The organism is Salinivibrio sp. IB282, from assembly GCF_001995685.1.
Lineage (GTDB): Bacteria > Pseudomonadota > Gammaproteobacteria > Enterobacterales > Vibrionaceae > Salinivibrio > Salinivibrio kushneri.
The window spans coordinates 1-57,671 of record NZ_MUET01000011.1 but is presented as its reverse complement, the minus strand read 5'-3'; the positions used below and the strand labels follow the sequence as shown (position 1 = coordinate 57,671).

General features: G+C 51.0%; 50 protein-coding genes and 1 riboswitch (1 of these 51 running past the window's edge). Of the genes, 30 read left to right on the top strand and 20 right to left on the bottom strand.

The features are described from left to right. A protein-coding gene (gene mepM, locus BZG14_RS04125) for a murein DD-endopeptidase MepM (protein WP_077485583.1) crosses the window boundary here: on the top strand, positions 1-1,144 show its 3' portion. Its footprint begins 191 nt before the window's first position; 1,144 of the gene's 1,335 nt are visible here — the last part of the coding sequence; its start codon lies beyond the left edge, outside the window; its stop codon occupies positions 1,142-1,144. Positions 1,145-1,314: 170 nt separating this feature from the next. Further along, positions 1,315-3,975, top strand: coding sequence for an AraC family transcriptional regulator (locus tag BZG14_RS04120; protein WP_198532014.1), 2,661 nt, complete (start codon positions 1,315-1,317; stop codon positions 3,973-3,975). Positions 3,976-4,278: 303 nt separating this feature from the next. Here the strand turns inward: BZG14_RS04120 and BZG14_RS04115 are convergent, their stop codons facing one another. Further along, positions 4,279-4,707: an HIT domain-containing protein gene (locus BZG14_RS04115; protein WP_077608042.1), complete on the bottom strand. Its 429-nt coding sequence runs from the start codon at positions 4,705-4,707 to the stop codon at positions 4,279-4,281. Between the two features lie 165 nt (positions 4,708-4,872). Between BZG14_RS04115 and BZG14_RS04110 the strand changes: the two genes are divergently transcribed. Beyond that, entirely contained in the window at positions 4,873-5,478 is a 606-nt protein-coding gene (locus BZG14_RS04110; RefSeq protein WP_077608041.1) for a DUF924 family protein, read from the top strand. A gap of 73 nt (positions 5,479-5,551) precedes the next feature. Here the strand turns inward: BZG14_RS04110 and argS are convergent, their stop codons facing one another. Beyond that, a complete protein-coding gene (gene argS, locus BZG14_RS04105) occupies positions 5,552-7,282 on the bottom strand; it encodes an arginine--tRNA ligase (protein WP_077459555.1) in 1,731 nt (576 codons plus the stop codon). A 448-nt stretch (positions 7,283-7,730) separates the two neighbouring features. After that, complete coding sequence (gene purU, locus BZG14_RS04100; protein WP_069361423.1) at positions 7,731-8,564, bottom strand: formyltetrahydrofolate deformylase; 834 nt, start codon at positions 8,562-8,564, stop codon at positions 7,731-7,733. A 159-nt stretch (positions 8,565-8,723) separates the two neighbouring features. Here purU and BZG14_RS04095 point away from each other — a divergent pair, with 159 nt between their 5' ends. From BZG14_RS04095 to rnd, 7 genes are all read left to right on the top strand, one after another. After that, positions 8,724-10,688 carry an ATP-dependent DNA helicase gene (locus BZG14_RS04095; RefSeq protein ID WP_077485589.1) on the top strand — a complete coding sequence of 655 codons (1,965 nt, stop codon included), beginning with the start codon at positions 8,724-8,726 and terminating at the stop codon, positions 10,686-10,688. Further along, positions 10,689-11,384: a tRNA (adenosine(37)-N6)-threonylcarbamoyltransferase complex dimerization subunit type 1 TsaB gene (gene tsaB / locus BZG14_RS04090; RefSeq protein ID WP_077608040.1), complete on the top strand. Its 696-nt coding sequence runs from the start codon at positions 10,689-10,691 to the stop codon at positions 11,382-11,384. A 32-nt stretch (positions 11,385-11,416) separates the two neighbouring features. Continuing rightward, on the top strand, positions 11,417-11,719 hold the full coding sequence (locus tag BZG14_RS04085; protein WP_077608039.1) for a hypothetical protein: 303 nt from the start codon (positions 11,417-11,419) through the stop codon (positions 11,717-11,719). Between the two features lie 22 nt (positions 11,720-11,741). After that, a complete protein-coding gene (locus tag BZG14_RS04080) occupies positions 11,742-12,287 on the top strand; it encodes a Slp family lipoprotein (RefSeq protein ID WP_069361427.1) in 546 nt (181 codons plus the stop codon). Between the two features lie 18 nt (positions 12,288-12,305). Continuing rightward, the gene (locus BZG14_RS04075) at positions 12,306-13,280 is read left to right on the top strand and encodes an alpha/beta fold hydrolase (protein WP_241824614.1); all 975 of its coding nucleotides are present in this window, start codon (positions 12,306-12,308) and stop codon (positions 13,278-13,280) included. A 121-nt stretch (positions 13,281-13,401) separates the two neighbouring features. Next, entirely contained in the window at positions 13,402-15,093 is a 1,692-nt protein-coding gene (gene fadD / locus BZG14_RS04070; RefSeq protein ID WP_069361428.1) for a long-chain-fatty-acid--CoA ligase FadD, read from the top strand. 85 nt (positions 15,094-15,178) lie between these two features. After that, positions 15,179-16,330: a ribonuclease D gene (gene rnd, locus BZG14_RS04065; protein ID WP_077608048.1), complete on the top strand. Its 1,152-nt coding sequence runs from the start codon at positions 15,179-15,181 to the stop codon at positions 16,328-16,330. A gap of 56 nt (positions 16,331-16,386) precedes the next feature. Here rnd and minE read toward each other — a convergent pair whose 3' ends face one another. The 3 genes from minE to minC are packed head-to-tail and all read right to left on the bottom strand — an operon-like array spanning position 16,387 to position 18,150. Further along, positions 16,387-16,656 (bottom strand): cell division topological specificity factor MinE, encoded by a 270-nt coding sequence (gene minE / locus BZG14_RS04060; protein ID WP_046073536.1) that lies wholly within the window; start codon positions 16,654-16,656, stop codon positions 16,387-16,389. Between the two features lies 1 nt (position 16,657). After that, positions 16,658-17,470 carry a septum site-determining protein MinD gene (gene minD / locus BZG14_RS04055; protein ID WP_069361429.1) on the bottom strand — a complete coding sequence of 271 codons (813 nt, stop codon included), beginning with the start codon at positions 17,468-17,470 and terminating at the stop codon, positions 16,658-16,660. 17 nt (positions 17,471-17,487) lie between these two features. After that, positions 17,488-18,150 (bottom strand): septum site-determining protein MinC, encoded by a 663-nt coding sequence (minC, locus tag BZG14_RS04050; RefSeq protein ID WP_069361430.1) that lies wholly within the window; start codon positions 18,148-18,150, stop codon positions 17,488-17,490. A 269-nt stretch (positions 18,151-18,419) separates the two neighbouring features. Here minC and BZG14_RS04045 point away from each other — a divergent pair, with 269 nt between their 5' ends. Both BZG14_RS04045 and BZG14_RS04040 read left to right on the top strand, forming a co-directional pair. Beyond that, a complete protein-coding gene (locus BZG14_RS04045) occupies positions 18,420-18,695 on the top strand; it encodes a YcgL domain-containing protein (protein ID WP_069361431.1) in 276 nt (91 codons plus the stop codon). 11 nt (positions 18,696-18,706) lie between these two features. Continuing rightward, entirely contained in the window at positions 18,707-19,678 is a 972-nt protein-coding gene (locus tag BZG14_RS04040; RefSeq protein ID WP_077485596.1) for a lytic murein transglycosylase, read from the top strand. Between the two features lie 51 nt (positions 19,679-19,729). Here the strand turns inward: BZG14_RS04040 and BZG14_RS04035 are convergent, their stop codons facing one another. Continuing rightward, positions 19,730-20,155: an H-NS family histone-like protein gene (locus BZG14_RS04035; RefSeq protein ID WP_069361433.1), complete on the bottom strand. Its 426-nt coding sequence runs from the start codon at positions 20,153-20,155 to the stop codon at positions 19,730-19,732. 271 nt (positions 20,156-20,426) lie between these two features. Continuing rightward, positions 20,427-20,608, top strand: a riboswitch (Lysine riboswitch). An 88-nt stretch (positions 20,609-20,696) separates the two neighbouring features. Between BZG14_RS04035 and BZG14_RS04030 the strand changes: the two genes are divergently transcribed. Next, positions 20,697-22,280 (top strand): Na+/H+ antiporter NhaC family protein, encoded by a 1,584-nt coding sequence (locus BZG14_RS04030; RefSeq protein ID WP_077485598.1) that lies wholly within the window; start codon positions 20,697-20,699, stop codon positions 22,278-22,280. A 107-nt stretch (positions 22,281-22,387) separates the two neighbouring features. After that, the gene (locus BZG14_RS04025) at positions 22,388-22,969 is read left to right on the top strand and encodes a thymidine kinase (RefSeq protein WP_046073529.1); all 582 of its coding nucleotides are present in this window, start codon (positions 22,388-22,390) and stop codon (positions 22,967-22,969) included. Between the two features lie 77 nt (positions 22,970-23,046). Here BZG14_RS04025 and cspD read toward each other — a convergent pair whose 3' ends face one another. Continuing rightward, positions 23,047-23,268, bottom strand: a complete 222-nt coding sequence (gene cspD, locus BZG14_RS04020) for a cold shock domain-containing protein CspD (RefSeq protein WP_046073528.1) — start codon at positions 23,266-23,268, stop codon at positions 23,047-23,049. A gap of 808 nt (positions 23,269-24,076) precedes the next feature. Here cspD and clpS point away from each other — a divergent pair. Beyond that, positions 24,077-24,397 carry an ATP-dependent Clp protease adapter ClpS gene (clpS, locus tag BZG14_RS04015; protein WP_046073527.1) on the top strand — a complete coding sequence of 107 codons (321 nt, stop codon included), beginning with the start codon at positions 24,077-24,079 and terminating at the stop codon, positions 24,395-24,397. Between the two features lie 45 nt (positions 24,398-24,442). Then, positions 24,443-26,698, top strand: a complete 2,256-nt coding sequence (clpA, locus tag BZG14_RS04010) for an ATP-dependent Clp protease ATP-binding subunit ClpA (protein WP_077485600.1) — start codon at positions 24,443-24,445, stop codon at positions 26,696-26,698. A gap of 61 nt (positions 26,699-26,759) precedes the next feature. Here clpA and infA read toward each other — a convergent pair whose 3' ends face one another. From infA to ald, 7 genes are all read right to left on the bottom strand, one after another. After that, positions 26,760-26,978, bottom strand: a complete 219-nt coding sequence (gene infA / locus BZG14_RS04005; RefSeq protein ID WP_021022425.1) for a translation initiation factor IF-1 — start codon at positions 26,976-26,978, stop codon at positions 26,760-26,762. Positions 26,979-27,107: 129 nt separating this feature from the next. Further along, positions 27,108-27,833: an arginyltransferase gene (locus tag BZG14_RS04000; RefSeq protein WP_108743515.1), complete on the bottom strand. Its 726-nt coding sequence runs from the start codon at positions 27,831-27,833 to the stop codon at positions 27,108-27,110. Further along, positions 27,833-28,543: a leucyl/phenylalanyl-tRNA--protein transferase gene (gene aat, locus BZG14_RS03995; RefSeq protein ID WP_077485603.1), complete on the bottom strand. Its 711-nt coding sequence runs from the start codon at positions 28,541-28,543 to the stop codon at positions 27,833-27,835. The genes BZG14_RS04000 and aat overlap by 1 nt, the downstream gene beginning before the upstream one ends. A 14-nt stretch (positions 28,544-28,557) precedes the next feature. Next, a complete protein-coding gene (gene cydC / locus BZG14_RS03990; RefSeq protein WP_077485605.1) occupies positions 28,558-30,276 on the bottom strand; it encodes a heme ABC transporter ATP-binding protein/permease CydC in 1,719 nt (572 codons plus the stop codon). Further along, entirely contained in the window at positions 30,269-32,038 is a 1,770-nt protein-coding gene (gene cydD / locus BZG14_RS03985; protein WP_077608038.1) for a heme ABC transporter permease/ATP-binding protein CydD, read from the bottom strand. Before cydD ends, cydC begins: the two co-directional genes overlap by 8 nt. A 77-nt stretch (positions 32,039-32,115) precedes the next feature. Beyond that, positions 32,116-33,078, bottom strand: a complete 963-nt coding sequence (trxB, locus tag BZG14_RS03980; RefSeq protein WP_069361441.1) for a thioredoxin-disulfide reductase — start codon at positions 33,076-33,078, stop codon at positions 32,116-32,118. A gap of 119 nt (positions 33,079-33,197) precedes the next feature. Beyond that, on the bottom strand, positions 33,198-34,322 hold the full coding sequence (gene ald / locus BZG14_RS03975; RefSeq protein WP_077608037.1) for an alanine dehydrogenase: 1,125 nt from the start codon (positions 34,320-34,322) through the stop codon (positions 33,198-33,200). A gap of 166 nt (positions 34,323-34,488) precedes the next feature. Between ald and lrp the strand changes: the two genes are divergently transcribed. The 5 genes from lrp (at position 34,489) to serS (ending at position 41,326) form a co-directional block, all read left to right on the top strand. Further along, positions 34,489-34,983, top strand: a complete 495-nt coding sequence (gene lrp, locus BZG14_RS03970; protein ID WP_046073519.1) for a leucine-responsive transcriptional regulator Lrp — start codon at positions 34,489-34,491, stop codon at positions 34,981-34,983. A gap of 234 nt (positions 34,984-35,217) precedes the next feature. Continuing rightward, a complete protein-coding gene (locus BZG14_RS03965) occupies positions 35,218-37,986 on the top strand; it encodes a DNA translocase FtsK (RefSeq protein WP_077608047.1) in 2,769 nt (922 codons plus the stop codon). A gap of 16 nt (positions 37,987-38,002) precedes the next feature. Continuing rightward, on the top strand, positions 38,003-38,632 hold the full coding sequence (gene lolA / locus BZG14_RS03960; RefSeq protein WP_443508509.1) for an outer membrane lipoprotein chaperone LolA: 630 nt from the start codon (positions 38,003-38,005) through the stop codon (positions 38,630-38,632). 11 nt (positions 38,633-38,643) lie between these two features. Continuing rightward, entirely contained in the window at positions 38,644-39,966 is a 1,323-nt protein-coding gene (locus BZG14_RS03955; protein WP_443508508.1) for a replication-associated recombination protein A, read from the top strand. A gap of 73 nt (positions 39,967-40,039) precedes the next feature. Beyond that, a complete protein-coding gene (serS, locus tag BZG14_RS03950) occupies positions 40,040-41,326 on the top strand; it encodes a serine--tRNA ligase (RefSeq protein ID WP_077485609.1) in 1,287 nt (428 codons plus the stop codon). 60 nt (positions 41,327-41,386) lie between these two features. Here serS and BZG14_RS03945 read toward each other — a convergent pair whose 3' ends face one another. Then, positions 41,387-42,166, bottom strand: coding sequence for a hypothetical protein (locus BZG14_RS03945; RefSeq protein ID WP_077485611.1), 780 nt, complete (start codon positions 42,164-42,166; stop codon positions 41,387-41,389). Between the two features lie 243 nt (positions 42,167-42,409). Further along, entirely contained in the window at positions 42,410-44,446 is a 2,037-nt protein-coding gene (metG, locus tag BZG14_RS03940; protein ID WP_077485613.1) for a methionine--tRNA ligase, read from the bottom strand. Positions 44,447-44,603: 157 nt separating this feature from the next. On the opposite strand from metG, the gene apbC reads away from it, so the two are divergent. From apbC to BZG14_RS03915, 5 genes are all read left to right on the top strand, one after another. Then, the gene (gene apbC, locus BZG14_RS03935; RefSeq protein WP_077608036.1) at positions 44,604-45,734 is read left to right on the top strand and encodes an iron-sulfur cluster carrier protein ApbC; all 1,131 of its coding nucleotides are present in this window, start codon (positions 44,604-44,606) and stop codon (positions 45,732-45,734) included. 141 nt (positions 45,735-45,875) lie between these two features. Then, positions 45,876-46,520 (top strand): uridine kinase, encoded by a 645-nt coding sequence (udk, locus tag BZG14_RS03930; RefSeq protein WP_069361447.1) that lies wholly within the window; start codon positions 45,876-45,878, stop codon positions 46,518-46,520. Between the two features lie 117 nt (positions 46,521-46,637). Further along, the gene (dcd, locus tag BZG14_RS03925) at positions 46,638-47,225 is read left to right on the top strand and encodes a dCTP deaminase (protein ID WP_077608035.1); all 588 of its coding nucleotides are present in this window, start codon (positions 46,638-46,640) and stop codon (positions 47,223-47,225) included. A gap of 122 nt (positions 47,226-47,347) precedes the next feature. Then, entirely contained in the window at positions 47,348-49,483 is a 2,136-nt protein-coding gene (locus tag BZG14_RS03920; protein WP_158011725.1) for an AsmA family protein, read from the top strand. Between the two features lie 52 nt (positions 49,484-49,535). Continuing rightward, on the top strand, positions 49,536-50,615 hold the full coding sequence (locus BZG14_RS03915) for a metal-dependent hydrolase (RefSeq protein ID WP_077485622.1): 1,080 nt from the start codon (positions 49,536-49,538) through the stop codon (positions 50,613-50,615). Between the two features lie 47 nt (positions 50,616-50,662). Here the strand turns inward: BZG14_RS03915 and cobO are convergent, their stop codons facing one another. Next, positions 50,663-51,253, bottom strand: a complete 591-nt coding sequence (gene cobO, locus BZG14_RS03910) for a cob(I)yrinic acid a,c-diamide adenosyltransferase (protein ID WP_077485625.1) — start codon at positions 51,251-51,253, stop codon at positions 50,663-50,665. A 215-nt stretch (positions 51,254-51,468) separates the two neighbouring features. Between cobO and BZG14_RS03905 the strand changes: the two genes are divergently transcribed. Then, positions 51,469-51,984: a low molecular weight protein-tyrosine-phosphatase gene (locus tag BZG14_RS03905; RefSeq protein WP_077608033.1), complete on the top strand. Its 516-nt coding sequence runs from the start codon at positions 51,469-51,471 to the stop codon at positions 51,982-51,984. Positions 51,985-52,058: 74 nt separating this feature from the next. On the opposite strand, the gene BZG14_RS03900 is transcribed toward BZG14_RS03905, so the two are convergent. Beyond that, on the bottom strand, positions 52,059-52,817 hold the full coding sequence (locus BZG14_RS03900; RefSeq protein ID WP_077485630.1) for a DNA repair protein: 759 nt from the start codon (positions 52,815-52,817) through the stop codon (positions 52,059-52,061). A 367-nt stretch (positions 52,818-53,184) separates the two neighbouring features. Here BZG14_RS03900 and cysB point away from each other — a divergent pair, with 367 nt between their 5' ends. The 3 genes from cysB to BZG14_RS03885 all read left to right on the top strand — a co-directional run bounded on the left by cysB (position 53,185) and on the right by BZG14_RS03885 (position 56,292). Then, positions 53,185-54,162 carry an HTH-type transcriptional regulator CysB gene (cysB, locus tag BZG14_RS03895; RefSeq protein ID WP_077458037.1) on the top strand — a complete coding sequence of 326 codons (978 nt, stop codon included), beginning with the start codon at positions 53,185-53,187 and terminating at the stop codon, positions 54,160-54,162. Positions 54,163-54,235: 73 nt separating this feature from the next. Further along, the gene (locus BZG14_RS03890) at positions 54,236-55,462 is read left to right on the top strand and encodes a methyltransferase (RefSeq protein WP_077608032.1); all 1,227 of its coding nucleotides are present in this window, start codon (positions 54,236-54,238) and stop codon (positions 55,460-55,462) included. A 104-nt stretch (positions 55,463-55,566) separates the two neighbouring features. Then, positions 55,567-56,292, top strand: coding sequence for a sulfite exporter TauE/SafE family protein (locus tag BZG14_RS03885; protein ID WP_108743514.1), 726 nt, complete (start codon positions 55,567-55,569; stop codon positions 56,290-56,292). A 68-nt stretch (positions 56,293-56,360) separates the two neighbouring features. Here the strand turns inward: BZG14_RS03885 and tyrP are convergent, their stop codons facing one another. Then, positions 56,361-57,533 (bottom strand): tyrosine transporter TyrP, encoded by a 1,173-nt coding sequence (gene tyrP / locus BZG14_RS03880; RefSeq protein ID WP_069361457.1) that lies wholly within the window; start codon positions 57,531-57,533, stop codon positions 56,361-56,363. Positions 57,534-57,671 lie beyond the last annotated feature (138 nt).

The window sequence follows — 57,671 nt, the reverse complement described above, 5'->3', positions numbered from 1 at the left end:
ACCGATTGAACAAGGGTTGGATGCTGATGATCCTGCTTTGAGTGTGCCTGAAGATGCGCTCGAGCAAGACATCACATCTGAGGCGCCCCGTGTTCATCACCACACCGTCGCGGCAGGGGATACACTCGGCGAGATCTTCTCACAGTATGGTCTGTCGATCGGTCAGCTTTACCAAATGCTGGATGTGAACGATAAAGCTGGCGATATTCGCCGTGGCCAAAAAATGGAGTGGCAAGTTGACGAGGAAGGTCAACTGCTGACGTTCACCGTTTATCAATCGATTAAATATCGTGACGACTACCAGTTCGGACAAGATACCGTTGACTATCAGCGTTTGGAAACCAAAGGCGAGTTTGAAAGTGTGACCTTGATTGGACGGGTGAACAGTAGCTTTTATCAGCAGGCGCGCCAATCGGGACTCACGCCTAATCAGATTCAAAATCTGGTCTCGGCGCTACAGTGGCGGTTTGACTTCGGACGTCAATCGCGTCGCGGCGACCAGTTTGCGGTACAAGTAAACAGAGAGTTTATTGACAATAAACCCGTGTCATCGGGTAAGGTCACGGCCATGCTCTACAAGTCGGGCGGTCGAGACATTTTTGTCTATCGTCATCATGATGGACGCTTTTATGATCAGCAAGGGCAGAGTCTGGATCGCGCGCTCCGTCGTTATCCCACCGCAAAGCGCTATCGTATTAGCTCATCGTTCAACCCACATCGTAAACACCCGATCACCGGGCGTATTTCACCGCATAATGGCACTGACTTCGCGACGCCAGTCGGTACCTCAGTATTGGCCGCCGGTGATGGTGTTGTCGTTAAAGCACGCAAACATCGGTTAGCGGGTAATTACGTGGTGATCAAACACGGGCGTGAGTATTCTACCCGATACTTACATTTAAACCGGATTTTAGTGAAGCCGGGCGATCATGTGTCGATGGGGCAGAGAATTGGTTTGAGTGGTAATACCGGTCGCTCAACGGGGCCCCATCTTCATTTCGAATTGCTCAAATATGGCCATCCAGTCAATGCGATGAAGGTGCCGCTGCCTGAAGCGCATCCGGTTCCTAATGACGAGCGTAGGGCGTTTCAGCGTCAAGCTAAACGTGCCCATCAGGCGTTGGCGCAGCGATTAAATGGGTAATGAGTGTCAATTATGTGAGGCCTAGCTCACATTTAGGGTTGCAGGGTTTTATTTAGAGGCAGGTCGCACGACACTACGTCACTGAATCCTGCAACCTGTCTCTCTTCTCGTACATGAAACGCCAATGTCTCTGTTTGTTATGGCTGGCTCTCATCTTTCCTTGCCTACCTTTGCAGGCGCATGATGCGTTGCTCTCATCGTTTCAGTCATACGGCGGTCTTAATGGCCTCGGTGATGTCCGTGATGTGGCGGTGCAGTCATCTGGCGGTATGTGGCTGTTGGATAGCCAAGGACGCATTTATTTTTTTGATGGCCATCAGCGTCATCCACTCAACGATGCCCTTACCTTGCCTGATGAAAAGATACTGACCATTGCGTATGCTCACCAGGCGCTTTGGATGGCAGGGAGAGAACATGTTTATCGTTTCCAGCCAAGTACCAATACGCTTACCGCTTTCCCATTGCCCGATGCCGTTGCACAGACGCGCACTGATTCTGCGCCTCACCCGCGCCAATCGCCACGACTGGCGACGATCAATAATACGCTATGGCACATTCAAAGCGGCCAGATAAGCGTCTATCAACGGGAAGATAAGGCATTTCACGTGTGGCGAACGGGTCCGTGGCGTGCCAATAATGTGTGGTTCACGGCGGGCCATCGACTGTTTGCGGTCGGGACAAGCTTATATCAACTCAGCGACGGGGGAATACGCCAACTGACACGTTTTTCTACGCCGATTACAGCGATCACGGCGAAACAAGACAGAGCATGGGTCAGTACCGAAAAGCGTGTTTATCTGCTCGCAGTGTCGGGCAATCAAGTACAAGCCCAGCACGTGCTGAATACACGTGGGAACTACCATAGAATGACGGTCGGCTCGGGCGGGTTGTGGGCCGCTAATCACAATGGGTTATTTCGACTTTCCCTCGATGGCGTCGCGACGCCGGCTTGGCAGCCAGGCGATCAGCGGATTGCTGGCCAAAGCATTACTTTTTTATGGGCAGATTTTGAGGGTGGGATCTGGTTTTCAACCGATCAGGCGACACGTTACCGTGCACCAGGGCAACGTTGGATCACTCATCAACACCGCGTCTTTCCCAGCGTGTTTACTCATGGTTTTATGGCGCAAAGTAACCCTTGGGCGCTAGAGGGGGACAGTTGGCGCGATTTAAGTGGGTATCGCACTCTACCGTCGCCCTCGGTCGTACCAAGCGACAAATACCTCAGTGCTACCCGAGACGCTCAGCGCCTTTGGTGGTCAACACCGTCAGGTACGCAAGGGATTAATACGCTAACAGGGGCAAGCATCGTCATCCCCGATCGGTTGGCAACCCTGCCTGCTGAGCATTTGTATACTGATGCCGAGGGTACAATCTGGTTATCGGTTGACGATCAGGTGATGCGCTACTGGCCGGACACAATGACGCTAATCAGTTATGGCACACGATGGCAGCCTCATCACGCGGGTAAGGTGTTAGGCTTTTATGATGATGGCCGCGGCAATGTTTGGATCCGTGATCAGCATGGGTTAACACGGTATCGAGAGGGGCAGTTTAAGTCGGTCCCCTTGGCAAAAGACCGGCTACCTGTGCAGGATATGTATACCGACGAACGAGGTCGTTTGTGGCTCACCAGTGCCCATGGCTTATACCAATACGATCCTAGCGCGCCAGACGCCGCGTCATTGGTTTACTTGTCATTACCCGGTGAGCGATTCCACTGTGTCACGGGTAACCGCGATGGCATATGGGCGTACAGCAACCAAGCATTGGTACACATTGCTCCGCGAGGGTTTGTGCGCACATTTCGTCTCCCCTCTGAGGCAGAAAAAGTAGCCTGTTACGCGACCCAAGCCCATCAGCTCACGCTGCTAGCAGGAGATTATACCTACCAGATAGATACTGACCAATTGGCTTTTTCTTTGCGTAAACCGCCAAACGTCGTGATTGGCGCTGTTTGGCAGCAACGTAAGCGTTGGCGTATTGGCCCTCGACAGCAAACGGCGGTGACATTACTCGAGCAAAGCCCCGCCTATCTCGCGTGGGGGAGTTGGCCACCAGAACGACAAGTGACACGCGTACATTATCAGCTCGTGCCTTATCAGCACGCTGGGCAGCCAATGGCTGATAAATTGGCTGCTTGGCAGCAAACCGGTAGTGATACGATTTCCTTGGCCAATATGGTGGGCGGGCACTATCAATTACGTATTGCTATCCCGCGTGATGGCGCCTCCCATACTGTGTTAGACATCTCTGTCTCTCTGCCTCTATTGCCTCACATTATCAATGGCATGGTACTGGCCTGCTTTGTGAGCCTGGTGCTTGCGGCTGTCATCTTAGCCTTGAGACAACGTCACTTGTCGGCTGTGCACATAGACACATCGAGCGTGCCCACATCTGGGTCGCGGGATGACATCTCAGCTGCCACATATCCTCTTGGATGTGAGTTGCCCTCATCACTGGCACTGGATTCAGACCAAGCCAATCAGCGATGGACCGCCGAGTTTGAGAATGTTATTGCGGCTAGGTACCAAGACCCTGACTTTTCAATGGCTCAGATAGCTGGCGCGTTAGCGATGTCAGAGCGTAATTTGCAACGTAAGTGTCGACAGTATTTTGGTGTGACAGTGACCGCCTATGTGACGCAGAAACGGCTGAGTGATGCCGCTACGCGCTTGCAGCATGGCCATGCCGTGGCGGATGTGGCTGAAGCGTGTGGCTATCGCGATCCGGCCTACTTTAGCCAACGATTTAAAAGCTACTTTGGTGTCAGTCCCTCGCATTATCGACGCGCGACGACTGATGTGACCGTGGCAGATATCGATGACTAGCGCCGGTGTGAAACCTCAGGTAACGAAGTACGTGTAAAAGAAAACGTGGCATAACTGGGGAGCCATGCCACGGGTGTCAACGACACCTTCGCTTGCTGCCGAGGGCGGGGAACCGCCCTGGTAAAAAAAGGGGCTGGTCAGATGTGTACTCCCTTAACCAGTGGCGTCAATATACCCTAATGTGAGCGGGTATTGTTATGACGAAACCGCCAATCTTATTTTGACAGATCTTCGGTTAACCTATTGATAAATAATTACGTATGCCGTTTTTATTTTGGTTTTGACGAAAATAACGAAGTGCACTTACGCCTTGATGACTAATCCACTGGCGGCGAGGGTCTCTCTCAGCTGGTCGATGAGGGGCTGGGCTTGTTCACGAGGACGATGCCCCACTTGTAGGTGGCCCCAAATCGGATTTGGCCATACCGGATCCGTTTTAAACCGAGCAACATGGTGGAGATGGAGCTGGGGAACCAGGTTGCCAATCGCGGCGATATTGAGCTTGTCAGGTTGAAATAAACGCTCAAGACAGCGCGCGACTATTGCCGACTCTTGCCACAGCGATTGCTGCTCAGTATCGTCAAGGTGGTGAATTTCTTCGATGTCCGGCTTACGTGGGATCAGCAAAAGCCATGGACCAATATCGGCATGCGCAAGGCGTAACTGACAAAGTGGGAAATCACCGACATACGCGCTATCGGCGGCTAATCGTGAGTGGAGAACAAAGGACATATAAACTCCTGATTGCAATGCGAGTGCTTAGCTTACATCACAACTTGCTTTTGGGTCACAAACTCCTCACCGAATAGGCGGATTCGCCTCATAAGAAACAAAAAGCAAGTACGCTTAACACAATGTTGAAAGCTAAATGTGTCGACGAATGCGAGAGGAGGTGGCATGCACTATCAAGACGTCCTAGCTTTTTGGTTTGGCGACGAGCGTAGTGAGTCGGTTCCTTCGTCCGCCGCGCAGGCACGATGGTTTGGCGGTCGCCAAGACGTTGATGATGCGATTCGCGAGCGATTCCAATCTTGGGTCAGTGCCGCTGGCGCGGGCACATTAAATGACTGGGCCCAGATCCCAGAGGGGCGTTTGGCATTGATTATTCTGCTCGATCAATTCCCGCGAAACTTATATCGCGGGTTGGCAGCCGCCTATCGATATGATGCCTTGGCGTTGGCGCTATGTAAGGCAGGGCTGGCGAAAGGCGACGACCAAGCCTTAACGCCGCTTCAGCGGGTGTTCTTCTATCTCCCCTTAGAGCATGCTGAAGAAGAAACAGACCAAGAAGAAGCATTGTTTCGGTTTGATCAACTGCGTCAGCAAGTGAGTGGGGAGGCAACGGCTTGGTTCCAACAATGCTTTGATTATGCACGCCAACATTACGACATCATCGCCACCTTTGGTCGATTTCCTCATCGCAATGCGGTGATGGGACGGTTATCGACCCCCGAGGAACGGTTATGGCTTAGCGAAACGGATCAGCATTTTGGTCAGGGATAAAAAAGCGCCCACTTGCAACAAGTGGGCGCAGCGCTTCTGTGCTTATCCGAACAACACAGATAAGCGAACCTGGTTACATGCGCTCTAGCGTGTCGATCCCCAACAGATCTAAGCCTTGCTTGATGGTCTTGGCCGTCAATGCCGCCATTCTGAGGCGGCTTTGGCGAGTGTCCCCTTCAGAAAGCAAGATAGGGCACGCTTCGTAGAAGCTGGAGAATAAACCAGCCAGCTCAAACAGATAGCTACACATCAGGTGAGGTTGACCCTCGCGCGCCACCGATTTAACCGCTTCTTCAAACTGAAGCAGTTTGGCGACCAGCGCTTTTTCTTTCTCATGCTCAATCAGCATTTCACCGTCGAGCGCATCACGGTCAACCCCAGACTTGGCAAAGACTGACGCCACACGGGTATAGGCATACTGCATATAAGGGGCGGTGTTGCCCTCGAAGGCCAGCATGTGATCCCAGTCGAAGATATAGTCTGTGGTACGATGCTTTGACAGATCGGCATATTTGACGGCTGCCATCGCCACCGTGGTTGAGATATCGCGCTGCGTCTCAGCATCCATCTCAGGATTTTTCTCAGCGATCAGCGCTTTAGCACGTGTTTCTGCTTCATCGAGTAAGTCAGCAAGACGAACGGTGCCACCTGAGCGTGTCTTAAAGGGTTTACCGTCTTTGCCGAGCATCATGCCAAAAGCGTGGTGCTCAAGGCTGACCGAGTCCGGCACATAGCCAGCTTTGCGTACAATGGTCCACGCTTGCATCAGGTGCTGGTGCTGGCGTGAGTCAATAAAGTAGAGCACACGGTCGGCATTGAACTGCTCGTAGCGATATTTAGCGCAAGCAATATCCGTGGTGGTATACAAATAGCCACCATCACGTTTTTGGATGATCACACCCATTGGTTCGCCGTCTTTGTTTTTGTATTCGTCGAGAAAGACAACTTGCGCGCCATCGTCTTCTACGGCAATCCCTTTGGCTTTTAAGTCTTCAACAATACCGGGCAGCATATCGTTATACAGACTTTCACCCATCACGTCTTTATTGCTCAATGAGACATTCAGGCGATCATAGTTACGTTGGTTTTGCTCCAACGTCACTTTCACCAGTTTTTCCCACTTTTCTTTGCAATAGGCATCGCCGCGCTGCAGGCGAACCACGTAGTCGCGCGCTGTTGCAGCAAAGGCGTCATCTTCATCGTAACGGGCTTTGGATTCACGGTAGAAATTTTCGATATCGCCAAGTTCCATGGAAATATCGTCACCGCGTGACTCGTGTAATTCTAAGTTGGCAATGAGCATGCCGAACTGGGTTCCCCAGTCACCTAGGTGGTTGGCGCGGGTGACGTTGTGACCCAAAAACTCCAGTGTGCGTACGACAGCATCACCAATAATGGTGGAGCGAAGGTGGCCAACGTGCATTTCTTTTGCCACGTTGGGGGCTGAATAGTCCACCACAATGTTTTGTGTGTCTTGTTTGTCGACACCGAGGCGTGCGTCCGACAGGGCGGCATCCGCTTGCTTTGCCAGCCACTGATCATTCAAAAAGATATTGATAAAGCCAGGACCAGCGATTTCTGTTTTACTCGCCACATCACCTAAATCGAGGGCGTCCAACACTTTCTGGGCAAATTCACGGGGATTTGTACCGAGCTTTTTGGCTGCGCCCATCACACCATTGGCTTGATAGTCACCAAATTGTGGCTTCGCAGACTGACGCACTGCCGCTGGCGTGCCCTCAGGCGCACCCGCCGCAACCATCGCGGCAGACACTTTTTCGTTAAGAAGACTTTGAATATTCACTTGCTTACCTTTACTACTAGCCGGGCTGATTATGAATGACCCGTTTTGTGGGCTTCCAGCTTATTAATACAAGAATCCGCCAACACTGCACTGCCACGTAACCAAGCGTGCAAACACAGTGTTGGCGGGATGCTGTATTGTTGCGAACCATGACGTCAATCGACGCGGATTATCCCTAATGATACCCATAAAACAGCAGGCATTGGCAATAGTTATTCAACACCATCCTTGATATCTTTCGCGACTGGAAGACAACGAGCACCTTAAAACCTTGAGAGGTCACTGTGCATGATGCCAGCAATTGGACATCCCTGATGCGAGATCAAGCAGCTTTTACAGATAAAATCAATCAGTTGCTAGAAGTGCTGGCCTTTCCTCCTTATTCACTCGCGCCAATCATTGCCAGCGAAGCCAGTGCTTAAGCACTGGCTCAACCAATGTTGTCGTTTTACAAGATCACGGTTTTATTGCCATGGACAAACACACGGTCCTCGGTGACAGACTCGATAGCCTGACTTAGTACGCTCTTTTCTACATCTCGACCTGCTTTGGCCATATCTTGTGCGCTAAAGCTGTGATCAACATGAATCACGTCTTGGCCAATAATCGGGCCCTCGTCCAAGTCATTGGTGACAAAATGCGCCGTCGCGCCAATGATTTTGACCCCACGCTCGAACGCTTGGTGGTAGGGACGGGCCCCGATAAAGGCAGGTAAAAAGCTGTGATGAATATTGATGATGCGATGCGGATATTGAGCGACAAAGTCAGGCGTCAGAACTCGCATGTATTTCGCGAGAATAATGTAGTCAGGCTGATGGGATTGAATCGCTTTGAGCATCGCTTGCTCGTGCTCTTCACGGCTCAGACCTTCATGGCTGACATAGTGAAAAGGAATATCAAAACGCTCAGTCAGATGTTGTAGTTTGTCGTAATTACCCACCACTGCGGCAATATCAATCTCGAGCGAGCCATCATAAGCTTTCATTAAAATGTCGCCGAGGCAGTGGGATTCTTTGGTGACCATGATGACGACGCGTTTGCGGCGCGAGCTAATCAGCTGGCGCTGGCTGCCAGGCGGTAGCGCATGGTCAAGGTCGAGAAGCAGGGTGTGATCGTTAAAAATCCCCTCTAGCTCAGTGCGCATATAAAACTGCCCAGTGACATTATCAACATACTCTCGGTTGTGAATAATGTTGAGCTGATGTTTATAGCAAATGTTGGTGATGGTCGCGATGAGCCCTTGAGCGTCAGGACAGTCCGTGAGAAGTGTTTTTCGTTCCATGTTGGTCGTGTACTGCTGATGACTAAACCCTCGGTTGTACCCTGTCTCAGCCGCAAGGTCAAAGTGATTTTACGATGCGTCACGGGTTTCTCAGGGGAGTGGTTTCATCCCGTAGAGGGGTTTGGCATAATGGCGGCTTTCCCCCTGTGTATTTATACAATGATCCGTAAGGTTTTCTCAGACACCGGTGCGCTGGCTAAAGCGATTGATGGTTTTGTGCCTCGCCAGCCGCAAACAGATATGGCGATTGCTGTTGATACGGCCATTCGTGACCAAGGCCAGCTCGTGGTGGAAGCGGGCACAGGAACCGGGAAAACCTATGCCTATCTCGCCCCTGTTTTATTAAGTGGTAAAAAGGCCATCATCAGCACTGGCTCGAAAAATCTGCAAGAGCAGCTTTACCACCGTGATTTACCGCTGATGAAGTCAGCCTTGGGCTACACAGGGACGACCGCCTTATTGAAAGGTCGCGTTAATTACCTGTGTCCAGAGCGACTCGAGCGACAAATTAGTGAGTGCCATCGTCCCGACAGCGAGCCTGGGCAATTGAGTCAGCTGGTTAAAATTCGTGAGTGGTCGTCGTATACCGAGTCGGGGGATCTGAGCGAGTGTGACGCACTGGCTGAAGATAGCCCCCTGATCCCTGTAGTGACGTCTACCAATGACAATTGCCTTGGTAAAGACTGTCCAAGCTATGAAGACTGTTATGTGGTTAAAGCGCGGCGTCGTGCGATGGATGCCGACGTGGTGGTGGTTAACCATCACCTCTTTTTGGCTGATGTGGCCATCAAAGAAACGGGGTTTGGCGAGTTGATCCCAGAAGCAGACGTGATGGTGTTTGATGAAGCGCACCAGCTGCCCGATATCGCCAGTCAGTATTTTGGTCAATCGCTATCTAGTCGACAATTGCAAGATGTTGCCAAAGACATTCATATCGCCTATCGCACTGAGCTACGGGATACGCGTCAACTGGAAAAAGTCGCTGATCGCCTTTCGCAAGCGGCGATGGATATGCGCTTGGTGATGGGCGAGCCCGGATATCGAGGTAATTGGCGTGAACTTCAGGCTTCGCCCAGCGTAGAGAAAGAGTTGGTACGATTGGCTGACGCGCTCGATCTTGCCCATGACGTGGTAAAACTATCACTCGGCCGAAGTCAATTGCTTGACGCTGCGTTTGATCGGATTACCTTATTTAAAGCGCGGCTTGCACGCTTAAAAGACACCTCAATCACCGGGTACTCCTACTGGTACGAATGTACGCGGCATCACTTTAGCCTCAATATTACCCCCTTATCGGTGGCGGATCGTTTTCGTGAGCAAATGGCCGAACAGGGGGGCGCTTGGATTTTTACCTCCGCGACCTTGGCCGTTGAAGGCGACTTCGCGCACTTTAACCACCGCCTAGGGATTGACGCTAAGCAGCAAATGACGCTGGAAAGCCCCTTTGATTATCCCAATCAGGCGAGGCTTTGCGTGCCCCGACACGTGCCGGAAACCAATAGTTTTCGTCGAGCCAACAAACTGGCCGCATTATTGGGACCGGTGATTGAACGTAACCAAGGGCGTTGCTTTTTCCTATGCACGTCGCATCAAATGGTACGAGAGCTATCAGCCCTGTTTCGTGAGCATCTGTCATTGCCCGTCCTCATGCAAGGAGAGATGCCCAAGCAGCGCCTATTGGCAGAATATTTGTCGTTGGGCAATGCCTTGCTGGTGGCGACGGGCGCCTTTTGGGAGGGCATTGATGTGCGTGGGCAAGCGCTTAGTTGTGTGATCATCGATAAACTCCCATTTGCCTCCCCCGATGATCCTTTATTAAAAGCACGAATAGAAGATTGTAAATTGCAAGGGGGCGATCCCTTTGCTCAGGTACAGATCCCCGAAGCGGTGATCACCCTAAAACAAGGGGTGGGGCGTCTTATTCGGGATCAACAAGATTTTGGTGCACTGGTTATTTGTGACAACCGATTGGTGACCCGCGCATACGGCGCAACCTTTTTGCGCAGTTTGCCGGCGATCCCTCGCACGCGGGACTTACACCACATCGACGATTTTTTGTCGGGCAGTGACACCAACAGCAACATAATGAACTCGTATTCATTCGATCAACCGATAGAGGGTTAAATGACGCTACGAATATTGGCCGTAGATACGGCGACCGAAAACTGCTCTGTCGCACTGTGCTGTGATGACCAGATTATCACGCGCAGCGAAATTGCACCGCGTGAGCATACCAACAAGATCCTCCCCATGGTTGATGAAGTATTGGCAGAAGCGGGGGTTGAACTGGCGCAGTTAGATGCGCTGGCGTTTGGCCGCGGGCCAGGAAGCTTCACCGGTGTGCGTATTGGCATTGGTATTGCACAAGGTTTAGCGTTTGGGGCGGATGTACCCATGATTGGTGTCTCAACATTGGCAGCGATGGCAGCACAAAGCTATCGGCTACACAACGCGACCCAAGTACTGACGGCGATTGATGCGCGTATGAGTGAACTCTATGTCGGCCAATATCGGCGGACTGACACTGGCGCATGGCAGTGTGTCGGTGAAGAGAGGGTCGTCGCCCCGGAAGCACTCACCCCTGACTGTACTGAGGGAGTGTGGACATTGGCAGGAACCGGGTGGGCAGCCTATCCTGACCTAGCCGCTCGCTTGGCATTGCAGACGGCGTCGGCAGAGGTGTTATACCCCCAAGCACAAGATATGCTGGAGATTGCTAAGCATGCGTATCATGCGGGAGACATGGTCGCAGCGGAACTTGCTAGCCCCACATATCTGCGGGACAAAGTCACTTGGAAAAAGTTACCCGGGCGCGAATAACCCCCATGAGGCCGGCAGCATAGGACGTGAATATGGTATCGATTAACGGTGTATCCTCCCCACAGACAAACCGGCCTAACCACCCCCAGCGCACAGGCAAAAAGCCGCAAACCACGCGCAAGCAAACGCCCAAGACGACACAGGTGGCTAAGGCGGTGCGCCAACGTGTCGATCCCGCCGCGATTGCGCAAGCCGAACAGGCGAAGCAAGAGTACGTCCAATATGATTTGCCGGACGGTCGCGGCCGTCAAGCGATGGCTTCCTACTTCGCGGTGTTAAATCAAGCCAAGCGAGAGGAACTGATCAACTTAGTGGGCGTCGATATCTATGTATGATGTGGCGTGAAAGGAGCCTAATATGAAATCTTACCTGTTTGCCTTATGCGGCGTGTTATTACTGAGTGGCTGTACCAGTTTGCCTGAGTCATTAAAAGGCCGGATGGACCAGCCCGTGACCGAATACCCGGTGGTCGCGAAAATGACCCAAGCAAATCAAGGAGAAGAGGTACGCCTTGGGGGCTTGATTGTCGGGGTGAATAATCGTGAGCAGGACTCCGTGGTTGAAATCGTGGCCTTGCCCACGTCGACAGCGGGTCGGCCTGATATCGATGCCTCTTCACTGGGGCGCTTCAAAGCGATTTTTACTGGCTTTATTGAACCGGCTGATTATGCCAAAGGCCGGCCAATAACGGTGTTGGGCGACTTTCAGGGCCGTCAGGCGGGAAAAGTGGGGGATTACTCCTATGATTACCCCGTGCTTAGGGTAAAAGGACATCAGCTCTGGGATATTGAACAGCATGTGGTTGATGATGACAGACCTTATTGCTACGGCTTGTACTGCTCCCGAGTGCGCATTGGCGTTGGCACGGGACGGGTGCAAAGCGTGATTAGTTTACCTTATTAGCCCTCAAATGGGATCGTGATGATGACACCGCCATTGACGGAGACATTCGAGGCATTATTGGCGTCTGATCCGGCAGCACTCGGGTTATCGTCTGGCTTAACGCCGACCTCGATGCGACTTAATGATGTGACAGTGGCAGCGGCAATACGCCCGGCGACCGGCTTAGCGCCAACATTGGTTTTTTTACATGGTTGGCAAGACAACCTGGCGAGTTTTCATTCGCTGATCCCCATGCTGCCCCAAGACTACGGGTTACTGATGTTTGATTGGCCTGGGCATGGTTTGTCTGAGCATAAAGCCGGAGATTATCATTATCCGTTTTTCGATTATCTCGACAGTTTGCATCAAATCCTTCACCAGACACCTTGTTCGCAATCGGAGAATTCGCAATCGGAGAAAACAGGGCCCGTCATATTGGTGGGGCATTCATTGGGAGGCCTAGTGGCCAGCTGTTATGCAGTTAGCTTTCCAGCATCGATCGCGGGGGTTATCTCGATAGAAGCATTGGGGCCTATTGTTGAGCCTGAACATAAAATCACCGAACGCATGGCGAAAAGTCTTAATCAGCGCTTAAATTCAGTGCAAAAAACACCACGTCTCTTTGATTCTGCGATGAAGGCGCTACAATTGCGCGCATCCATTAATAAAGTCGCCGGTCAGTTATTGATGCCACTGGTTGCTCGCGGGATTGAGACATGCAGCCATGGTGTGCGTTGGCGTCATGATCCCAAACTTGGTGGTGAGCCTCTGTATCGCATGGCGCCCGGCCATGGAGAGTCGATTATTCGAGCGATTGAATGCCCTGTGCTGGCGATTCGCGCGACAGATGGGTATCCTGCGCTTCGCTCTGCCGATGCCGCGCAACGAGCCACGTGGTTTAAGCAATTGACACTCATTGAGATCCCCGGGACACACCATTGTCACCTTCAGCAACCGCAACAAACTGTGTCGTTAATAACGGATTTTGTGACCAAAATTCAAACGCGCACTTAAAATGCTCGTGTAAAAATAATGTTAACGCTATGGTGGGTAGGTTAAACACCTGTTTGAATTATGCCTCGCGTCGATCGAAGCAGGCAAAATAGCCTGCAAGTTAACACATAGGAGAAAGCCAGTGGAAAAGGTATGGCTTAATCGTTACCCGTCGGACGTGCCGGCGGAAATAGATCCAGATGCCCATCGCTCTCTGGTCGAGATGTTTGAACATTCTGTCCAGCAGTACGCGGATCAAACTGCCTTCATGAATATGGGGCAGGTCATGACATTTCGTAAACTGGAAGAGCGCAGCCGTGCGTTTGCTGCCTATCTACAAAACGAGCTGAAACTGAAAAAAGGCGATCGCGTTGCCATTATGATGCCGAACTTGCTGCAATATCCGATTGCCTTGTTTGGTATTTTACGAGCCGGTTGTGTGGCCGTGAACGTGAACCCGTTATACACCCCTCGTGAGCTTGAGCACCAATTAACGGATGCCGGAGCAAAAGCGATTGTGATTGTGAGTAACTTTGCTCACACGCTAGAGAAAGTGGTCGACAATACGCCGGTTAAACACGTGGTACTGACCAGTTTGGGCGAACAGTTGCCACGTGCCAAAGGGACCCTGGTTAACTTCGTGGTCAAATACGTCAAAAAAATGGTGCCTAAGTATCATTTGCCGCATGCCACCTCCATGCGCCAAGCGCTGCGCCGAGGCCGACGTATGCAATATGTGAAGCCTTTTTTGAAAGGCGAAGACATTGCGTTTTTACAATATACCGGTGGCACCACGGGGTTGGCGAAAGGCGCCGTGCTCACGCATAGAAATATGTTAGCTAACGTTTATCAAGCTAAAGGGACGTATCAGCCGGTACTTAATGCAGGTGAGGAGTTGGTGGTCACCGCATTGCCGCTTTATCACGTCTTCGCGCTCACGGTGAATTGCCTATTGTTTATTGAAATGGGTGGGCAAAATCTACTGATCACCAATCCACGCGATATTCCAGGTTTTGTCAAAGAGCTACAAAAGTACCCGTTTACAGCCATCACAGGTGTGAACACGCTGTTTAATGCGCTGCTCCATAACGAAGACTTCCATGAGTTGGACTTTTCTAACTTGCGCTTGACCGTCGGTGGCGGCATGGCCGTGCAAAGGGCGGTCGCGGAAAATTGGAAAAAGCTGACTGGCAAGCATCTGCTTGAAGGATACGGGTTAACGGAATGTTCGCCACTGGTAGCGGCCTATCCTTATGATTTACGTGACTACAACGGCTCCATTGGATTGCCCGTGCCATCGACCGAGGTGCGCATCGTCGATGATCAGGGTGACGATGTGGCGGACAACCAGCCGGGTGAGTTGTTAGTGCGTGGCCCGCAAGTGATGCAAGGGTATTGGAATCGTCCAGAGGCGACACGAGAAAGTATCGACGAACAAGGTTGGTTAGCCACTGGTGATGTGGTGCAGTTCGATGATGATGGTTTCTTGCATATTGTCGATCGCAAAAAGGACATGATCCTTGTCTCTGGTTTTAATGTGTATCCCAATGAAGTGGAAGATGTCGTTGCGCTGCATGACAAGGTGCTAGAAGTTGCCGCCATTGGCCAGCCAGATGAGAATTCTGGGGAAGTGGTTAAAATTTGTGTGGTCAAAAAAGATCCGTCGCTTACGCGAGATGATCTTGTGGCGCACTGTCGCAAACACCTCACTGGATACAAGGTGCCACGGGTGGTGGAATTTAGAGATGAACTGCCTAAAACCAATGTGGGTAAAATTCTGCGTCGAGAGCTACGCGATGAACCACAAGCCACCGAGCAAAAAGCGTCAGCTTAATGCGAACCGATCCAGAAAAGGGTAAACTGTCGATAACGAATCACGAAATGCCGGCCTCGCCGGCATTTTCTTTATGGGCTTTTTTGTGAACTATCAACAAATCACCACCGATCAACAGCTGGTCGATATCTGCGCACACTTCCGTGACCAAGCCGTTGTGATGCTTGATACCGAGTTTGTCCGTACGCGTACCTTTTATGCACAACTGGGGCTGGTTCAGATTTATGACGGCGAGCAACTGGTGTTGGTTGACCCGCTAGCCATTGATGATCTTTCCCCGTTATGGGCGCTGTTGACTGACACCCAGGTCACCAAGGTGTTACATGCGAGTAGCGAAGACTTAGAGGTTTTTCAGCACTACGCGGGCGTATTGCCAACTCCCATGATAGACACCCAAATCGTCGCCGCTTTTTTAGGTCATGGCGTCTCCGAGGGCTTCGCAAGCTTAGTGGAGCGTTATGTCGGCGTGAGCTTAGATAAAGGAGAATCGCGCACTGATTGGTGTGCGCGTCCCTTAACCGAAAAGCAACAACAGTATGCGGCCGCTGATGTCTATTACTTGCTGCCGCTTTATCAAGCGCTGACGCAAGCCCTATCCGATACGCAGTGGCATGACGCCATGGTAGAAGAGTGTGGTCTGTTGTGCCGTAAAAAGCAGTGGGTAAAGCCGGATGAAGCGGCTTATCTCGATGTTAAGTATGCGTGGCAGCTTAAGCCTCAACAGTTAGCGGTATTGCAAACCCTTGCCAAGTGGCGAGCAAAGGAAGCGCGTCGCCGGAATATGGCTCTTAACTTTATCGTTAAAGAGCAAAACCTCTGGAAAATGGCGCGTTATGGTATTCGTACCGTTGAGCAAATGAACGAGCATGGGTTCGACAAATTTGAAGTACGCTATCATGCGCAAACCTTGATAAAGTTGGCCACCCAAGCGGATAAAATCCCGTTAGCCAAATGCCCGCCGGCCATCACACGTTTAGTTGATGAACCCGGGTATAAGTCGGTGATTAAAGCGATGAAGGAGCAGGTGCAAGCCGAGGCCGATAGATCAGGCTTAGCGCCAGAGTTTATTGGCTCCAAAAAGCAGCTTAATCAATTGATTACTTGGGTATGGCGAGAGGAGTGTCAAGAAGATAAACGCCCTGACTTAGCCTCGGGGTGGCGCTTGCGATTAGTGGGAGAAACATTGCTGACGATGATCCCTAACGCCCCAGGGGCATCGTCATCATCTCGCGCATAAACAAAAGCGGTGGCCTTGAACCACCGCTTTCTGTATTCGCCCGTTGTGATTGAGAGCTAGCTCTCTTTTCCCTCTTCGGGCAAGGTGACGTTCAGCTCCAAGACGGACAGATCATCATCGCCTTGTTCGAGGCTGACAGACACCTGGTCCGGTGCGATATCCACGTATTTTCGGATCACATCTAGAATATCTTGCTTGAGCTGGGGCAAATAAGTCGGCGCAGGGCTATCCGCACTGCGACGCTCGGCAACAATGATTTGTAAACGCTCTTTGGCAATATTGGCCGACTTTTTCTTTGATGGGCGGAAGAATTCAAGCAGTGCCACATTAGCCTCCGAATAAGCGTTTTAGGAAACCTTTGCGCTCTTCCTCAATAAAGCGGAAGGGGCGCTCTTCACCCAGCAGGCGCGCAATAGCATCTTCATAGGCTTGGCCGGCATCAGACTCTTGATCCAGTACCACTGGCTCACCTTTGTTAGAAGCGTGCAATACAGACTGACTTTCAGGGATGACCCCTAACAGTGGAATACGCAGGATATCTTCTACATCCTCAACACTGAGCATTTCACCGTTGGTCACACGCGCGGGGTTATAGCGAGTGAGTAATAAGTGATGTTTTACCGGATCCTCGCCGTTTTCTGCGCGGCGTGACTTAGAATCGAGAATACCAAGAATACGATCAGAGTCGCGCACGGATGACACTTCTGGATTTGTGGTCACAATCGCTTCGTCAGCAAAATACAGCGCCATTAATGCGCCGGCTTCAATGCCTGCGGGTGAATCACAAATAATGTATTCAAAGCCAAGTTCATCCATGTCTTTTAAAACGCGCTCGACACCTTCTTTCGTTAACGCATCTTTGTCGCGCGTCTGAGAGGCTGGCAGAATAAACAAATTTTCTACGCGTTTGTCTTTAATGAGTGCTTGATGCAGATTGGCTTCGCCGTTAATGACGTTAACAAAATCGTAGACCACGCGGCGCTCACAGCCCATCACCAAATCGAGGTTACGTAGGCCAATATCAAAATCAACCACGGCCGTTTTTTTGCCTGTCATGGCCAACCCGGTCGCCAATGCCGCACTCGATGTTGTTTTACCAACACCGCCTTTACCGGAGGTAATTACAATGATTCGTGCCATTCCTCTTCCTTATTCTCTTATAGCGTGAGGGGGTCAATGTGTAAGCTTTCTTGATTAAGCGAGACCATAGAAGGCCGCTCTATATGTTCTGATGGAATTTTATCACTGAGCCAATAGCTTCCTGCTACCGACAATAATTCTGACTGAAGGTTCTGACAATAAATACGCGCTTGTTTTTGTCCACTTGCACCGGCAATGGCTCGGCCACGCAAAACGCCATAGATATGAATACTGCCATCGGCAATCACTTCCGCGCCGGCACTCACATGATTGAGGATCACCAAGTCGGCGTTTTTTGCATAGATTTGCTGACCTGAACGCACAGGGGCGGTGACCACTTTTGCAGGCGGCTGAATCGGATCGGCAACTCGGGATTGCTTGCTCGACTTGAGCACGGCTAATTGCGCATCCAGCGCAAGCTCACGTGTATCATTGTGGGTGACGCCGGTCAGCCCAACGAGAATCATGCCTGTGGCTTGTAAGCACTGCTTTAAGGCACCGATATCAGGGCATTGTGATAGACGGCTAATGTCAGCGACAACAGGAGCGCCTTGAAAAAAGGCCGGTGCTTGGGTGACTTTCTCTGTCAAAACATTGGCAGCGGCAGCAAAATTATCGTCAACGAGGTGGAGGACGGAAAGGGTAAAGGTTGAGCCTTTCAACTCCGGTTGTTTGAGCATGTTATTCGATCCCGGTTTTGTCATTTAAACACGAGTCAGACGCGCATTATCAGACGTTGGATAGCATGGTATATTCACAGCGCCAATGCGGCAAGCAGGGTTTGCCGTTGATGCGGCATTTCTCCCTTTAATGGTGTTTTTTTAACATTTGAATGAGAAATGGCAGCAGAAACGTGTTTTGACACACTTTGCTGCAAAGCTTAACAAACCTTTACCCCAAGATGACAATCTATCGCCTGTAATATGGCACGCTCATGAGGACTTTTGAGATGTATTGCGCAATTTATCGTAGTAAAAAGAAAGAAGGCACCTATCTTTATCTTGCAGAGAAAGATAAATTTGATGATGTGCCCGAGGCACTCATGAATAGCTTTGGGCAGCCCGAATTTGCCATGATGATCAACTTAGACAAGCGCGATAAACTGGCAGCAGTTGACATCAATAAGGTTAAACAAAGCCTGCAAAGTGATGGCTTTTTTGTGCAATTGCCTCCGCCACCTGACGCGGCATTGCAGGCCATTCGTAATAAAAACGAAAAACTGTAAAAAGGATGACTATGCGCAAAGGTATGATTTCAGCCTCTATCGCGGCGGCACTCTTGGTGAGCCCTGTGATGGCCAAGCCCGGATTCGAGCAGTATGTGACCACCTTAAAAGCCGAAGCACGTGAGGCGGGCATCAGTGATGCGTTACTTGAGCGTGCCTTTAAGGACGTTAAATACCATGAGCGTGCAGTCAGCTCCGATCGAAATCAACCTGAGCGACGTCTCACGCTGGATGAGTATATTCCGCGTGCTGTGCCTGATTGGAAAGTCGCTCAAGCGAAACAACTGTATCGTGAACATTACGACACTTTGAAAGCCATTGGTGAGCAGTACCAGGTTCAGCCGCGTTTTATTGTGGCTTTATGGGGTGTAGAAAGTAATTTTGGCAAACTTCAGGGTAGTTATAATGTCATTGAAGCCTTATCAACATTAGCCTTTGATGGCCGTCGTGAGGCTTTTTTTCGCAAAGAGACCATGGCCGCACTGACGATATTAGAGCAAGGGCACATTGCGCCTGAAGCGATGAAAGGCTCTTGGGCTGGGGCGATGGGTCAATGCCAGTTCATGCCGAGTTCGTTTATTAACTATGCGGTCGATGGAAACCAAGATGGCAAAAAAGATATTTGGCAAACGGAAGCTGATGTCTTTGCGTCTGCTGCAAATTACTTAAAAAAAGCGGGATGGGATGATACCTACACGTGGGGACGGCAGGTACAGATCCCTGAAGGCATCGATCGTACTTTGCTTGGCACCAACAGTGAGAAAGCACACTCATTGAGTGAGTGGCAGACGCGTGGGGTACGGCGAATGAATGGTCAGGCGTTACCGGCCGTCGATATCAACGCTTGGTTGATTCAGCCTGATGATGGTAAAGGCAGGGCTTATCTTGTTTATAATAACTACCAGAGCTTATTGAAATGGAATCGCTCGCACTACTTTGCGTTAGCGGTGAGCCATTTGGCGGACAGAATTAAATTTGGTTAAGGGATAAAAAAAAGAGGCTGAGCGCCTCTTTTTTTATGCGGGAATATGGACTTAGGCTTCCTGACCTGGGATGAGGAAGTCTTCTTGCTTGGCCGCGCCGCTTTCAATCGCTTCGCGAATCACTTTAGGCATGCGGCCTTGGCCCGTCCAGGTTTTTTGTGAGCCATCTTCGCCCGTATATTGATATTTTGCTGGACGTGTTGCGCGTTTACCCGATGCTTTACTCTTCGAAGCACCACCTAACAATGCCACGATTTCTTCTGGGCCAATACCGTCGGCTTCTAACATAGCACGGTATTTTTCTAACTTCTCTAAACGTTCTTTTTCTTTTGCCTCGGCTTGACGGTCAAGCTCTTTACGCTCTTCGACAACCGTTTGAAGTTTTTCTAATGCTTCATTAAGTTGTTCGGTTGACATTTCTTTGGCAAGTGCGCGCAAGCTACGCAAATTGAGTAAGGCTTTCATTGCATCAGACATTATTGGTTCCTATTTGATTTATATGTTAATTGAAAGAATGATAGCAGTATAATTGAAATATACAATATGGCCTATATTAATACGTCATATTGCGCATTAATTGCAAGTTAACTGCAAATTTGACTTTAATTCTATTGTCTTTTTGAAGCGAATGTCTAAAAAAATAGAAGATGAGACGTATTTTATTGGCATCGCGTAAGCTGGGGTTTAGTCGATGCTTTTTCAACCATAAAGAGTTGCGATGGTAAGCACGTTGTGTAGAATGCACCACGCTTAACGTAGAGGTGCGTTGTTTATCAGTCGTGCACAAGAGGGTGATTCCGATGAGAGTGCATAAAAGGAAGCAACGCCGAAGCCAATCAGGTCATCACACCGATTGAGCTGGGGCTGTTACCGAATAGGGGCAGCACTGCCATAGTACTTGGAAATACACTATGGAGCGCTACTGTATGTAGGAGGCAAGCTGTTTGCCGTGYGATACCACGCCTTACCGTCTTCATTTCTGCAGTAGATCTCCAACCACCTGGTTGACACTGAGATCATGAACTTAACAGATTTTTCTTCATCCGCTTTATCACTGCTTCCCCCTTTATTGGCTCTGGGCCTCGCGATTGCTACACGACGGGTTTTATTGTCCTTGGGTATGGGAATCGTACTGGGTACGGTATTACTGACCGATTTTTCTATCCTCTCTTCCGGACAGTACCTGCTTGAGGTGATTACTGGGCTATTTATCGCTGATGGAGGCTTAAATAGTTGGAACTTAAGTATTCTCGCGTTTCTTATTTTACTCGGGATGATCACCGCGCTTCTGTCTCTTTCTGGAGGTACCCGCGCGTTTGCCAATTGGGCGCAAAGCCGGATCAAGAGTAAACGTGGGGCGAAACTGCTCGCGGCGTTTCTCGGCGTATTTATCTTTGTTGATGATTATTTCAACAGCTTAGCGGTGGGGGCCGTCTCTCGCCCCGTCACAGATAGGTTTCACGTCTCGCGAGCGAAACTGGCTTACATTCTTGATTCCACGGCCGCCCCTATGTGTGTGATCACGCCGGCATCAAGCTGGGGGGCTTATATCATTACCGTGATTGGCTCTATTTTGGTGGCACATGGCGTCACGGATTACACGGCGCTAGGGGCATTTGTCACCATGATCCCAATGAACTTTTACGCCATTTTTGCCTTGCTGCTAGTGTTTGCGGTGGTTTGGTTTCAACTGGATATTGGCCCGATGCGTCAGTTTGAATATCAGGCGAAAAAAGGCAGTCGACTGGGCGATGAAAGTGAAAACTGCGCTGATATTTGCGACGACCTAGGGATTGAGGAAAGTGATAAAGGCAGCGTGGCTGATTTGGTCGCCCCCATTATTGTACTCGTCGTGGCGACGGTGGGTGCAATGTTATATACCGGCGGGTTGGCATTGGCAGCCGAGGATCAATCCTTTTCTCTGCTCGGGGCGTTTGAAAATACCGATGTCGGGATGTCATTGCTATGGGGTGGACTCGCGGGTTTAGCCGTATCCTTGGTGATGACAGCGAAACAAGGTATAGCGGTATCAGATATTGCGAAAACCCTTTGGGTGGGCGCAAAGTCTATGTTTGGCGCTATCCTCATTCTGTTATTTGCTTGGTCGATTGGTCATATTATTGGCGACCTACAAACAGGTCAATATTTGTCGTCCTTAGTGGAGGGGAACTTACCGGCGCAACTCTTGCCTGTAGTGCTCTTCTTGTTGGCGGCAGTGATGGCCTTTGCCACAGGGACGTCGTGGGGAACGTTCGGTATTATGCTTCCTATCGCGGGCGATCTTGCCGCGGCGACAGACATTGCACTGATGCTACCTATGCTCTCAGCAGTATTGGCAGGGGCGGTATTTGGCGATCATTGCTCACCGATTTCTGATACCACTATCTTGTCTTCAACAGGGGCACGATGTGGACATATTGACCACGTCGCGACTCAGCTCCCTTATGCCATTGGTGGGGCGATTGTCTCAACCGTCGGCTTCGTGGTGTTAGGCTTTACCGCGTCACTTCTCTGGTCATTGGTGACGACCGTGTTTGCGTTCGTTGCACTATGTGCTGGGTTAATGTGGCTTAAAAAGCGCCCGTGTAAATTGGTCGGTTAATTATCTAGCCTCGCCTTGGCGGGGCTTTTCTTTTTCTGCTAGTGCGGTAGCATGCCTGTTTATTTAATCCAGCTCGCCCACAATGGGCATTAGGTGTAGAGACAGTTATGGCTCAGTTATACTTTTATTATTCGGCAATGAACGCGGGTAAGTCGACCACCTTGTTACAATCGGCCTTTAACTACCAAGAGCGCGGTATGCAGCCTCTACTTTTTACCGCCGCGATTGATAACCGCTATGGGGTTGGAAAAATCAGTTCGCGAATTGGCTTAGAAGCTGATGCCCACCTGTATGACAATCAAACGTCGCTGTTCGAACACGTCGCGACCATCTTGGCGCAAGAGAAAGTTGACTGTTTATTGATTGATGAGAGCCAATTTTTAACCAAACAGCAAGTGCTCGAGCTGACTGATGTGGTGGATAAGCTGCGGATCCCCGTATTGTGCTACGGGTTAAGAACAGATTTTCGTGGTGAGCTGTTTGAAGGGTCACAATACTTGCTGGCGTGGGCCGATAAGCTCGTTGAACTGAAAACCGTGTGTCATTGTGGGCGTAAAGCGAGCCGAGTCATTCGCCAAGATAGCGAAGGCAATGCCATTGCCGATGGTGATCAGGTGGTGATTGGAGGCAATGAACGGTATGTCTCTGTGTGTCGCCGACATTACAAACAGATGCTCGGCTTACTCTAGACAGGATTGAGTGCGGTAAAGAACAACAAAGGCGAGCCGTAAGCTCGCCTTTTCTATTTGGCCGACCGGATTCAGCGCTATTTCGCCGCTTCTTGATCGACTGGCACAATTTCACTGGCATGGTAGCCTTTGGGTCCTTCCTGAACCTCATAGTTGACGGTTTGTCCCGCCTTTAATGTCTTATATCCGTCCATCTGGATGGTAGAGTAGTGGGCAAACACATCGCCTTCCCCTTCTACCGGACAAATAAAGCCAAATCCTTTTGCATTGTTAAACCATTTTACTGTACCAGTTTCCATGCGACACATCCTTCTTGCATCAAACTTTGCATACCTGTGATAAACGCGTTCATTTCACCTCGTCAATTTGACCAGCGCGGTACTGTCGCACCCTCACCCTTGCCAATGAACAGAAGTGATATGGCGAGTTTATCGACCACATGTTCCACTTTAGTAGATACTTTTAGGCAGTCAAGTGTGGGGTATAACTTATAACAGTAATGTAATATCAAATCGAAAAAGTGTGAGGAAGTGGCAATTATTCATTCAGAAACAGACATCTTAGTTGCATAGTTTTTTAGGGTTTTCTCCAGATGTTTTCGCTATTAAAAAAGTGTGATTGCAGTGATAGATATGCTATAACAGGCCGTAACTATTACTTTTTATTCTAATAACTGGCTCTTTTCCTCCTTAAGTGTATGGATTAGTGTGAGCGCTATTGGCATGATTCACGCAGTCTGCCTGCTTAAAAATGAAAATGAAGTGAATATTCTCGAGTCGAGAGAGATGTGTGTCTATGCTCACCTATCACGCTTGATGCGATCCGCTAACCGGCTTGTCGTTAGTCGGCATGCCTTAATTTTTATGCATTCTAGTGCAGGCACGAATGGTAGGTTTTTGTCGTACTCAGTGAACGAAATTCTGCGCGAGAGACTAGTGTGTAATACGGTGATTAACAATTGCTCAGGCAAACGATGTTCGCAATGAAAAGGTTGCTGGAATACAATCTGTGGCTTAACTTTAAGTATAGGTGGACGGGAAACGTGGATGGCAGTAGTGCCCCGCCACATCACTTACCGAGACACCCTAACAATGCATTGAATGAGTTATGAGTAATTGGAACCAGTGGGGTTTGCCTGACGCAGAGGCCGAATCGTCAGAAAAAACAAAGTTGCAACCGCCATCAATGTACAAGGTGGTGCTAAATAATGATGACTACACTCCGATGGAGTTTGTGATCGATGTGCTCCAGACGTTTTTTGCCATGGATGTGGACAAAGCGACGCAAGTCATGCTGACGGTGCACTATGAAGGAAAAGCGGTCTGTGGCGTATTTACCGCCGAGGTTGCTGAAACGAAAGTGGCACAGGTAATGATGTATGCCAAAGAGCATGGCCATCCGCTACTGTGCACGATGGAGAAAGCTTAGCCGACTCCATCACGCTTTAGCGCGGTTTTTGAGGGAGGTGCCTTTATGCTTAACAAAGAACTTGAAGCCAGTTTGAATGGCGCGTTTGCGCGAGCGCGTGAAAAACGCCACGAATTCATGACGGTGGAGCACCTGCTTCTCGCGTTGATCGATAATGCGGCCGCGCACGATGCGCTGGTCGCGTGCCGTGCAGATTTGGAGGCGCTGCGCAAAGAACTTGATGCGTTTATTGAGCAAACCACACCGCTAATCCCTGCGGACGATGAGTCGCGAGAGACGCAGCCAACGCTGAGTTTCCAGCGCGTACTCCAACGAGCTGTTTTTCATGTGCAGTCATCCGGTCGTAGCGAAGTAAGCGGGGCGAACGTGTTGGTGGCGATCTTTAGCGAACAAGAATCCCACGCCGCTTATCTGCTTAAAAAGAACGACGTGAGTCGCCTTGACGTGGTCAACTATATCTCTCATGGCACCACGAAAGATGAAGGCGACGATCTACCCAGTAGTGACATGGGGGCTGATGAGGCCGGTGCGGAGCCGGGTGAAGATCGTTTGGAGAACTTCGCAACCAACCTTAATCAGCTTGCACGTGTTGGCGGCATTGATCCACTCATCGGTCGTGATAAAGAGCTTGAACGCACCATCCAGGTATTGTGTCGCCGTCGCAAGAATAACCCCCTGTTGGTTGGCGAAGCTGGGGTCGGTAAAACAGCGATTGCGGAAGGGCTCGCGTGGCGCATTGTTGAAGGGCAAGTGCCAGATGTGATCAAAGATTGCGTGATTTATTCGCTCGATATTGGCTCTTTGCTCGCGGGCACCAAATACCGTGGCGACTTTGAAAAGCGCTTTAAATCGATCTTAAAGCAACTCGAAAAAGAGGATCACGCGGTACTCTTTATCGATGAGATCCACACCATCATTGGCGCTGGTGCGGCGAGTGGTGGCCAGGTCGATGCCGCAAACTTGATTAAGCCGCTATTGAGTAGCGGAAAGTTACGCTGTATTGGCTCGACGACCTACCAAGAGTATGGTTCTATCTTCGAAAAAGAGCGGGCACTGGCGCGCCGTTTTCAGAAAATCGATGTGATTGAGCCCTCTATTGATGACACCACCAAGATTTTGATGGGTCTGAAGCCGAAATATGAGGCTCATCACGAAGTGCGTTACACCAACAAGGCGATTCGTGCCGCGGTCGAGCTGTCGGCAAAATACATTAATGAGCGTCATTTGCCAGATAAAGCGATCGATGTGATTGATGAGGCGGGGGCGCGGTGTCGTATGGCGCCAGCCAGCAAACGCAAGAAGACGGTCAATGTCCCTGACGTTGAGAGTATGATTGCGAAAATGGCCCGTATTCCTGAGAAGTCGATTTCGTCGTCCGATAAAGACGTGCTGCAATCACTGGATGACAAGCTCAAAATGCTGGTGTTTGGTCAAGATACTGCCATCACGGCGCTGTCTGAAGCGATCAAGCTGAGCCGCGCAGGCTTGGGCGATGATAACAAACCGGTCGGCTCGTTCTTGTTTGCCGGACCTACCGGGGTTGGTAAAACCGAGGTCACGGTACAATTGGCCCGCGCCATGGGTATTGAGCTGCAGCGCTTTGATATGTCGGAGTACATGGAGCGTCACACAGTGAGCCGCTTGATTGGCGCGCCCCCAGGCTATGTGGGGTACGATCAGGGTGGGTTGCTGACTGATGCGGTGATCAAGCACCCATACAGTGTGGTGCTGCTTGATGAAATCGAGAAAGCGCATCCAGACGTGTTTAACTTGCTCTTGCAAGTAATGGACAATGGCACCCTGACTGACAATAACGGGCGCAAAGCCGATTTCCGCAATGTCATCTTGGTGATGACCACTAACGCCGGCGTCGCCGAGACGGTGCGTAAGTCTATTGGCTTGATTCAGCAAGATCACAGTCATGATGCGATGTCGGAAATTAAGAAGGTGTTTTCGCCAGAGTTCCGTAACCGCTTGGACAACATCATTTGGTTTAACCACTTGGATGAACAGGTTATCTTGCAAGTGGTGGATAAGTTCATTGTTGAGCTACAAGCCCAACTGGACGCCAAAGGGGTGTCGCTTGAGGTGACGTCAGAGGCTAAGCGCTGGCTAGCGGAAGAGGGCTATGACAAGGCTATGGGCGCACGGCCGATGGGACGTGTTATCCAAGATAACTTGAAAAAGCCACTGGCTAACGAGCTGCTGTTTGGCTGTCTGGTTAACGGGGGGACAGTTCGTGTGGTATTGAAAGATAACCGATTGGACTTCCAATTCAGTGATCAAATGGAGCCGGCTTAATCGGTTCGAGAAAAAGCAAAACCCGGCATCGCTGCCGGGTTTTTTGATCGCGTTCGGAGGATTAACGCGAACGGAAAACGATGCGACCTTTGGACAAATCGTAAGGGGTCATTTCAACCGTGACTTTGTCGCCGGTCAGGATGCGGATGTAGTGCTTACGCATCTTGCCTGAAATGTGGGCAGTCACCACGTGACCGTTTTCTAGTTCTACACGGAACATAGTATTAGGCAACGTATCGAGTACGGTGCCTTGCATTTCAATTACGTCTTCTTTTGCCATTGAATCCTCTTAGGCCTCTTCTGGTAGCCAATTTTTTGACCGACAGATAATGCCTCTATTCTGAAAGTCTGTAAAGTTCGGGTGCGAATTTTACCCTGTTGGGGCGCTCCTTGCTAGAAAAAATAGCCACTATTGTGGAATAACCGGCCAGGTAAACGCCCGCCACTGCTGGTTGATAAAGCGTTGATGTGGATAATAGTCTGCTTTGTAGCGCATTGCTGAGCAGGCATCGATTTGATAGCCCAGATAGAGCCAAGGTAATCCGAGTGAGTTCGCCAGTTGTAGTTGTGCTTGAATACTGACGCGTCCGAGTGAGAAGCAGTGCTCTGGCTCGAAAAACGTATAAAGTGCACTTAACCCGTCGTCGACGACATCAGTTACGGCGATGGCAACCAGCGTAAGTTGGTGATGATCGCGTTGATACAAATGGATAAAGCGCGGGGATAACCAGTCACTACCGATAAAGTCGAGAAACGCTTGGCGCTTGGCAGGATACATATTGCCATCGGCATGGCGAGCGGCGATGTACCGTTGAAAGAGCGCAAACCAGTTAGCATCAAGCTGATCGCTCACTTTAACCTCTAGACGATTGAGCTGGCTTCGATGACGCTTTTGGCTTTTTGAGGGTTGATATTGGTTCACATCAATCCGAATCGCTTGGCAAGCCTGACATTGTGGGCAGTGCGGCCGGTAAATAAGGTTGCCACTACGACGAAAGCCAGCAGCTAATAGCGCGGCATATTTCTCGGGCGTGTGGTAATCCGCCGACATTACCACCGCCAGTTGCTCTTCCTGATCAGGCAAGTATTGGCAAGATGCTGCAGGCGTGACGCCAACTTGGATTCCCACACTCATTATGCTCTCCAATCTGCGATCTGCTGCGGTTGGCTGCTCTGGATAATGGGCTGGTCACGGTGTGCTTGCAACGCGGTGATAAACGCGTCTCGGGTCCAAGGTCTGGCACCCAAAGAGGCTAAATGTGGCGTCATCATTTGGCAGTCAATATAACGGCCACCCTGCTGCGCAAAATATTGACTGAATTGCCAAAGTGCAAATTTAGAGGCATTGGTGGCTTTGGAAAACATGGATTCACCACAGAATACGCGGCCCACGCAGACACCGTAAAGCCCGCCGACAAGCTGTGCGCCGTCCCACACCTCGACACTGTGAGCATCCCCTTGCTGATGAAGCTGGCAGTAGGCAACTTGCATCTCATCGGTAATCCAGGTCTGCTCAGGCCCACGAATGGCCGCACAGGTAGCAATCACCGTCTCGAATGCGCGATTGAGCGTGATGGTATACGCAGACTTTTTGGCGGCTTTACGCAAACTGCGACTGGCATGAAAATCAGAGGGCTTAATCACAGCCCGTTCACTTGGCGACCACCACAATAAAGGATCATCTTCGCCAAACCAGGGGAAAATACCACTGCGATAAGCCGACATTAGCCGCGCAGGTGATAGATCTCCCCCAATGGCGAGCAAGCCATCGGGGTGAGAGAGCGCTTCGCTCACGGGCGGAAAGCGAAAGTCATCTTGCGCTAAAGGCGGTAAAAAAAGGGTCATATCACACGCTCTCGTTACAAGCAGCTCATGAGTTGCGCATAGCGACCGTTACGTGCCAGCAAGTCTTGATGTGTGCCTTGCTCAATAATGCGGCCAGCATCCATTAAACACACAGTGTCCATATGTGCCAAACCAACCAATCGATGGGTAATGATCACCACGGTTTTATCCTGACAATGGTCTTGCAGTAAGGATAGGATCTCCGCCTCGGTTTGCACATCTAGGCCTTCGGTTGGCTCATCAAGTAACATAACCGGCGCAGGGTGCAAGAGGCCACGAGCAATCCCCAAGCGGCGGCGCTCGCCGCCTGAAAGCTGTCGTCCGCCATCGCCCAGCCACGCATCGAGTCCTTGACCCTCTAACAGTCCACCCAAGCCAACGCGCTGCAAGACAGTGGCGAGGGCATCGTCTGATGCCTCTGGGCAAGCCAGGGTGAGGTTGTCGCGCAGTGTGCCGTTGAACAGATCAACACTTTGCGTCACCACAGACATGGCGTCACGCAGCGCGGTTTCTTGCCATTGCGTGAGCGGCACCTCATCAAGGGTGATTTGACCTTGCGTGGGATCCCACGCCCGGGTAAGCAAGCTCAATAAGGTTGATTTGCCACATCCCGTTCTTCCTAACAGGGCGAGTGTTTGTCCTGGTGTGATGCGAAGAGAGATGTTTGAAACCGCGTCTTGTGCTGCGCCTGGGTACTGGTAACTGACATTATCAAAGCTAATATCGCCCACAGCAGGGCCAGTATGTCCTTGTGAGGGGAAGGGGACACTGGGCGCGCGCTCCGTGATCGCATTCAGTCGTTTCGCGGCGGTAAGCGTTTTGCCGAGGTATTGGAAGGCGGCAGTGATCGGCATCATCAACTCAAAACTGGCCATGGTCGTAAAGGCCACCATAGCAATCAGGGGGCCAGGCCTATGATCACCGACACCATCTGCCGCCAGCCAAATCATCGCCACCAGTGTTAGCCCTGTGGCCGCGACGAGCACAGCATTGGCTAATCCGGTGATGCGCGCCATATTGGCTTGTGCGTGCAGCATGGCTTGCTCGCTGTCATCGATGCGGGCGCGATAGCGATCACGTGCGCCAAATAAAGCCAGCTCGGCGTGGCCTTGTAACCAATCAAGCAGTGCGATGCGCGTGGCTGCATTTTGTTCCAACTGTGCACGGCCTTGATCATTACCCAAGCGATAAAAAAGGATCGGCAGCCCAATCAGTAACCCGAGCAAGATCAGTCCAAGCGCCATGCCAAGCATTGGGTCAAACCAACCTAGGAAGAAACTTACCGCCAGGATGCCCACGATACCAACCACCATCGGGCTGACTAGGCGTAGATAAACGTGGTCCATGGCATCGACATCGGCGACCATGCGATTAAGTAAGTCGCCATCACGCATATTCAGCCCTTGACCAGGAACTAATGGGGCGAGTTTACGAAAAAATGATACGCGTAAATCGGCCAATAGTTTGAAGGTGGCATTGTGGCTGACCACACGTTCAGCCCAACGGCCGAAGGTACGACCAATGGAAAAGCCACGCACACCGGCGGCGGGCAGCATGTAATTAAAGGTGGCAAGGCCCGCCAGGCCGGCGACAGCCGCAGCGGCAATAAACCAACCGGAGAGGGTGAGTAGGCCAATGGCGGCAAACAAGGTAGCAAACGCCAGCACCATACCTAGACTCAAACCGAACCAGTGGCGCTTATAGAGGCGGAGATAGGGCAGTAGTTCACGCATCGAGATTTCTCCTATCGGCGGAAGCCAGCATCTCAGCCAGCGGGCCGGTTTCAGCGAGAGTATGATAGGGGCCTTGTTGTACTAACTTTCCGTCCATCATCACCCAGACTTGGTCACTGTGGGCGAGCGAGTCTAAACGGTGCGACACCTGGACACAGGTCTTGGCTTGGGTTGCCCCACTCAAGGTTTCTAGCACGCGGTTTTCGCTATGTGCGTCTAGGCTTGCGGTTGGCTCATCCAGTACCCAGAGCGCACCATCTTGTAATAGCGCTCGCGCGACCGCAATACGCTGTGCTTGACCCACTGATAACCCGCCATTTCGGTCACCGACAGGATGCRCCAAGCCATCGGTCAGCCGCATCACGAACTCATCCACGTACGCTTGGGTCATCACTTGGTTGATGGTCTCAGGCGTTGCCTCAGGGTTAGCGAGGGCAATATTGTCGCGAATACTGCCATGGAAAAGTTGTGGGTTTTGCCCGACCCAGCTTATCGACTGACGCCAATGCGTTAAATCAAGTTCACTGCGTTCATAGCCATTAATGGTGAGGCTACCACGGTAGGGCAGAAAACCAAGCAGAGCGTTAAGAAGGCTAGATTTGCCCGCGCCACTGACGCCAACAAGCGCAACCTGTTCACCGGGTTGGATAGAAAAGCACATTGGCCCTGCCAATACGTGACCGTCGGGACTGAGTACCTCCAGGTCGTGCGCGATGATAGTGACGGTGGATAAATCAGGTGTGGCTTCACCTTGGGTGCCGGTATCTGGCTGGGCATCGAGAAATTCCACGATCGACTCGGCCGCCCCAATTGCTTGTGCCTTAGCGTGATAAAAGGTGCCGAGATCGCGCAATGGCTGATAAAACTCGGGGGCCAGCACTAAGACGAATAAACCGGTAAACAGCGAAATAGAGGCACCATAGTGACCAAAATCAAGCTCACCAATAAAGCTAAACCCAAAATAGACGGCGACAACGGCAATGGAAATGGCGGTGAAAAATTCCAGCACGGCCGATGATAAAAAGGCCAGGCGCAGCACTTCCATTGTTCGTTGGCGAAATGTGTGTGATGCGAGATGAAGCTGCTCGGCCTCCGCTTCAACGCGATTAAACAGCTTGAGAGTGGGCAGTCCACGTAAGCGGTCGTAGAAGTAACCGGATAAACGTTGTAGTGCCTTAAAGTTTTTCCGGTTGGCATCAGCGGCTTTAATGCCAACTAAGGCCATGAAAAAGGGGACCAGCGGCGCGGTGACTAAAAAGATCACGCCCGACGCCCAATTTATTGGGAAAACGGCAACCAAGATCACCAAGGGGATCAGCACGGCGATGGCCATTTGCGGCAAATAACGGGCAAAAAAGTCTTGTAACTCTTCTACTTGCTCTAAAATCAGGCTCGCCCAGCTACCTGCTGGGCGTCCTTGAATGCTCACCGGCCCCAACGCCTCGAGGCGATTCAGGATTAAATGACGAATATGTTGGCGAATCACTTCACCACAGCGGTAGCCCGTTTGCTCTTTGGCCCAGCTGCATGCTGCACGTGCTAATACGACGCCAGCTAACGCCAGAAAACTGGGGAGTAGGGTGAATTTATCCGTTTGTTCAATAATCAATTGGTGCAGCAGGTGGGCGAGAAGTGCTGCTTGGGCAATCAAAAGCACACCGGAGAGGAGTGCAATATTAATCGTCGCAACTAACCAGGGTTTGGCTAACGTGCTCTGCGACTTGAGCCATTGGGTTAGCGCCCGCTGTTTAGATTTATCCATATCGTCTTATTGTTTTATGAGAGCCTACAAATAGGCTGGGCAGGCCACCGAATGGCGGCCTGCATGAGAGCGTGGGCTTACTGATTATTCGCCAAGGCGTCGAGATAGCGCTCGGCATCTAATGCGGCCATACAGCCGGTGCCTGCAGAGGTTATCGCTTGGCGATAAACATGATCCATCACATCACCGGCAGCAAACACACCTTCAACGCTGGTTTGAGTGGCATTGCCATTGAGGCCCGACTCGACCTTGATGTAGCCATTTTCCATCTCTAATTGACCCGCAAAAATATCGGTATTAGGTTTATGGCCAATTGCAACAAACACACCCATCACATCCAGTGTTTCGGTTTCATCACTTTGGGTGTCTTTCAAGCGTGCTTGGGTCACACCCATTTCATCGCCTAGTACTTCATCGAGCACGCGATTAGTGTGTAGCACGATATTACCGTTCTTCACTTTATCCATCATGCGGTCAACGAGGATTTTCTCGGCACGGAAGGTGTCGCGACGATGAACAACATGCACTTCTGAGGCAATATTTGATAGGTACAAGGCCTCTTCGACCGCGGTGTTACCACCCCCGATCACCGCGACTTTTTGGTTGCGATAGAAAAACCCATCACAGGTGGCGCARGCTGAGACACCGCGTCCTTTAAAGGCTTCTTCAGATGGAAGGCCAAGATATTGCGCAGAGGCACCGGTAGAGATAACCAATGCATCACAGCTGAACTCACCATTATCGCCTTTTAAGCGGAACGGACGAGCGGATAAGTCCACTTCGTTAATGTGATCAAAGATAATCTCAGTCTCGAACTTTTCCGCATGGGCTTTCATACGATCCATCAAGGCCGGTCCTGTCAGTCCCTCAGGATCGCCAGGCCAGTTTTCAACATCCGTGGTGGTGGTCAGCTGGCCACCTTGTTGCATTCCGGTCACCATCACGGGGTTTAAGTTAGCGCGCGCGGCGTAAACAGCGGCGGTATAGCCAGCCGGGCCTGAACCCAGGATCAACAGGTTCGCATGCTTAATGTTACTCATTCACGTCTCCGAGCAGGAAAAGAGGTTCGTTTTTTGAATGGACTGATTGTAGGTAAATTAGAAAGGTAAAGAAAGGGCACCGTGATGGTGCCCTCGATTTCTATGATTGGTGTGGCCGATTAATGCGCGGCCTTTAGTGCGTCCATGGCATCAACATACGGCAACTCAAAGCCTTCTGCGACCTCTTTGATGGTCACTTGACCGCCAATCACATTCAGACCGTTGCGTAGGTGCGCATCTTCTACCAAGGCATCGCGATAGCCTTTATTCGCCAGTTTGACGATATATGGCAGCGTGGCGTTGTTCAGTGCGACGGTAGACGTGCGGGCCACCGCGCCAGGCATGTTGGCGACACAGTAGTGAACGACATCATCGACGATATAGGTGGGATCCGCATGAGTGGTCGCGTGTGAGGTCGCGAAACAGCCGCCTTGATCAATAGCCACATCCACAACCGCTGCGCCGGGCTTCATACGCTTAATGTGGTCTTCGTTAACCAGTTTGGGGGCGGCCGCACCTGGGATCAGTACCGCACCGACAACCAGATCGGCGTTCAATACGTGCTGCTCTAAGGTTTCTTCTGTGGAGTAGACCACTTTGGCACGTCCTTGGAACTCTTCATCGAGGCGACGTAAGGTATCGACATTTTTGTCGAGAATCGTGACGTCAGCACGCAGACCAACGGCCATACGAGCGGCGWTCGAGCCGACGACACCACCGCCGAGTACCACGATTTTCGCAGGCTCAACCCCGGGCACACCGCTGAGCAACATGCCCGAACCGCCGTGTGATTTTTCTAGCGCTTGTGCACCTGCTTGAATAGACATGCGGCCGGCGACCTCAGACATAGGCGCAAGGAGTGGCAATCGACCTTTAGAATCTGTTACCGTTTCGTAGGCAATACAGATGGCTTTACTTTTAATTAAGTCTTCTGTTTGCGGAAAATCTGGTGCAAGATGCAAATAGGTGAACAAAATCTGTCCTTCGCGGAGCATCGCACGCTCAACGGCTTGTGGCTCTTTTACCTTGACGATCATTTCTGCTTTCGCAAAAACGTCAGCAGCAGTGGGAAGGATAGACGCGCCGGCGGCTTTATAGTCGTCGTCAGAGAATCCAATACCATTACCTGCGTTGGTCTCGATGTAAACAGAGTGGCCGTGAGAAATAAGCTCGCGAACACTCGCGGGTACCATACCAACGCGGTACTCATGGTTTTTGATTTCTTTTGGAACGCCAATGATCATGCTGTCACCTCGTGTTTATTCAGTGTTATCGGCTGGCTTTTTATTGATATTGTCAATTTTCAGGCTAGTATAAAGGCAATAAACCAGTATTTGATGCTAAAGATCATTTAGATGTTATTTAATTTGGTATATCTTTTTGCAAGGAAGTAACAAGGTGGAATAAAAAATGGTAGATACCAAAAAAAAGCCCTCCAAGGAATTGGACCGCATTGACCGCAACATCCTGAACGAGCTTCAAAAGGATGGGCGAGTCTCTAACGTTGAGTTATCAAAACGTGTTGGTCTTTCTCCTACCCCCTGTCTAGAACGTGTACGACGTCTTGAACGTCAAGGTTATATCCTTGGCTATACAGCACTGCTTAACCCCCAGTATTTGGATGCATCACTGTTGGTGTTTGTCGAAATCACACTCAACCGCGGTGCGCCTGATGTGTTCGAGCAATTTAATAAAGCCGTGCAAACGCTTGAGGATATTCAAGAGTGCTCGTTAGTGTCAGGGGATTTTGACTACCTGCTTAAAACACGAGTAGCGGATATGTCAGCTTATCGCAAGTTATTGGGTGAAACCTTGCTGCGTTTACCCGGTGTGAATGACACTCGCACGTATGTGGTGATGGAAGAGGTGAAACAGAGTAATCATCTGGTTATCCATACCCGTTAGCCAGGTGATAAAATGGGGTGCGACGCACCACTTGTCGAGACTGAAGCCGAGCGTCATGCTCGGCTTATTTTTTGTGCGGATAGCACAAGATTGTGTGATATCTCGGTAAAGATTTGGCGTAGGCAGGCATCATGCCTGCCCTCACGGCATGAATGTGATAAAGTCAGGGCAACATAAGCAAGCCTCAGAGTAGGATGAGGAATGCGGTTCACGAACAGTATTAAACAGGTGATGATGGAGTTTTCTTTACGTCGGGAGCCCAAAGCGGCTCGTGCTAAAGCGCGTTTAGATGGCGTTCAGCGATTAAAAGAGTGTGGGTTTATTTTGGTGCTCGCGGCAGCCGTGTTCACCATGGTCGCCCTATTGTCTTTTAATCCGGCCGACCCATCCTGGTCGCAAACTGCCTGGCATGGTGATGTCCACAATGCAGCAGGTGCCATGGGCGCGTGGCTCGCCGATAGTCTCTTCTTTTCGTTTGGTATCTTAGCGTATCCGCTGCCACCAGCGGCGATTCTCGGGGGGTGGGTGTTCTTGCGTCGCCGCAGCGACGATGAACCCATCAATTATACCATTATCGGCGCGCGTATCTTGGGACTGTTTATCCTGTTTTTAACCAGCTGTTCGTTGGCCGATTTGAATTTTGACGATTTTTGGCATTTTTCCTCTGGTGGTGTAATAGGGGATGTCACCAACAGTTTGGCACTGCCGCTATTTAATGTATTAGGGACGACCTTGGTGATGCTGTTTGGCTGGGCGGCCGGCTTTACGCTCTTTACAGGCATTTCTTGGTTGACCATTGTTGATAATCTCGGTGCCATGACACTAAAAGGCGTCACCTGGGCGGTCAATCGGGTTCGTGGTGACACGCCTACCGAGTTAGGCGTTCCAGACACCGACACACAGAGCACCGCAGCCAATGCGTCTGAGACAATGGAGCTCAGTGATTTACGTCGCTTGACACCGTCAGCGCCGGAGAAGGCGGAGAGTTCCGCCAACGATGAGCAGGCACAGAACAAGGCAGCGTCGCCTATTATCTTTGGTGGACAAGCGCGTTCGACAACAGACTCGGATGTTGCCGACGATCAGGGCGCTACCGATAGCGATGATGCGCAACCCGAGGAACCGTCATTGGGGCAGTGGCACCTTGCTATCGAGCATGAGGAGGAGCATGAAGAAGCTGCGCCTGTATTGTCTTCGCGCGTTGAGGTGGATACGCCACATCTTGATACTGGAACTGCTCCCTCTATTGAAACGGGCGAAGAGACACCATCTGATGATCTGCACAGTGCACCAATCGCATCGAGTCAGCATCACGCCGACACAACTTATGGCAATCAAGATGGGCTGTCCGAGCTTGAGCGTGCAGAACAAGCGAGCAGTGGCGCGGATGAGGAYGACGACCCCTTCCAAGAAACCATTCGCCAAGCACAAAAAAATCAGCAGCAGGCAGCTGGACTGGATCACCCGTTCTTAGTCAAAGATGAGCCGGATTTACCCACGCCGACAGAACCTTTCCCGACCCTCGATCTGCTTGACCCCGCTCGCCATACCGCAGAGCAGGCGACGCGTGAAGAGCTCGAGAAGATTGCCCGCTTGGTTGAAGCACGATTAGAAGATTTTAAAGTTCAGGCGCGCGTAGTGGGCGTATATCCAGGCCCGGTGATCACCCGTTTTGAGCTCGATCTTGCGCCTGGGGTCAAAGTTTCACGCATTTCTGGCTTATCTAAAGACTTGGCGCGTGCTTTGTCGACCACGGCAGTGCGTGTGGTCGAAGTGATCCCAGGAAAACCCTACATTGGCCTTGAGCTGCCTAATGAGCACCGGGAGACGGTGTTTATGTCCGAAGTGATTGGAAGCGAACGTTTTAAGAATAGCCACTCGCCGATTTCGGTGGTGCTGGGGAATGATATTGCGGGTGAAGCGATTATTACCGATTTGGGTAAAGCGCCACACATGCTGGTGGCCGGTACCACAGGCTCGGGTAAGTCGGTGGGCGTCAACGTGRTGCTGGTAAGTATGTTGTATAAAGCCTCACCGGAAGATGTGCGCTTTATCATGATCGATCCGAAAATGCTCGAGCTTTCGGTATACGAGGGGATCCCACACCTGTTAACCGAGGTGGTGACTGACATGAAAGATGCGGGGAATGCGCTGCGTTGGTGTGTGGGTGAGATGGAACGTCGTTACAAGCTGATGTCGGCGCTTGGAGTACGGAACCTAAAAGGCTTTAACGAAAAAGTAAAAGCCGCGGAAGCCGCCAATAACCCTATTCCCGATCCGCTTTGGAAGCCAGGTGACTCGATGGATGAGTCAGCGCCTAAACTTGAGAAATTACCGTATATTGTGGTGGTCGTGGATGAATTCTCCGATCTGATGATGGTGGTGGGCAAAAAAGTGGAAGAACTGATTGCGCGACTAGCACAAAAAGCGCGGGCAGCGGGGATTCATCTTGTGCTTGCCACTCAGCGTCCGTCCGTTGATGTGATTACAGGCTTAATCAAAGCCAACATTCCAACGCGGATGGCGTTTACGGTGTCTACTAAGACAGATTCACGCACCATTCTTGACCAAGGTGGCGCAGAGTCATTGTTAGGAATGGGTGATATGCTCTTTATGCCTAATGGCTCTAACCACCCCATCCGTGTACATGGTGCTTTTGTCAGTGATGAAGAAGTGCATCGTGTGGTGAATAACTGGAAAGCACGTGGTAAGCCACAGTACCTAGACGAAATAACCAAAGGGGATCAAGGCTCCGATAGCTTGTTGCCGGGTGAGGCGCCTTCAGGCGGAGAGGGTGAGGAGCTGGACCAGCTTTTTGACCAAGTGGTTGAATTTGTCACCGAAAGCCGCCGAGGCTCTGTCTCTGGCGTCCAGCGACGATTTAAAATTGGCTACAACCGGGCAGCGCGGATCGTGGAACAACTGGAAGCACATGGTGTCGTAAGCTCACCAGGCCATAACGGTAATCGCGAAGTTATCGCGCCACCACCACCCAAAGATTGATCGAATGGAAGGTTTCATGACTCGACTCTCTGCTATCCGCCACCTAATGGTGGTGATATCGCTATTTTTTGCATTATTGGTTCAGGCGAAAACGCCGGCGCAACAACACCTGATGGAACGCTTGAGTCAGGTTGACGCATTCAGTGCGCAGTTTTCGCAAACAGTGCACAGCCCAGAAGGGGAGGTGATTCATCAAGCAAAAGGACGGCTCGCCATTGAGCGGCCAAATTTGTTTAACTGGACCACAACCTCACCCGACGAAACCATCATGATTTCCGATGGCGAGACGCTCTGGTACTACAGCCCCTTTGTTGAGCAAGTGACGGCGATGTGGCTGGAGGATGCCACGGCACAGACGCCGTTTGTATTGCTCACGCGCAATCAGCCCAGTGATTGGCAGGCTTATCAAATCACCCAAGAGGCTGACACCTTTACCTTAACGCCAAAAACCACAGGCACCATTGGCGAATTTGAGGTCACGGTGAAGCCGGATGGTGCCTTGACCGGTTTTACCGTGGTTGAGCAAGATGGGCAACAGAGCCAGTTTACGCTGAGCCAGTTTAGTCGACAAACACCGGCGTCGGACCTGTTTTCGTTTACGCCACCCGACTCAGTGATGGTCGACGATCAGCGCCAACCAAGATAATTGCCTCGGAGGTGACTGTGGCGACCTTACCGCTTGACTTTGCAGACGATTTTCGCCCACTGGCCGCACGTATGCGGCCCCTCACGCTTGACCAGTACATCGGGCAGCGCCATCTTCTCGCCGAGGGTAAACCGCTTCGCCGGGCGATTGAATCGGGCTCCCTCCATTCGATGATTTTCTGGGGGCCTCCGGGGATCGGTAAAACCACGCTCGCCGATATTGCCGCGCGCCAAGCCAACGCAGAGCTGGAACAGATCTCGGCCGTGACATCTGGCGTCAAAGAGATCCGAGAGGCGATTGGGCGCGCAGAGCAAAACAAGCAAGCCGGCATTCGTACTGTTTTGTTTGTCGATGAAGTGCACCGCTTTAACAAAAGCCAGCAAGATGCGTTTTTACCCCATGTGGAAGCGGGGACGGTGACGTTTATTGGTGCCACCACGGAAAACCCCTCATTTGAGCTTAATAACGCTCTGCTATCGCGCGCCCGTGTGTACCGCCTAACCAGCCTTGATGAGAGCGATTTGGAAGCGGTGATTGATCAAGCACTCGCCGACGCGCAGCGAGGGCTCGGTAAGCAGTCTTTAGCCTTTGATAACGGCGTGAAAGCAGCATTAACGGCAGCATGCAGTGGTGATGCACGTATGGCGTTAAACCTATTGGAAATGTTGGCAGACATGGCCGATGGCCAAATCACGATGTCGATGCTTAAAGACGTGGCTGGCGAAAAAGTGGCGCAATTCGATAAACAAGGTGATGCGTGGTATGACTTGATTTCTGCGTTTCACAAATCGGTGCGCGGCTCGAGCCCCGACGGAGCATTGTATTGGTACGCACGGATTGTCAGTGCAGGGGGCGATCCGCTCTATGTCGCCAGGCGACTACTTGCGATCGCTTCAGAGGATGTCGGTAATGCCGATCCGCGCGCGATGCAGGTCGCGCTTAACGCCTGGGACTGCTTTACCCGCGTAGGGCCGGCAGAGGGTGAGCGCGCCATTGCTCAAGCCGCGGTGTATTTGGCCAGTGCGCCTAAAAGTAACGCGGTTTATACCGCGTGGAAACAAGCCTTGCGTGATGCTAAAGACACCGCGAATGCGCCTGTTCCTATGCACCTTCGTAATGCACCAACGGCATTGATGGAGCAAATGGGACACGGAGACGGCTATCGCTATGCCCACGATGAGCCCAATGCCTATGCCGCGGGAGAGCGCTATCTCCCCCCGGAGCTTGGCGAGGCGAGTTACTATCAGCCCGTCAATCGTGGGCTAGAAATTAAAATCGCCGAAAAGCTCGCCTTTCTCGCAGAGCAGGATATAAAAAGCCCGCAAAAGCGCTAGGCAAGTTTACCCTTTTTGGGTAAGGTTTAACTTCGTCAATTTACAGTCAATAACCCGAAAGCACAGGATTAGCATGCTGGATTCCAAATTACTTCGAACTGAGCTGGAACAAACCGCTCAACAACTCGCTCGTCGTGGCTTTACGCTTGATGTTGACGCTATGCGTGAACTCGAGGAACAACGTAAGGCGCTGCAAATTCGCACCGAACAACTGCAAGCAGAGCGTAATTCCCGATCGAAGTCCATTGGCCAGGCTAAAGCAAAGGGTGAAGACATCGCACCATTGCTCGAAGAAGTGGCAAACCTGGGTGATGAATTGGATGCGGCGAAAACAGAGCTCGCGGCGCTCCAGCAAAAAGTGAATGATGTCGTGATGGGCGTGCCTAACTTACCGGCCGAAGAAGTGCCTAGTGGCAAAGACGAGTCTGAAAACCAGGAAATTTCTCGCTGGGGCGAGCCCCGTCAATTTGAGTTCGAGGTTAAAGATCACGTCGACCTCGGCGAACTCACCGGTGGTCTTGATTTTGCCAGTGCGGTGAAACTGTCAGGCTCTCGCTTTATCGTGATGAAAGGGCAAATGGCGCGTATGCATCGTGCGCTCACGCAATTTATGCTCGACTTGCACACCAACGAGCACGGTTACACCGAAATGTACGTACCGTATCTGGTTAATGCGGACAGCCTCTATGGCACCGGTCAGCTGCCTAAATTTGGAGAAGATTTGTTCCATACCCAGCCGGCGACGGAAGAAGGGATTGGCATGTCTTTGATCCCAACCGCGGAAGTGCCGCTGACCAACATGGTACGTGATGAAATCATCGATGAAGCGGATCTTCCGCTGTGCATGACCGCACACACACCTTGCTTCCGCTCAGAAGCAGGTTCATACGGGCGTGATACGCGCGGCCTTATCCGTATGCACCAGTTCGATAAAGTTGAGTTGGTGAAGGTGGTTAAGCCAGAAGACTCAATGGAAGCTCTGGAGTCATTGACTGCGGATGCAGAAAAAGTATTGCAGTTGCTAAACCTGCCATATCGTAAGATGTTGCTCTGCACCGGCGACATGGGCTTTGGTGCGGCGAAAACCTACGATCTAGAAGTCTGGTTGCCCGCGCAAAACACTTATCGTGAGATTTCATCGTGCTCAAACACCATGGACTTCCAAGCTCGCCGTATGCAGGCACGTTTCCGTCGTAAAGGTGAGAAAAAACCTGAACTGTTGCACACCTTGAATGGTTCGGGCTTGGCGGTAGGCCGTACCTTGGTGGCTATTTTGGAAAACTACCAACAAGCGGATGGCCGTATTGAGATCCCTGAAGCACTTCGCCCCTATATGGGCGGGCAAACCCATATTGGGTAAGTGCCATCATGATGCTATCAAGCCGGCCTTGCGCCGGCTTTTTAATGGCTTAGAGGTTGATCATTGATGGTGTGAGTCATTGATGGGTGACAGCGTATTGAAAATATCATCCTTTGGTGCAGGAAAGCGCGCGAGCAGCGTCGCCAGAAAGGTATCGAGGGCATCAAGCATCACGGCGTTGACTTGCTGTGCCACCGCCAGGCGGCGATTGAGTGACAAGGTGTGTACATTATCAAGCTGTGAGATAACCTGATTAACCTTATTGGTGAATGCATCGCCCAATTCAAGGTCGCGCAGTTGTGCTAAGCGCTTGATGAGTATTTGTTGTTGTAAGCTTAGGGACTGGTGCGCATTGGGCGTTGCGTTCTCCAGTTGTATTGACGCGTAGGAAAAGCGTTGGCGAGCTTGAAGTAGCTCTAACACGGCATACCAAATTTGTTGGTAAGACGAGAGCGTGTGGTCATCACCACAGGCAATTAACACCGGCGGGATGGCTTCATCCACCAAGTACGCTAGGTGCTGCAAGGCGCGGTTTTTCATCTTGGCCTGGGTCACATCATCATATTGTGGCAAGGCGTGAAGGTGATGGAAAAAAAGCCGATACATTGGCTTTTGCGCATGGGGTGCCAAGTGGTGTAACTGACGTGTTTGATCCAGCAATCGTTGATAGTCATACGGATCGACGCGCGGTTGGGTGGCGAGGTAACCCGCATGCTGGAGCAAAGCTCGTAACTCATGCAGTTGATGCAATCGCCAATCCGGTCGTTGACGATACACGATGACCGCCACCACGCTAGCAATCGTGAGCACCAGTATTCCTATCATCACTAACCATCCCATATGCTCTCCTTGCTATGGCTCGCGTGTCTCTCTGAAGGAGCATGAAGCATGCCAAAATTGAGAGGTTAATCACGCCTTGTATGGCCTTGATCGGGGTCTGATGGTGGGCGTTTTACGCACCGTGTTAGGGAGTGGTTGCCCTCTTGTAGTGCAGGGAGGCGGAGGATTGGCACCTATTGGGCAAAAAAAGAGCCCGGCTGGGCTCTTTATTCTCTGCTTGTGCAAATTGACGAGGCAGCAAGGTTACATGACCCGCATACCTGGCTGGGCACCCTCATGAGGCTCTAAGATCCAAATCTCTTTTCCGCCAGGGCCGGCTGCTAAAATCATGCCTTCTGACATGCCAAACTTCATCTTTCTTGGTTTTAGATTGGCGACCATCACAGTGTGCTTGCCCACCAGATCTTCCGGTTTGTAGGCCGATTTGATCCCAGCGAAAACCTGACGTGTTTCACCGCCAATATCGAGCTTGAATTTGAGCAGTTTATCCGCTTTTGGCACGGCTTCGCACTCAAGGATCTTGGCGATACGGAGATCCACTTTAGCAAAGTCACCAAATTCAATTTCATCCGCGAGAGGATCATCAGCCAAAGGCCCTTGCGCTTTGGCTTTTTCCGCCTCTTCGGTCGCAACATCTTCTTTGCTATCAGCAATCATGGCATCGACGGCTTTCGGATCAATCCGGTTAAATAACGCCTTGAACTTGGTGATCTGATGGCCAGTGAGTGGAGTGGCAATGCTTTCCCACGTGAGGGTATCGTTTAAAAAGCCTTCCGCCCGTTCGGCCAGTTTTGGCATCACGGGTTTTAGATAAGTCATCAACACTCGGAATAAGTTAATACCCACTGAGCAAATAGCCTGTAGCTCAGCCTCTTTTCCTTCCTCTTTGGCGATGACCCAAGGGGCTTTCTCATCGACGTACTGGTTGGCCTTATCGGCCAGCGCAATGATCTCACGAATGGCGCGATTGAATTCACGGGCCTCATAGAGCTCGCCAATGTGCTCGGCTTTATCGATAAAGGATTGATATAGCTCAGGCTCAGAGCAAACCGTTGATAGCTGACCGTCAAAGCGTTTGCTGATGAAACCCGCGTTGCGAGAGGCTAGGTTGACCACTTTGTTGACGATGTCGGTATTCACGCGCTGAATAAAGTCATCCAAGCTTAAATCGAGATCATCAATACGGCTGTTGAGTTTGGCGGCGTAGTAGTAACGCAGGCACTCAGGGTCAAGGTGCTTTAAGTAAGTGCTTGCTTTAATGAATGTCCCTTTCGACTTGGACATTTTCGCGCCGTTGACGGTGACATAACCGTGCACAAAGACGTTGTTTGGCTTGCGGAAACCGGCACCGTCGAGCATGGCGGGCCAGAACAAACTATGGAAATAAACAATGTCTTTGCCAATAAAGTGATAAAGCTCGGCATCGCTGTTGGCTTTCCAATACTCATCAAAGTCGATGTCGCCGCGCTTGTCACAGTAGTTTTTAAATGACCCCATATAACCAATTGGCGCATCGAGCCAAACGTAGAAAAACTTGCCAGGTTGATCAGGGATCTCGAAACCAAAGTAGGGCGCATCGCGGGAAATATCCCACTGCTGCAGGCCGGTTTCAAACCACTCATTCATCTTGTTAGCAATCTCACTTTGCAGTGAGCCGGATTTCGTCCACTCATTGAGCATTTGTTCAAATTGTGGCAAATCGAAGAAGAAGTGCTCAGAGTCACGCATCACGGGCGTCGCGCCGCTCACCGCTGAACGAGGGTTAATCAGCTCTGCCGGGGTATAGGTTTCACCACAGTTATCACAGTTGTCACCGTACTGATCGTCGGCGTGACATTTTGGACACTCGCCTTTGACAAAGCGATCCGGTAAGAACATTTCTTTTTCCGGATCAAACAGTTGAGAAATAGTTCGACTGGTGATGTAACCGTTATCGCGTAGCTGGGTATAGATAAACGAGGCGAGTTCGCGGTTTTCATCACTGTGGGTGCTGTGGTAATTATCGAAGCTGATATCAAAGCCATCAAAGTCGGCTTGGTGCTCTTGTTGCACGCCAGCGATCATGGCTTCTGGCTCGACACCCATTTGCTGTGCTTTCAACATAATGGGGGTACCGTGGGCATCGTCGGCACAAATAAAGTGAGTCGTGTTGCCACGTAGGCGCTGATAGCGCACCCATACATCTGCTTGAATATGCTCGAGCATGTGGCCCAAATGAATCGAGCCGTTCGCATAAGGCAGCGCACAGGTCACCAGAATTTTCCGTGGGGTTGCAGCCATAATCTTGTTTGTTCGCTCTTATGATATGAATGGAATGATTGCGGAAATCTTACCTGATACGATATGCCTTGCCTAGTGCAGGCCGTGAGTGAGGCGGTTTATCCGTTAAACGTTGCCAATCCGGCCTAATATATTTTAATCAATGGGATGGTGATGCATGTTATTTGGTTCTAAAAAGAAAAAAGCACAAAAACAAAAACAAAAACAAAAACAAGACACGGCCGCCCCGCTGACCAATGTGGACGACGCAGTGAGTCTATTGAATCAGTTTTCACACTCGCGCTTGGTGGAGCAGTGGGCAAGCCAACCACAGTGGGTGAGCGCGAGTGGAGACGGCTTTAAGGTGACATTCCCATTTGCAGCGGCGTCAGTGATGCAGGCGCTCGATGAGTGGCTCAGTGCCCAGTCGACGTCATTGGCGCAGCAGTTTCAACTGACACAGAGAGTGGCGCCGATAAAAAGTGGTGACAAAGCGCCCGTCAAAGGGGTGAAAAACCTGTTAGTGGTGAGTTCGGCCAAAGGCGGCGTGGGTAAATCGACGACGGCGGTCAATTTGGCACTGGCCCTGCACGCCGAAGGGGCATCAGTGGGCATTGTCGATGCGGATGTGTATGGCCCATCGCTGCCGATAATGCTCGGCGCTAAAGACAGCGAGCCACAAACCCATGATGGCAAACTGATGGAGCCTGTGAGGCGTCACGGCATCGCCTCTAATTCAATTGGTTACCTGGTGCCCGCCGATAACGCCACCGTTTGGCGTGGGCCGATGGCATCGAAAGCCTTTGCTCAATTGATCAATGAAACCCGCTGGCCTGAACTTGATTATTTGGTGGTTGATATGCCGCCAGGCACGGGCGACATTCAGCTTAGTTTGGCGCAACAGTTTCCGGTGACGGGGGCGATGGTGGTCACCACACCACAGGATCTCGCACTGGCTGATGCGATTAAAGGCGTGGCGATGTTTGAGAAAGTACAGGTGCCGGTTCTCGGGGTAATAGAAAACATGAGCTACCATATTTGTTCGCAATGCGGCCATCATGAAGCGATTTTCGGTACCGGTGGTGCGGCGAAAATGGCCCGTGAACAGGGGGTACCGGTCTTGGCACAAGTACCGCTTCATGTCGCCATTCGTGAGGACATAGACGCAGGCACACCGAGTATGGTGGCGCGCCCCGACAGTGAGCACGCTGCGGTTTATCGCCAAATGGCAGCCACCGTCGCCAGTCAGCTTTACTGRCAAGGGGAAACGCGCCCTGAACAAATAAGCGTACAAACGGTGTCGCCSTGATTGAGCAACGGGCAGCTGTAGCAGGCTTAAAGCGACGGATGCGTCAGGGAAGCGTGATTTTCTCTGGCGCCAGCGGCTTCAACTCCCTATAATCAGGCGGTTTATGTAGATTCCGCCAAGCTTCCTCTGGGTATTCATATTATGAGTGACAACAACCACCAATGCGTTATTATCGGCATAGCAGGTGCCTCTGCTTCCGGTAAAAGCCTGATCGCTAGCACGATTTATAAGGAATTAAAGGAAAAAGTCGGCGATCATCAAATCGGCGTGATCACGGAAGACAGATATTACCGCGATCAAAGCCATCTCAGCATGGAAGAGCGCGTACAAACCAACTATGACCATCCACAAGCGCTAGACCATAACTTGCTTTGCGAGCACTTAGAAAGCCTCGCGGCCGGTCAGTCTGTCGATGTGCCTGTGTACAGCTACTCAGAGCATACCCGTATGGATGAAACCACCACCATGACGCCCAAAAAGGTGATCATTTTGGAAGGGATCCTGTTACTGACCGACCCACGTCTGCGCAATCTTATCCATGCCAGCGTCTTTATGGATACCCCCCTTGATATTTGCTTGTTGCGTCGCATGAAACGTGATGTGGCTGAACGCGGCCGCACCATGGACTCTGTGATGGAGCAATATCAGAAGACGGTCCGCCCTATGTTTATGCAGTTTATTGAGCCGTCAAAGCAATATGCCGACATTATCGTGCCACGCGGGGGGAAAAACCGCATTGCGATTGATGTATTAAAAGCGCATATCGCGCGATTACTGAAAGCCTGATTGACTTATGATGGCTTAACGGATCACCACTCCCTGCTTTTGTATGCAGAGGACAACGAGCTAAGTGAATGCGGTGCGCAGTGTATCGCTCCATGTATTAACCGTGAGGACTATCCGATGCGACTATGCGACAGGCATATCAAAGAACACCTTGATGATGGCCGCATCAAAATTGAGCCGCRTCCGGCAGAGGCGTCGATTTCTGGTGTGACGGCGGATGTGACATTGGGCAATCAATTCCGTGTCTTTAATGATCACGGCGCGGCATTTATCGATCTATCTGGCCCGAAAGAAGAGGTCAATGCCCAGCTTGAACGTGTGATGAGTGATGAAATTGAGATTGCTGATGGTGAGGCATTTTATCTTCACCCAGGCCAGCTCGCGCTCGCTGTCACGCATGAAGCGGTGACCCTACCGGACGATATCGTCGGCTGGCTTGATGGCCGTTCGTCGTTGGCACGTTTAGGGCTGATGGTGCATGTGACCGCGCACCGGATTGACCCGGGCTGGTCGGGCCGTATTGTCCTCGAGTTCTATAACAATGGTCGTTTGCCTTTGGCGCTACGACCCGGTATGCCGATTGGTGCGTTAAGTTTTGAGCCTATGTCGGGCGCGGCTGATAAGCCGTATAACAAACGCGACAACGCAAAATACAAAAATCAGCAAGGGGCCGTCGCCTCTCGCATTAGTCAAGACAAGGTTTAACGATTGCAATGCGCCTACGGGCGCATTTTTTCTAACGGGGAACCCGATCGTGAAATCATGGTCGATAAGGCGAGTATCTCTCGCGAGTGGTATCGCCTGTTATGCACAAGGAGCATCTTGCAATGATAAAAAAAATCGCCCTTACTCTTGTTGTTTTGGTGGTGGTTGTCATCGGTGGCATCGCCGCTGTGCTCGCGACTATTAACCCTAACCAGTTTAAGCCATTGTTGGTCGAGCAAGTTAAAAAGCAGACAGGCTATGACATGGTCATCGGTGGCGACATTGCTTGGCAGTTTTGGCCAAGTTTGGGGTTTTCAGTCGAGGATGTCGCGATAAAAAATCGCCCTGGCTTTGATGAACCCGATCTGATGCGCTTATCTCAAGCACGCCTGTCTGTCGATGTGTTGCCTTTGATGTCGCAAACCTTGCAGGTCGGCGAAATAATATTGCAAGACCCTCATGTTTTTATTCAAACCCTGAGTAATGGGGAGAGCAACCTCACCACGACATCACAGACCGCAGCGCCTCAAACAGAGCCGACACCAGAATCAGACTCATCCTCTGAGACGACGAGCACCGAGGCAAAGACGTGGAATGTATCGTTACAAGGGCTCAGAGTGGCTAACGCGAGTGTGGTCGTCAAAGATGATCAAGCGGGCACCATGACGGCGCTGCGCGATGTGGATCTTGAGGTGGGCAATCTGGCGACGGATGTGTGGACGCCGCTATCACTGTCGTTGCGCGGCGAGCAAAATGACGCCCGCTTTGCGGTGGAAGGTCAAGGCGAGTTGAAATTGGCCAGTGACGTGATACAAAGCCAGTTGCGCAAACTGGCGTTGACGCTTTCGGCAGAGCAAGGTGATATGGTGATTGAACAAGCCAATATTACCCTTGATAGTTTTTCGCTGGGCGAGACAGCGAAATTAGGCTTCAATGTGAATGCGCAAACGGCTGACATCGACATTGAAAGCTCAGGTAAAGCCCAGGTGACTATCGCAAAAACGCAAGATAAGGTCACTGTTCAGGGGTTAGACATGCTCACGACACTGTCCGGCGAGCCTATTCCCCACTCGTCTCTTAGCCAAGCGCTAGCCGCGGATATTGTGTTTGACATCAACCAGCAAACGGTGACGGTCAGTGAATTGACCAGCCGGTTGAACGACGATGATGTTGTGGTGGATGGCAAAGTGGCGGTCAAGTTGACTGAGATCCCCCAAGTGCGCTTTGCGTTGAATACCAACCATATCAACCTCGATACGCTGCTACCGACAGACGCAGCGCCTAGTCAGTCCGCAAAAGCAAGTGAGTCTGACGCTAATGCACCATCCAGCTCCAACAAACAAGCTGCGCCCCTGAGCAAAGAAGAGCCTGATCTGAGTGTGTTGAAGACGCTAGATATTGTCGGCTCATTGGCGATGAAAGGGCTGACCGTGAGTAATGTTACCTTGGGGAAAACGCGTGCGACGGTTGCCATCGACCGTGGCAAGGTCGACGTGTCCGAGCTGACCACACAAGCCTATGAAGGCAGCGTGGTTGTGCAAGGGATGCTAGATGCCACACAAACCCCTGCGCGCTATCAGGTGAGTAAAAAAGCGCGTGGGATCCAAGTGCTTCCTTTACTGGAAGATGCCGCTGAGGTGGACTTATTAGAAGGTAAGGGGAATCTTGATATCAATGTACAGGGCAAAGGCTTGTCACCGTATGCATTGCGTCAAGCGATTCAAGGCAGTGTCGCTATTTTCTTCGAAGATGGCGCGATAAATGGCATTAACTTGGCGCAGATGCTCAGAGAGGCGAAAGCAACCCTAAAAGGTGAGTCGGCAGCGGCCGCCAAAGAAGTACGTAAAACGGACTTTAGCGCACTCACGGCAAGTTTTACCCTAGGTAACGGCATGGCACGCACCACCGACTTACTGTTGGAAGCGCCGGCGCTTCGGGTACGTAGTGACGGACAAACCGATCTGCTGAAAGAGACACTCGATTTTAACGTCTATACCTCGGTGGTCGAGACCAGTAAAGGCCAGGGCGGTAAAGATATTGATGAACTGCGTGATGTGACCATCCCAGTGACGGTAGCTGGTACTTGGCAATCGCCGAGCTATAAATTAGATATTAAGCAGTTACTCAGCAGTAATAAAGCGTTAGAAGAGAAAGTACGCAAAGAGGCGCAACGGGGGCTGAAAAAGCTACTGGGTGATAAAGCGGATGACGATAAGGTCAAAGAGACGGCAGATAAACTCCTTAATTTATTTCAGTGATCGGCGCATCACTCATCAGGCTATCTAATGCAAAGTCATTAAAGGGCGCTTTATGGATTCTGTCACGCAAGCCGCGTTAGGCGCGACGGTCGCGGGCTTGGTTGCGGGTAAACGCTGCTCACCGAAAGTGCTGCTGGCGGGCGCGGCCTTGGGGACCTTACCGGATCTGGATGTATTGATTGATTATGGCGATCCGGTGGCGAACACTGTGAATCACCGAGGTTTTAGCCACTCGCTGTTCGTATTGCCTTGGGTCGGCGCGCTCATTGCTTGGTGCTGGTGGCGCTGGCAGCGTCAGTGGCCACTGTGGCAATTGATGGTGCTGGTCATCGCGGTGCTTGTCACCCATCCATTGCTTGATGCCATGACGGTATATGGCACCAAGCTATTCTGGCCGCTTGATGTGCCATCAGTAGCGGTAGCGAGTTTATTTATTATCGACCCCCTTTATACGTTGCCCCTACTGGTTGCGCTCATCAGCGCGCTGGTATGGCGCCATCTTGGGGCCAGGATGTGTGGTGTTGGGTTGATGGTCTCGAGTCTTTATTTGGCCAGTTCTGTGTATCAGCTCCATCAAATAGAAAACCGGGTTGCCGAGCAAACACAAGGAACCTTGCTGGAAGGCCAGCCGTTGATCATTATGCCAACGCCGTTTAACACTTTACTGTGGCGTGTGGTCGTCAGTGGCGAAGATCAATACTGGGAGGGGCTGGCCTCACGACTTGATGCCAACCCGTCAATTGATTGGGTCACGCAGCCTCTGGGAGAGTGGCCGCTGGCAAACTCTGATACCCTCAGTGCTCTGCGGACGTTTTCGCGTAATTTCATTCGCTTTGAAAACCGAAACGGGCAGCAGGTCGTCACCGACTTACGCTTCGGGGTGGCCGCCTATCAGCCGTTTCAGTTTTTACTGGCAGAGCAAAAGATGAATGGGGAGTGGGCGCCGGTCGCGCCTCAACAACTCGAGCCTGGCCCTTTGCCTGAGACCGCGCTCCCGGCATTGTGGCAACGCTTGTTGGGCGATCAGTCCATCGATGCCAAACTCTGTCGGCAATCGTGTCAAGCGAATGATACGTCTGTTGATACGCTATCCTCTACAGCGGTACCGACCAGCGGCACTTCAAAGCAATGAGCGTGCCTCTGCACGCTCATTATTGTCTTGTAGGCTCTCGATAACGCCTACCAGTCAATACCCTGGCGAGCTTTAACACCCGCATCAAAGGCGTGTTTAACATTACGAACCTCAGACACGGTATCCGCCATTTCAACGAGACGACGATGCGCACCGCGACCCGTGATTAACACCGATTGCTCACTGGGGCGTTGGTTAATCGTAGCGATGACATCGTCTAGATCAATATAGCCATAGGTGATCATATAGGTGATTTCGTCCAGGACGACCAAATCGTAACCAGGATCGCTGAGCATGGTTTTGCATGCTGACCAGATTTTTTGTGCGGCTTGGGTGTCGGCCGTTTTATCTTGGGTATCCCAGGTAAACCCTGTACTCATCACATGAAAGTCCACGCCATGCTGACTGAGTAAGTCTCGCTCACCGCATGCCCAGGTTCCCTTGATATACTGCGCCACCCCGCATTTGAAGCCATGGCCTGCGGCGCGTGCGACGGTGCCAAACGCGGAGGTGGATTTGCCTTTGCCGTTGCCAGTAATAATAAGAAATAGCCCTTTTTCTTGTTGTGCGGCGTCAATCCGAGCATCGACTTTTTCTTTCAGTTTTTGCTGGCGCTGTTGATGACTGTGTTCTGACATGTGATTTCCAACCTTTGGTTAACTTAGGTCTATATTAAAGGGACGATAGGTTGGATGCCAACGTTGACACGCGGTGCGCAAACAAACAGTTCCAACCAAATAGGGCGTTTTATACAAACGCTAGAGCAGGCGGGTGTCGATTACCTGCCTCACTATAGGCAGCGTTTATCCTTACTGGTAAGCTGAAAGCCTAGCCATAAGGAGGTTTAACGCTGATGACATCGGATAATCAAAGGCCCAGTGTTTTGGTGGTGTGCTTGGGCAACATCTGTCGTTCGCCCACCGCTGAAGCCGTATTACGTGCTCGCGCACAGGCGCGAGGCTTGGCAGTCGATATTGATTCAGCGGGCACGGCAGGTTATCACCAGGGTAATCCGCCTGATACACGTAGCCAAGCGGCGGGGCAGGCGAGAGGCTACTCGTTTGAAGGTATTCGCGCGCGCCAGGTTGGCCCAGCTGACTTTGGCTATCATGACATGATTCTGGCAGCCGATGAGAGCAACCTGGCTGACTTGCAAGCGCAATGCCCACCCGAGCACCAAGGCAAACTGTCTTTATTTCTCCACTGGGGGGAGCATACCGATGGGCCGATCCCCGACCCTTATTATGGTGGCCCGGACGGCTTTGAGCGGGTGTTAGACTTGCTTGAACAAGCGGCAGATRGGGTGCTGGATCATATTGAAGCGCATCTTTTGCCACGCTCGTTGAGAGAGTCCGCGTCTAGGGGATGAGCGCAAGAGCAGGAGAAGAATAAACAAACGGCGCGTATCAACGCGCCGTTTGTTTTAAGCCTACGTAAGCTGATTTACCATTTCTTTTTCGGCGCAAACAACTCGTCCAGATCACTTCTTTCTTCTTCTTGTTCCGACTGGAGTTTCTCATGGCCCGTATTCAGTGTTTGGGTGATATCACTATGCATTTGCTCTAAATGCTTTTTCATCTCTTGCGAGTAATCATCGGTTTTGGGCGAGACCACATCAATCGCTTTTTTCAATAACTGCTGAGCGGTGCCCATTTGCCCTTTTTGCTTGGCGTCATTAGCACGCTTAATCACGTTCTCAATATTGATTTTAAGCTGCATCTGCTCCAAGCGCGCGTTCTCAGCCACAAACGCCTGTGTTGCAAGTCGTCCCTTTGAATGCTCCGCTTTCACCACCGAGCGCAGACGTTTTACTAACTTAAGCATCGAAATGGCTTGTCGATCGTTATCTGGTACTTTAAAGGAAGTCGATTCGCGGTTTGAGTAGCTTTGTTTGATTTCATCGATTTGCGCTTGCGTCGCACTGATACGCTGTTTGATGGATTTATCAGAATCATCAATTTCGTACATGGCTTTCAAGGAATCCAGGATCTTCTTATTCAAGCAAACCAACAAGGTCCCGCTATAAGGCAGGTTATGCGCATTACCAATCAGCTCTTCGGTGGCGTCAATTACTGCAATGTGCTTAGCCATCTCTTGGCGCTTGTGAGATTCAATTTGCTTACGTTGTTGAGCCAATATGTTGTAGCCGACAATCAGGCCGAGCAATATGACACAAAGGCCAGCTATCAAGGCAATATTCATAATTCAGCGACGATGTTCCTTGTAATAAACTCAACGGGTTAAGATACACGATCTCAACCGACAGAGATAGCATCAATCAAGGATGGAGGCAGTATGAGTGATCCGCCTCTAACTCTGCACATAACATCCGATTCGCATGCGCTGCTAATAGTGTGGCCCATAATCGTGCACTTGGCGATAAACGTATCGGAATAATCAAACTTTAGCGGTCGAGTCATATCACGTTTGTTCACCAAGTTGCTTAGTGAATGTGCAATCGCTAACGTTTATATAACCAAAGCCTATTAAATAGTCTAATTTGGGTATATAAATAATCTATCAGAACCCAATGCTGTCACTTAACCCATGAGGCTCGCGCGTCTGCACTATGAAACTACAACAGCTTAGATATATCGTTGAGGTCGTCAACCACAACCTAAATGTGTCTGCGACCGCAGAGAGTTTGTATACCTCTCAGCCTGGGATCAGTAAACAAGTTCGATTACTAGAAGACGAACTTGGCGTGCAAATATTTGAGCGCAGTGGCAAACACCTGACCCAAGTCACCCCTGCTGGTGAGGCCATTGTGGAAATCTCTCAAAGCATCTTGTCTCGGGTTGAAAGCATTAAAGCGGTGGCGAGTGAACATACGCACCCAGAAATGGGAAACCTCAATATTTCCACCACCCACACACAAGCCCGTTATGCACTACCGGATGTGATTCAAGCCTTTACCAAGCGGTACCCGAAAGTCTCTTTGCATATGCATCAGGGGACGCCAACGCAGATCTCCAGCTCGGTCGCCAAAGGCACATCAGACTTTGCTATCGCGACCGAAGCTTTCCACCTCTATGAAGACTTGGTCATGCTGCCGTGTTACCACTGGAATCGTTCGATTATTGTCACGCCTGATCACCCGCTGGCACAGAAAAAAGACAATATTACCATCGAGGACTTAGCGGCCTATTCGCTCGTGACGTATGTCTTTGGTTTTACCGGGCGCTCAGAGTTGGATGAGGCGTTCCACCGCGCTAATCTCACCCCCAAGATTGTATTTACCGCTACAGACGCGGACGTGATCAAAACCTATGTGAAGTTGGGGCTAGGGGTGGGGGTTATTGCCAGTATGGCGATGGATAGCCAAGCTGATTCAGATCTCGTCGCCATTGACGCCAGCCATATTTTTGGTGCCAGCACGACCAAAATTGGGTTTCGTAAAGGCACCTTCCTTCGCAGCTATATGTATGACTTTATTGAACGCTTTGCCCCACACCTGACGCGCAATGTGATAGACCAAGCGGTGGCTCTACGTTCAAACGAAGAAATTGATGGCATGTTTAAGGACATTCCGCTGCCAATTCGTTAAACTGCACGAGTATGACAAGGCTGCGTCAAGCAGCCTTTTTTGATCACGCTTTATTCAAGTCTTGATAGCCGCCATGTCTTCCGTCTCTTTTCAGCAACAGTTCAAGCAATTAACCCAACTTCTTACCCAGTTCCAATGGCTATGGCAACCAATGCCAATGGCACATAGACGTTTACCATGGCAGGAAGAAGACGCATTATGCGCTTGGCTGGCAAGCTTGGACTATTCCCAGGTTACAGCGCTAAAGGCCGCACCTGACGCCGTGATTACCCAGCTGTCGAGTTGGTGGCCTGCGTTGGCGTCATTGACCGAACTCACCGCTGTGCCTAAGGCGAGTACGACCAAGCTGGGGGTGGATCCGCGGTTGGCGGTAGGGGTCCCGGGAAGAAAGTGGGCGCAAATCGAGGCATACATCGGTGCAGTTCCCACTCACGGGGAGACGGTACGTTACCTTGAGTGGTGTGCCGGAAAAGGGTATCTCGGGCGTGCCATGTCATCGGTGACCGCTAAGCCGGTTGAGAGTATTGAATGGCAAAAGGCGCTTTGCGATCAAGGACAAGCGTTTGCGCTGCGCAACGCCCTCGCGATGCGATTTTATCCCTTAGATGCCATGGGCGCGGAGGCTGCCGCTGTGATGGCCAGTTGTGACCACGGGTTAGCGTTACATGCCTGCGGCGACTTGCATGTGCAACTCCTGCAAAAAGCGGTGACGTGTGGCATGTCGCGCCTATCCGTCTCGCCGTGTTGCTATCACCTTATTCGAGAGGAGACTTATCAGCCGCTCTCGGATGTCGCGCAGGGAACGGGGATACGGTTGAAAAAAGCCGACCTTAAACTTGCCGTCCAAGAATCGGTGACCGGCGGACAGCGCGTCCGTCGCCAACGGGAACAGGAAGTAATTTATCGCTTAGGTTTTGATGAATGGCAGCGGGACTGGCAAAACCAAGATCAATACTTGCCATTACCGGCACTGAAAAAATCACAACTTCACCAAGGGTTTGCCGCATTTTGTCGCTGGGGGGCGGCACAAAAAGGGCTTGCGTTCCCCGCTGACTTCGATGCGGATGGCTATTTGCGCCGTGGAGAAGCCCGTTTTGCCATCCTCGAACAAATCAACGTCGTTAAGAGTGCCTTTCGCCGAGCAATGGAAATATGGCTGGTGTTGGATAGGGTGTTGTACCTTGAGCAGCATGGGTACTCGGTGAGTCTGATACAGTTTTGTGAGCGTGAATTGACGCCACGCAACCTGTTGATTCATGCCGAAAAGAACAACGCGCCCAGCAGGCCAGCACGCCTTTGACGTGTTACTCCTGGTGTCGATCAGGCGATTACCCGTAAAAGCTCGCTCAAGACTGGGTAAATCGTTACACTCGGGTTACCTATCTTTACCTGAAGTTACTTTTTATGCCTGATATCGGCGTCTCCATGGCGGTGGCCATGATCTTGGGGCTTGGCTGTTTTGTGCAAAGCTTGGTTGGGTTTGGCATGGCGATTGTGGCCGCGCCACTGTTGCTGATGATTGATCCCAAACTCGTCCCGACCACCATTTCTATGGTAGGGCTGACATTGGCGAGTATTAATGCTTGGCAATATCGGCATCAACTCTCATTTCGTGATCTTAGTTGGGCTTATTTAGGCCGTGTGCCGGGGACTGCTGTCGCTGGGGGCGTGATGTTAGTCGTCACAACACAAATGCTGGAAATTATCATCGGGGCAGCCGTCTTAATCGCAGTATTGGCCAGTGTGATGCGCTTTGACATTGCCCCTAATCGACGAAACTTTTTTGTCGCCGGTTTTACCTCTGGAGTGATGGGCACCACCACCAGTATTGGTGGCCCGCCAATGGCTCTTGTATTGCAACATGCGGATGTCAATAAGATGCGCGCATGCTTGGCGGGGTACTTTGCGATTAGCTGCATCTTGTCTTTGATCGCCTTAAGCGCCACGGACTTTCTGACATGGTGGCACTTAAAGCAAGCGGCATTTGCGGTGCCTGCCGTACTGGTGGCGACATGGCTTGCTTATCGCATCGCACCAAAGGTGAAACCGCAGCTCGTCCGTCGGGCAATGTTGCTACTCTGTACCTTAGCTGGAGTCAGTACGCTGGTACGCGGCTTGATGGGTGGCTAGAAAATAATAAAAAATGACGCCCCGTCAGTGGGGCGTCATTGAATCATTGGATGGTTAGCGAGCGATGATCAGCCAATAAACTGTGCCACTACAACGCTTATGCCTCCCACCATTGCCAAGCTAAGGCCAAGGTTCCCACCAATCACCTGATAATGCTCATCCGTTGAGACGGTTTGACGTGCTTTACGCACCATCAGCACAGGTAACACCACCGCAAGAATCACCAGAGCGATCGCCGCGTAACCTAACGCTGTGATAAATCCCTGAGGGTAGAAAAGTGCGAATACCAAAGGCGGTAAGTAGGTTATAGCGGCGGTTTGCAAGCGGCCACGTATGCTATCTTGGCGGTTAAAACTGTCCGAGATAAAGTCAAACAAGCCTAAACTGACACCAAGAAATGACGTCGCTAAGGCTAAATCAGCAAATAGCGAAATGCTGGAGGCGATATAATCTTGCTGCACCACCGATTGGATGATGGCAACAAACTGAGACAGCTCGCCGTTTTGAACTAAGGTAGATTGTGCAACGGTGCCTAAGCTCGCGACTTGCCAGAAAATATAGAGGGCAAGTGGCAAGGTGGAGCCGACGATCATCACTTTGCGTAGGGAAGGGAGATCTATCCCGACATAACGCACAATCGAGGGGATACTGCCGTGGAAGCCAAAAGAGGTGAAAATAACGGGCAATGCAGCGACCAAGAGCCCTTTTTCGACTGGCATCTCTACTAAGTTAATGCTGGATACGTGTGGAGTGAGTAAGGTTAACGCTAAAATCAGGAATAAGACTTTAACGGTAAATAAACCACGGTTGATTAAATCCACTTTACTCGTCCCTAGCGTCACCACTAAGCCAAACACGAGGGTGAACAATACCGCACCGGCTGCTGGCGGTAGCTCGATCGCTGACCACTGGGCCAGCTTCTCATTAAGCTGACTCCCCCCGCCCGCAATGTAGGCGGCGCATAGGGAATAGAACAAGAATAACATGGCGAATGAGGCAAGCCACTTCCCCTTATCCCCTAAAAACTGTTTGGCCAGACTGTGTAGTGTGGCATCCGCGTCAGCGTACTGATGGACTTCTAGCATTAATAGCGCGGTATAGGTCATCAATGCCCACATCGCCCCCATTAATGCCATCGACGCTCCAAATCCAATACCGGCGGAGGCAAGCGGTAGAGCAAGCATACCTGCGCCAATCGTTGTCCCTGCGATAATCAGCGAACTTCCTAGTACTTTATTCATATTATGTTTAACCAGTGTTAATAAAAAGTTAATTGTTGTGTTCGCACAAAAGATAACGTGAATTTATGCGCATTGTGCACTGTCTATGCAGATAAAAAAACGGATGCTTGTAATGCTAAAGGTACGACTCAGTAAAGT

Coding starts and splice junctions, on each gene's coding strand:
- BZG14_RS04115 (WP_077608042.1), bottom strand. CDS start 4,707: ATGTCCTTTGTTCTCCACTCACGATTAGCCGCCGATAGCGCGTATGTC.
- BZG14_RS04110 (WP_077608041.1), top strand. CDS start 4,873: ATGCACTATCAAGACGTCCTAGCTTTTTGGTTTGGCGACGAGCGTAGT.
- purU (WP_069361423.1), bottom strand. CDS start 8,564: ATGGAACGAAAAACACTTCTCACGGACTGTCCTGACGCTCAAGGGCTC.
- BZG14_RS04095 (WP_077485589.1), top strand. CDS start 8,724: ATGATCCGTAAGGTTTTCTCAGACACCGGTGCGCTGGCTAAAGCGATT.
- tsaB (WP_077608040.1), top strand. CDS start 10,689: ATGACGCTACGAATATTGGCCGTAGATACGGCGACCGAAAACTGCTCT.
- BZG14_RS04085 (WP_077608039.1), top strand. CDS start 11,417: ATGGTATCGATTAACGGTGTATCCTCCCCACAGACAAACCGGCCTAAC.
- BZG14_RS04080 (WP_069361427.1), top strand. CDS start 11,742: ATGAAATCTTACCTGTTTGCCTTATGCGGCGTGTTATTACTGAGTGGC.
- BZG14_RS04075 (WP_241824614.1), top strand. CDS start 12,306: ATGATGACACCGCCATTGACGGAGACATTCGAGGCATTATTGGCGTCT.
- minD (WP_069361429.1), bottom strand. CDS start 17,470: ATGGCACGAATCATTGTAATTACCTCCGGTAAAGGCGGTGTTGGTAAA.
- minC (WP_069361430.1), bottom strand. CDS start 18,150: ATGCTCAAACAACCGGAGTTGAAAGGCTCAACCTTTACCCTTTCCGTC.
- BZG14_RS04045 (WP_069361431.1), top strand. CDS start 18,420: ATGTATTGCGCAATTTATCGTAGTAAAAAGAAAGAAGGCACCTATCTT.
- BZG14_RS04040 (WP_077485596.1), top strand. CDS start 18,707: ATGCGCAAAGGTATGATTTCAGCCTCTATCGCGGCGGCACTCTTGGTG.
- BZG14_RS04035 (WP_069361433.1), bottom strand. CDS start 20,155: ATGTCTGATGCAATGAAAGCCTTACTCAATTTGCGTAGCTTGCGCGCA.
- BZG14_RS04030 (WP_077485598.1), top strand. CDS start 20,697: ATGAACTTAACAGATTTTTCTTCATCCGCTTTATCACTGCTTCCCCCT.
- BZG14_RS04025 (WP_046073529.1), top strand. CDS start 22,388: ATGGCTCAGTTATACTTTTATTATTCGGCAATGAACGCGGGTAAGTCG.
- cspD (WP_046073528.1), bottom strand. CDS start 23,268: ATGGAAACTGGTACAGTAAAATGGTTTAACAATGCAAAAGGATTTGGC.
- clpS (WP_046073527.1), top strand. CDS start 24,077: ATGAGTAATTGGAACCAGTGGGGTTTGCCTGACGCAGAGGCCGAATCG.
- clpA (WP_077485600.1), top strand. CDS start 24,443: ATGCTTAACAAAGAACTTGAAGCCAGTTTGAATGGCGCGTTTGCGCGA.
- infA (WP_021022425.1), bottom strand. CDS start 26,978: ATGGCAAAAGAAGACGTAATTGAAATGCAAGGCACCGTACTCGATACG.
- BZG14_RS04000 (WP_108743515.1), bottom strand. CDS start 27,833: ATGAGTGTGGGAATCCAAGTTGGCGTCACGCCTGCAGCATCTTGCCAA.
- aat (WP_077485603.1), bottom strand. CDS start 28,543: ATGACCCTTTTTTTACCGCCTTTAGCGCAAGATGACTTTCGCTTTCCG.
- cydC (WP_077485605.1), bottom strand. CDS start 30,276: ATGCGTGAACTACTGCCCTATCTCCGCCTCTATAAGCGCCACTGGTTC.
- lrp (WP_046073519.1), top strand. CDS start 34,489: ATGGTAGATACCAAAAAAAAGCCCTCCAAGGAATTGGACCGCATTGAC.
- lolA (WP_443508509.1), top strand. CDS start 38,003: ATGACTCGACTCTCTGCTATCCGCCACCTAATGGTGGTGATATCGCTA.
- serS (WP_077485609.1), top strand. CDS start 40,040: ATGCTGGATTCCAAATTACTTCGAACTGAGCTGGAACAAACCGCTCAA.
- BZG14_RS03945 (WP_077485611.1), bottom strand. CDS start 42,166: ATGGGATGGTTAGTGATGATAGGAATACTGGTGCTCACGATTGCTAGC.
- metG (WP_077485613.1), bottom strand. CDS start 44,446: ATGGCTGCAACCCCACGGAAAATTCTGGTGACCTGTGCGCTGCCTTAT.
- udk (WP_069361447.1), top strand. CDS start 45,876: ATGAGTGACAACAACCACCAATGCGTTATTATCGGCATAGCAGGTGCC.
- BZG14_RS03920 (WP_158011725.1), top strand. CDS start 47,348: ATGATAAAAAAAATCGCCCTTACTCTTGTTGTTTTGGTGGTGGTTGTC.
- BZG14_RS03915 (WP_077485622.1), top strand. CDS start 49,536: ATGGATTCTGTCACGCAAGCCGCGTTAGGCGCGACGGTCGCGGGCTTG.
- cobO (WP_077485625.1), bottom strand. CDS start 51,253: ATGTCAGAACACAGTCATCAACAGCGCCAGCAAAAACTGAAAGAAAAA.
- BZG14_RS03900 (WP_077485630.1), bottom strand. CDS start 52,817: ATGAATATTGCCTTGATAGCTGGCCTTTGTGTCATATTGCTCGGCCTG.
- cysB (WP_077458037.1), top strand. CDS start 53,185: ATGAAACTACAACAGCTTAGATATATCGTTGAGGTCGTCAACCACAAC.
- BZG14_RS03890 (WP_077608032.1), top strand. CDS start 54,236: ATGTCTTCCGTCTCTTTTCAGCAACAGTTCAAGCAATTAACCCAACTT.
- BZG14_RS03885 (WP_108743514.1), top strand. CDS start 55,567: ATGCCTGATATCGGCGTCTCCATGGCGGTGGCCATGATCTTGGGGCTT.
- tyrP (WP_069361457.1), bottom strand. CDS start 57,533: ATGAATAAAGTACTAGGAAGTTCGCTGATTATCGCAGGGACAACGATT.